50 protein-coding genes (1 of these 50 running past the window's edge) are annotated in these 57671 nt (G+C 39.0%); 27 read left to right on the forward strand and 23 right to left on the reverse strand.

Translation table 11 applies throughout. The annotated features are described in order from the left end of the window. The first annotated feature begins 416 nt into the window (after positions 1-416). Positions 417-1412 carry a LacI family DNA-binding transcriptional regulator gene (locus tag M998_RS15330; RefSeq protein ID WP_068446302.1) on the forward strand — a complete coding sequence of 332 codons (996 nt, stop codon included), beginning with the start codon at positions 417-419 and terminating at the stop codon, positions 1410-1412. 1 nt (position 1413) lies between these two features. On the opposite strand, the gene M998_RS15335 is transcribed toward M998_RS15330, so the two are convergent. Continuing rightward, positions 1414-2868: a glycoside hydrolase family 32 protein gene (locus M998_RS15335; protein ID WP_068909673.1), complete on the reverse strand. Its 1455-nt coding sequence runs from the start codon at positions 2866-2868 to the stop codon at positions 1414-1416. 224 nt (positions 2869-3092) lie between these two features. On the opposite strand from M998_RS15335, the gene M998_RS15340 reads away from it, so the two are divergent. From M998_RS15340 to purT, 3 genes are all read left to right on the forward strand, one after another. Then, the gene (locus tag M998_RS15340; protein ID WP_068909675.1) at positions 3093-4037 is read left to right on the forward strand and encodes a PfkB family carbohydrate kinase; all 945 of its coding nucleotides are present in this window, start codon (positions 3093-3095) and stop codon (positions 4035-4037) included. Positions 4038-4210: 173 nt separating this feature from the next. Further along, positions 4211-5137 carry an EamA family transporter RarD gene (rarD, locus tag M998_RS15345; RefSeq protein ID WP_068909677.1) on the forward strand — a complete coding sequence of 309 codons (927 nt, stop codon included), beginning with the start codon at positions 4211-4213 and terminating at the stop codon, positions 5135-5137. 124 nt (positions 5138-5261) lie between these two features. Beyond that, on the forward strand, positions 5262-6440 hold the full coding sequence (purT, locus tag M998_RS15350) for a formate-dependent phosphoribosylglycinamide formyltransferase (RefSeq protein ID WP_068446293.1): 1179 nt from the start codon (positions 5262-5264) through the stop codon (positions 6438-6440). A gap of 91 nt (positions 6441-6531) precedes the next feature. On the opposite strand, the gene M998_RS15355 is transcribed toward purT, so the two are convergent. From M998_RS15355 to M998_RS15385, 8 genes are all read right to left on the reverse strand, one after another. Beyond that, positions 6532-7764 (reverse strand): hypothetical protein, encoded by a 1233-nt coding sequence (locus M998_RS15355; RefSeq protein ID WP_068446291.1) that lies wholly within the window; start codon positions 7762-7764, stop codon positions 6532-6534. A gap of 43 nt (positions 7765-7807) precedes the next feature. Continuing rightward, entirely contained in the window at positions 7808-10363 is a 2556-nt protein-coding gene (locus M998_RS15360; protein WP_169817215.1) for a fimbria/pilus outer membrane usher protein, read from the reverse strand. A 62-nt stretch (positions 10364-10425) separates the two neighbouring features. After that, a complete protein-coding gene (locus tag M998_RS15365; protein WP_169817216.1) occupies positions 10426-11175 on the reverse strand; it encodes a fimbrial biogenesis chaperone in 750 nt (249 codons plus the stop codon). A gap of 1 nt (position 11176) precedes the next feature. Continuing rightward, complete coding sequence (locus M998_RS19455; RefSeq protein ID WP_068446285.1) at positions 11177-11887, reverse strand: fimbrial biogenesis chaperone; 711 nt, start codon at positions 11885-11887, stop codon at positions 11177-11179. 17 nt (positions 11888-11904) lie between these two features. Beyond that, a complete protein-coding gene (locus M998_RS15370; protein ID WP_068909679.1) occupies positions 11905-12450 on the reverse strand; it encodes a fimbrial protein in 546 nt (181 codons plus the stop codon). Positions 12451-12455: 5 nt separating this feature from the next. Beyond that, positions 12456-13019, reverse strand: coding sequence for a fimbrial protein (locus M998_RS15375; RefSeq protein ID WP_068446281.1), 564 nt, complete (start codon positions 13017-13019; stop codon positions 12456-12458). Further along, the gene (locus tag M998_RS15380; RefSeq protein WP_068446279.1) at positions 12994-13668 is read right to left on the reverse strand and encodes a fimbrial biogenesis chaperone; all 675 of its coding nucleotides are present in this window, start codon (positions 13666-13668) and stop codon (positions 12994-12996) included. Before M998_RS15380 ends, M998_RS15375 begins: the two co-directional genes overlap by 26 nt. A gap of 72 nt (positions 13669-13740) precedes the next feature. After that, positions 13741-14280, reverse strand: coding sequence for a fimbrial protein (locus M998_RS15385; protein WP_068446277.1), 540 nt, complete (start codon positions 14278-14280; stop codon positions 13741-13743). Positions 14281-15324: 1044 nt separating this feature from the next. On the opposite strand from M998_RS15385, the gene M998_RS15390 reads away from it, so the two are divergent. The 4 genes from M998_RS15390 (at position 15325) to yjiA (ending at position 19702) form a co-directional block, all read left to right on the forward strand. Next, entirely contained in the window at positions 15325-15777 is a 453-nt protein-coding gene (locus M998_RS15390) for a WG repeat-containing protein (RefSeq protein ID WP_068446275.1), read from the forward strand. Positions 15778-16279: 502 nt separating this feature from the next. After that, positions 16280-18433, forward strand: coding sequence for a carbon starvation CstA family protein (locus M998_RS15395; RefSeq protein WP_068446274.1), 2154 nt, complete (start codon positions 16280-16282; stop codon positions 18431-18433). A 79-nt stretch (positions 18434-18512) separates the two neighbouring features. Next, positions 18513-18716 carry a YbdD/YjiX family protein gene (locus M998_RS15400; RefSeq protein ID WP_068446273.1) on the forward strand — a complete coding sequence of 68 codons (204 nt, stop codon included), beginning with the start codon at positions 18513-18515 and terminating at the stop codon, positions 18714-18716. 23 nt (positions 18717-18739) lie between these two features. Next, the gene (yjiA, locus tag M998_RS15405) at positions 18740-19702 is read left to right on the forward strand and encodes a GTPase (protein ID WP_068446271.1); all 963 of its coding nucleotides are present in this window, start codon (positions 18740-18742) and stop codon (positions 19700-19702) included. Between the two features lie 136 nt (positions 19703-19838). Here yjiA and M998_RS15410 read toward each other — a convergent pair whose 3' ends face one another. Further along, positions 19839-21158: an L-cysteine desulfidase family protein gene (locus M998_RS15410; RefSeq protein WP_068446269.1), complete on the reverse strand. Its 1320-nt coding sequence runs from the start codon at positions 21156-21158 to the stop codon at positions 19839-19841. 202 nt (positions 21159-21360) lie between these two features. Next, positions 21361-22707, reverse strand: a complete 1347-nt coding sequence (locus M998_RS15415) for an MATE family efflux transporter (RefSeq protein ID WP_068446267.1) — start codon at positions 22705-22707, stop codon at positions 21361-21363. Between the two features lie 295 nt (positions 22708-23002). Here M998_RS15415 and M998_RS15420 point away from each other — a divergent pair, with 295 nt between their 5' ends. From M998_RS15420 to M998_RS15430, 3 genes are all read left to right on the forward strand, one after another. Then, entirely contained in the window at positions 23003-23899 is an 897-nt protein-coding gene (locus M998_RS15420) for a diaminopimelate dehydrogenase (RefSeq protein ID WP_068909681.1), read from the forward strand. A gap of 168 nt (positions 23900-24067) precedes the next feature. After that, a complete protein-coding gene (locus tag M998_RS15425) occupies positions 24068-24811 on the forward strand; it encodes a hypothetical protein (protein ID WP_068909683.1) in 744 nt (247 codons plus the stop codon). Between the two features lie 49 nt (positions 24812-24860). After that, positions 24861-25547 carry a hypothetical protein gene (locus M998_RS15430; RefSeq protein ID WP_068446260.1) on the forward strand — a complete coding sequence of 229 codons (687 nt, stop codon included), beginning with the start codon at positions 24861-24863 and terminating at the stop codon, positions 25545-25547. 67 nt (positions 25548-25614) lie between these two features. Here M998_RS15430 and M998_RS15435 read toward each other — a convergent pair whose 3' ends face one another. Beyond that, a complete protein-coding gene (locus M998_RS15435; RefSeq protein ID WP_068446258.1) occupies positions 25615-26442 on the reverse strand; it encodes a phosphoenolpyruvate hydrolase family protein in 828 nt (275 codons plus the stop codon). Positions 26443-26457: 15 nt separating this feature from the next. Next, positions 26458-27333 carry a Tm-1-like ATP-binding domain-containing protein gene (locus M998_RS15440; protein ID WP_068909685.1) on the reverse strand — a complete coding sequence of 292 codons (876 nt, stop codon included), beginning with the start codon at positions 27331-27333 and terminating at the stop codon, positions 26458-26460. Positions 27334-28009: 676 nt separating this feature from the next. Between M998_RS15440 and M998_RS15445 the strand changes: the two genes are divergently transcribed. Then, positions 28010-28642 (forward strand): TetR/AcrR family transcriptional regulator, encoded by a 633-nt coding sequence (locus M998_RS15445; protein ID WP_068446254.1) that lies wholly within the window; start codon positions 28010-28012, stop codon positions 28640-28642. A 195-nt stretch (positions 28643-28837) separates the two neighbouring features. After that, positions 28838-29875 (forward strand): AbrB family protein, encoded by a 1038-nt coding sequence (locus M998_RS15450; protein WP_068909687.1) that lies wholly within the window; start codon positions 28838-28840, stop codon positions 29873-29875. 54 nt (positions 29876-29929) lie between these two features. Here the strand turns inward: M998_RS15450 and M998_RS15455 are convergent, their stop codons facing one another. After that, positions 29930-30277 carry a YacC family pilotin-like protein gene (locus tag M998_RS15455; RefSeq protein WP_068446250.1) on the reverse strand — a complete coding sequence of 116 codons (348 nt, stop codon included), beginning with the start codon at positions 30275-30277 and terminating at the stop codon, positions 29930-29932. A 383-nt stretch (positions 30278-30660) separates the two neighbouring features. On the opposite strand from M998_RS15455, the gene cueO reads away from it, so the two are divergent. Then, entirely contained in the window at positions 30661-32304 is a 1644-nt protein-coding gene (gene cueO, locus M998_RS15460) for a multicopper oxidase CueO (RefSeq protein WP_068909689.1), read from the forward strand. A gap of 173 nt (positions 32305-32477) precedes the next feature. Beyond that, complete coding sequence (hpt, locus tag M998_RS15465; RefSeq protein ID WP_068446246.1) at positions 32478-33014, forward strand: hypoxanthine phosphoribosyltransferase; 537 nt, start codon at positions 32478-32480, stop codon at positions 33012-33014. 81 nt (positions 33015-33095) lie between these two features. Here the strand turns inward: hpt and M998_RS15470 are convergent, their stop codons facing one another. Then, positions 33096-33995 (reverse strand): LysR family transcriptional regulator, encoded by a 900-nt coding sequence (locus M998_RS15470; RefSeq protein WP_068909691.1) that lies wholly within the window; start codon positions 33993-33995, stop codon positions 33096-33098. Between the two features lie 131 nt (positions 33996-34126). Between M998_RS15470 and M998_RS15475 the strand changes: the two genes are divergently transcribed. Both M998_RS15475 and M998_RS15480 read left to right on the forward strand, forming a co-directional pair. Then, the gene (locus tag M998_RS15475) at positions 34127-35662 is read left to right on the forward strand and encodes a BCCT family transporter (protein WP_068909693.1); all 1536 of its coding nucleotides are present in this window, start codon (positions 34127-34129) and stop codon (positions 35660-35662) included. A gap of 8 nt (positions 35663-35670) precedes the next feature. After that, positions 35671-36798: a mandelate racemase/muconate lactonizing enzyme family protein gene (locus tag M998_RS15480; RefSeq protein WP_068909694.1), complete on the forward strand. Its 1128-nt coding sequence runs from the start codon at positions 35671-35673 to the stop codon at positions 36796-36798. Positions 36799-36936: 138 nt separating this feature from the next. Here M998_RS15480 and can read toward each other — a convergent pair whose 3' ends face one another. Beyond that, positions 36937-37590: a carbonate dehydratase gene (gene can, locus M998_RS15485; RefSeq protein WP_068446244.1), complete on the reverse strand. Its 654-nt coding sequence runs from the start codon at positions 37588-37590 to the stop codon at positions 36937-36939. Between the two features lie 269 nt (positions 37591-37859). Here can and M998_RS15490 point away from each other — a divergent pair, with 269 nt between their 5' ends. The 8 genes from M998_RS15490 (at position 37860) to M998_RS15525 (ending at position 46398) form a co-directional block, all read left to right on the forward strand. After that, entirely contained in the window at positions 37860-38801 is a 942-nt protein-coding gene (locus tag M998_RS15490) for an ABC transporter ATP-binding protein (protein ID WP_068909696.1), read from the forward strand. Beyond that, positions 38798-39568, forward strand: coding sequence for an ABC transporter permease (locus M998_RS15495; protein WP_068446240.1), 771 nt, complete (start codon positions 38798-38800; stop codon positions 39566-39568). Before M998_RS15490 ends, M998_RS15495 begins: the two co-directional genes overlap by 4 nt. Before the next feature lie 784 nt (positions 39569-40352). Continuing rightward, entirely contained in the window at positions 40353-40898 is a 546-nt protein-coding gene (locus M998_RS15500) for a fimbrial protein (RefSeq protein WP_068446238.1), read from the forward strand. A 51-nt stretch (positions 40899-40949) separates the two neighbouring features. After that, complete coding sequence (locus M998_RS15505; RefSeq protein WP_082913041.1) at positions 40950-41627, forward strand: fimbrial biogenesis chaperone; 678 nt, start codon at positions 40950-40952, stop codon at positions 41625-41627. Between the two features lie 21 nt (positions 41628-41648). Continuing rightward, positions 41649-44228 (forward strand): fimbria/pilus outer membrane usher protein, encoded by a 2580-nt coding sequence (locus M998_RS15510; protein WP_068909699.1) that lies wholly within the window; start codon positions 41649-41651, stop codon positions 44226-44228. A gap of 21 nt (positions 44229-44249) precedes the next feature. Next, positions 44250-45272 carry a fimbrial protein gene (locus tag M998_RS15515; protein ID WP_068909701.1) on the forward strand — a complete coding sequence of 341 codons (1023 nt, stop codon included), beginning with the start codon at positions 44250-44252 and terminating at the stop codon, positions 45270-45272. Between the two features lie 13 nt (positions 45273-45285). Then, the gene (locus M998_RS15520; RefSeq protein ID WP_166696107.1) at positions 45286-45834 is read left to right on the forward strand and encodes a fimbrial protein; all 549 of its coding nucleotides are present in this window, start codon (positions 45286-45288) and stop codon (positions 45832-45834) included. 9 nt (positions 45835-45843) lie between these two features. Next, a complete protein-coding gene (locus M998_RS15525) occupies positions 45844-46398 on the forward strand; it encodes a fimbrial protein (protein ID WP_068446229.1) in 555 nt (184 codons plus the stop codon). Between the two features lie 70 nt (positions 46399-46468). On the opposite strand, the gene panD is transcribed toward M998_RS15525, so the two are convergent. From panD to sfsA, 7 genes are all read right to left on the reverse strand, one after another. After that, positions 46469-46849: an aspartate 1-decarboxylase gene (gene panD / locus M998_RS15530; protein WP_068446227.1), complete on the reverse strand. Its 381-nt coding sequence runs from the start codon at positions 46847-46849 to the stop codon at positions 46469-46471. Positions 46850-47230: 381 nt separating this feature from the next. Then, positions 47231-48094, reverse strand: coding sequence for a pantoate--beta-alanine ligase (gene panC, locus M998_RS15535; protein ID WP_068446225.1), 864 nt, complete (start codon positions 48092-48094; stop codon positions 47231-47233). Between the two features lie 28 nt (positions 48095-48122). Then, entirely contained in the window at positions 48123-48914 is a 792-nt protein-coding gene (panB, locus tag M998_RS15540) for a 3-methyl-2-oxobutanoate hydroxymethyltransferase (protein ID WP_068446223.1), read from the reverse strand. Between the two features lie 58 nt (positions 48915-48972). Beyond that, the gene (gene folK, locus M998_RS15545) at positions 48973-49464 is read right to left on the reverse strand and encodes a 2-amino-4-hydroxy-6-hydroxymethyldihydropteridine diphosphokinase (RefSeq protein WP_068446221.1); all 492 of its coding nucleotides are present in this window, start codon (positions 49462-49464) and stop codon (positions 48973-48975) included. Positions 49465-49475: 11 nt separating this feature from the next. Then, positions 49476-51011, reverse strand: coding sequence for a polynucleotide adenylyltransferase PcnB (gene pcnB / locus M998_RS15550; RefSeq protein ID WP_375342656.1), 1536 nt, complete (start codon positions 51009-51011; stop codon positions 49476-49478). A 506-nt stretch (positions 51012-51517) separates the two neighbouring features. Then, on the reverse strand, positions 51518-51973 hold the full coding sequence (gene dksA / locus M998_RS15555; protein ID WP_068446217.1) for an RNA polymerase-binding protein DksA: 456 nt from the start codon (positions 51971-51973) through the stop codon (positions 51518-51520). A gap of 195 nt (positions 51974-52168) precedes the next feature. Continuing rightward, positions 52169-52879 (reverse strand): DNA/RNA nuclease SfsA, encoded by a 711-nt coding sequence (sfsA, locus tag M998_RS15560; protein ID WP_068446215.1) that lies wholly within the window; start codon positions 52877-52879, stop codon positions 52169-52171. Between the two features lie 117 nt (positions 52880-52996). Between sfsA and hrpB the strand changes: the two genes are divergently transcribed. Further along, positions 52997-55456, forward strand: a complete 2460-nt coding sequence (gene hrpB / locus M998_RS15565; RefSeq protein WP_068909702.1) for an ATP-dependent helicase HrpB — start codon at positions 52997-52999, stop codon at positions 55454-55456. Positions 55457-55621: 165 nt separating this feature from the next. Next, on the forward strand, positions 55622-57671 hold the 5' portion of the coding sequence (gene mrcB / locus M998_RS15570; RefSeq protein ID WP_068909704.1) for a bifunctional glycosyl transferase/transpeptidase. It continues 488 nt past the right edge of the window; 2050 of the gene's 2538 nt are visible here — the first part of the coding sequence; the start codon lies at positions 55622-55624; its stop codon lies off the right edge, out of view.

Here is a 57671-nt window from a genome sequence, read left to right on the forward strand (position 1 = left end):
AGATAAATAAGATACCAAGTAAAATTGGCAATAATATTTTCTACTAAACGTTGTTTTTTTTATTAATGTGTTACTGACCTTAAATTATATTAAAAGTATCATCTAGCTAAATTTAATATAAAAATAGAAACAATGGTTAAAGTACGTGTCAATGAGTAAGAAACGATTAATGCTTTGTAACAATATAAGTGAATTTACGTGCTCTATGCGTATTTTTGTGAGGCATCCTATAAAATCTTTTTATAGAATAGAATGATAATATCTTAAAATGGTAGTCATAAAAAGCCTATATTGTCGATTTTATGTAGTTTTGTTTAGTGATAGTACCGAGTTGTTTATTCACGAAGAGTGAGTGCTTTTTATAAGTAACATGATAGAATTTATATTTGTTCTATTGTAATGAGTGAATATACTTAATGGCTTCTTTGAAAGATGTAGCTCGATTAGCGAGCGTTTCCTTAATGACAGTCTCGAGAGCTATCAATAATCCTGAACTGCTAAAACCCGAAACCCTTAAGCAGGTGCAACAGGCCATTGAGACACTTAATTATGTGCCTGATTTTTCTGCTCGTAAAATTAGGGGAAAAAGTTCTCGAGTTTCAACGGTCGGCGTATTAGCCCTTGATACTGCCACAACACCATTTTCAGTGGAAATAATTCTATCGATTGAGCAGACTGCAAGGCAATTTGGCTGGAGCAGCTTTGTTGTCAACATAACCTCTAACGATGATTATGATAGAGCTGTTCGCCAACTATTATCTCAACGGCCTGATGGTATAATTTATACAACCATGGGTCTCAGAGACGTCATTATTCCGGAGTCATTGCACAAAAGCCGTTTAGTACTCGCTAACTGTATTAGTCAAGATAAACAATTCCCCGCTTATATACCGGATGATTTTAATGGCCAATATGCTGGGATATGCCGTTTAATTGAGAAGGGGTACAAAAAACCATTATGCCTTTATATCCCGAAAGAGACCTTAGCGGGCAAAATCCGACGAGAGGCCGTTGAAGCTGCATGGGCAAACGCAAAGTTGCCTGCTGAGTCATTGATGCAATATCATCTTGAGTTCGGAGACGAGCACTATATTGATGTCGTCGATCTTATTAATAATCACTGTCCAGATGGTCAGCCTGATTTTGATGTGGTGGTTTGCGGTAACGATCGAATCGCCTTCCTTGCATATCAAATATTACTAAGTAAGGGATTGCGTATTCCTAGCGATATCGCCGTACTGGGTTACGATAATATGATTGGTGTTGGTGAGTTATTTTATCCGCCATTAAGTACAATAACGTTACCCCATTACCAGATAGGACAAGAAGCAACTTTACACATAATAGAAGAAAGGCAGCATACGGATACTCAGCATGTGCCTTGTGATTTGCTTGAACGAAGTTCGTTTTAATTTAACTGATGGCTCTCTCTAGGTTCCAAAACGTACCGTTATCCAATTTTGCACTTTGATTTATGGCGAATAACTTCAAAGTATAATCACTATCTTGTGGATATATTCGGCAACTAAAGGTTTGTTCCCCATCATTGATAAAAACTTCTAAACTTGATTTATCAATAAATGCGCGGATTTTAAGTTGTTTGGTCTTGGGCAATTCCGTACTACGGCTATCACTAATAATATATTTAGGATAGTGGCGAGATAATGTTAATTTTTGATTTTGGTTATCAATATAAAATTGAATACCATTACCGATCCAAAAACCAAATTTTTCAGCTGAGCTATTTTGCAAATCCCAAACTAATTCTAATTCACAACAAGTCGCATTCTCATTAATAAGAATATCTGTATTTTTTATTAATATAGTTGAAGGAATTATTTTTTCATCTTGGCGTAATGTTTTTAATTCTTCAATTGGGTTAGCAATAATTTTACCCTGATCGTTCAGTACTAATTCTCGCGGTAATGTAAAGCACCCAGACCAACCGTGTTCTTGTGATGGCATATGACTTTCCCACATATCCATCCAAGCCATCGCAATACGTCGACCATCTTTTGCTAGAAAAGTTTGTGGTGCATAAAAATCTTGGCCAAAATCTAGCTCAGAAAATTGATGTGTAATTTCATAAGGTTGATCTGGAGCCCATTGGCCGACTAAATAACCATTTTGGTAAAGGTTACGGAATTGGTAGTCTTGAGATTTTTTACCTTGGGGCGAAAATAAAGTAATAAAGTGATTACCGAGAGGAAAAAAGTCAGGGCATTCCCACATATAGACATTTTTATCTTCGGTTTTGGCAAGGGTTTGGTATTCATCATTCCAATTTAACAAATCGGTCGTACTGAATAATAAAATTTGTCCTTGATCAAGTGCATCTCTTGCACCAACAACCATCCACCATTTCCCATCTTGAAACCAAACTTTAGGATCACGAAAATGCATGAATCCTTCAGGAGATGGAATAACAACCCCTTTTTTTTCAAAGTGAATACCATCATCGCTGATAGCGACACATTGGGTTTGATGGATTGCGCTATCATCATTCGCGCCATTAAGCCAGATATGACCAGTGTAAAATAGATATAATTTTCCTTCGTGACTCACCGCTGAGCCAGAAAAACAGCCATCCTTATCGTACTCATCACCCGGTGCTAGCGCGATAGGCTGATGTTGCCAATGGATCATATCTTCACTTGTTGCGTGACCCCAATGCATTGGCCCCCAAAGGGAGCTAAAAGGGTGATGTTGATAAAAAGCATGGTATAAGCCGTCATGATAAATTAGCCCATTAGGATCATTAAGCCAACCTGCATAAGGGGCTAGATGGTAGTGCGGATAAAATTGCTTGTTTAATGATTTTCTTGCTTTTTTTATCGCGTTAGTGGCGAGTTCAATGCGCTGCTTCATCATGTCCCCTTGTACGTTTAATGATGTTCTTTGCGGTATCAACCGACAGATATCATTATTAAATAGAATAACAGTGAGATAATTCGTGCGTTTCGATAATCGTTTACTTATACTTCATGTTAACGTTAACAAAATTATTTTGCTAGTACTAATTTATCCGTTTTTACCTTGATAGGTAAATGTTCATGAGTATATCGAGTGATAAGGCAAACAGAGGAGATACGATGAAAATCTGGTCGTTAGGTGATGCGGTTGTCGATTTAATTCCGTTGCAAAATATGCAATATGAAGCATGTGCTGGTGGTGCTCCTGTCAATGTTGCCGCAGGAGTTGCTAAATTAGGCCAATCAAGTGGTTTTATCGGCAGAGTAGGTGAAGATGCTTTTGGCCATTTTATGCAGAAAACCCTATTTGATTTAGGCGTTGATACCAGTGCTATGGAATTTGATCAACAGCATCGTACCAGTACCGTTCTTGTTTCTTTGCATGAAAATGGTGAGCGGGAATTTTCTTTTTTAGTTTCCCCTTCGGCAGACCAATTTTTGAGTCATAAAAATCTACCTTTATTTGATAAAGATATTTTGCATTTTTGCTCATTAGCATTGGTGAATATTGTTTGTCGGACTTCACTAGCAAAAGCAATCGAAAAAATGAAGCATGCCAGTGGATTATTAAGTTTTGATATTAATTTGCGCCCACAGATGTGGCCTGACCTTAATGAAATGTATGCCGTTATTGATGCTTTTTCCTCTGAAGCCGATATATTAAAACTATCAGATGATGAGCTACTTTGGTTAACCAAAGAAATGACTTTAGAAAATGCAGTAGAGAAACTTCAAAAATATCCAGCTCGGTTAAAAATAGTTACGCAGGGCGCTAAAGGGTGTCTAGTGATAACGCCAAATAGCCAAGTTGCTATCAGTGCTTACTTAGTGGAAAGCGTTGATACAACAGGTGCTGGAGATGCTTTCATGGCGGGGTTACTTGCGGCAATTGCACAATATGGCATTTTAGATAATGAAGACTATTTCATGAAAATAGTGACACAAGCTGCGGCCTGTGGTGCATTGGCAACAACGCGAAAAGGGGCGATTAGTGCAGCACCGACTCAACAAGAGTTGATAGACTTTATTGCACAGCAGCCGCCATTGCATCAACGAGAGCTGTAATATTTATATTTAAGGTGGTGTAAATTCGTCACCTTAATTTTACAGTGCATTGCTTTAATTTATTTCTCATCAATTAAGATGTTTTTTATCATGCGCGAGACATTCTATTTTATAAATTTTGGCGTATGATATTGAAAGAATTTTACTTTATCATATTCTATTACGGGTAAATTATGTTACTGCGTTCAGGGGTGGCCTTAGCTATCTTTTCTTATATATTATGGGGCGTTACTCCTCTATTTTATCGCTTACTCCCTGGCGCACAATCTTTAGAACTTTTAGCTCAACGTCTTATTTGGTCGATTCCTTTCTTGTTTTTAATTCGCCTCGCCATTAAAAATAAATCATTGTGGTCACAAGTCTGGGCAGATAAGCGCTCAATTATTTTATGTTTATTTAGTTCGGCGATTATGGCTGTTTCGTGGACGGCATTTACTTATGCCCTTACTCATGGACAAGTATTAGCTGCTAGCTTGGGCTATTTTATTAACCCGCTATTTTCTATTTTATTGGGTGTTTTATTTCTAAAAGAAAGATTAGTCTTTGCTGAAAAATTGGCTGTTGTTTTTATTTTTACGGGTGTTGTATTTCAAATATGGCAATACGGCGAGTTACCTATTCTGGCTTTAGTGATGGGGAGTGCCTTTGCTGTTTATGGCTTAATCCGTAAATTTATTCGGTTTGATGTCATCACTTCTTTATTTTTAGAAGCGCTTTGGTTACTACCGCTCGCATTAGGAATAACATGGTGGTTATCGGCTAATGGGATGAGTGCTGTGATGGGAGGCGATTGGCAAACAAAGGTATTGTATATGCTTGCAGCCCCGGTAACGATTATTCCACTACTCTTTTTTACCGCAGCAATTAAAAGAACAACATTAACCGTCATTGGGTTAGCGCAATATATTGAGCCAACTATTCAATTTTTATTAGCGGTATTCTTATTCAATGAGCTATTTGATTGGGTGAAAGGCGTGAGCTTTTCACTTATTTGGATCGGTTTATTATTTTGTATTCTTGCTCTATTACATAAGCGTTACACCAAGTTCCATCGGCGAGAACCTTTTATTACCGGGCGCGATGAAACACCTCAACTCTAATTTGTTATAATAAAAAGCAAGTGCCTTTCTTGGTAAGTCGACTTCTGTATAGTGAAAGCAAACGATTGCGTGTATAATCAAATCTATTTATTTAATGCACAGCCGCATCAAAAGGTTATTAATTATGAGTCAATTAGGTACAGCGCTTTGCCCTTCAGCGACAAAAGTCATGCTTCTAGGATCGGGTGAACTCGGAAAGGAAGTTGCTATTGAATGCCAACGCCTTGGCATTGAAGTTATTGCGGTTGATCGTTACGACAACGCACCGGCTATGCATGTTGCACACCGAAGCCATACGATAAATATGCTCGATGGTGAAGCATTACGTCAATTGGTTGAGGTTGAAAAACCTGATTTTATTGTTCCTGAAATTGAAGCAATAGCGACTAAGACATTAATTGAATTAGAGCAACAAGGACAAAAAATTGTACCTTCTGCTAATGCAGTCTATTTAACCATGAATAGAGAAGGCATTCGCCGCCTTGCATCAGAACAGTTAGATTTACCGACTTCCGAATACCGTTTTGTTGAAAATAAAACTGATTTTGTCGCGGCAGCGATAGAAATTGGTTTTCCCTGCATTGTTAAGCCAGTAATGAGCTCATCAGGTAAAGGGCAAAGTATTATTCGTTCACCTGAACAGCTTGAATCGGCTTGGCATTATTCTCAAGAAGGTGGACGAACAGGACAAGGCCGTGTCATTGTTGAAAAAATGGTGAATTTTGATTTTGAAATTACGCTATTAACGATCAGTGCCGTTGATGGTATTCAATTTTGCGCACCGGTTGGCCATCGACAAGAAAAAGGCGACTACCGTGAATCATGGCAACCGCAAGCCATGAGTGAAGTTGCACTGAAAAAAGCTCAAGATGTAGCCGCTAAAATTGTTTCTGCTTTGGGTGGTTATGGTTTATTTGGTGTGGAACTATTTGTTTGTGGGGATGAAATCATTTTTAATGAAGTTTCTCCGAGACCTCATGACACGGGGATGGTGACATTAATTTCTCAAAATCTATCTGAATTTGCTTTGCATGTACGTGCATTTTTAGGTTTTCCTATTGGCAAAATACGCCAATATGGCCCAAGCGCCTCTGCGGTTATTTTGCCTGAATTACATAGCCATAATGTGATCTTTTCCAGGATTAATAAAGCATTAGATAGTGATGTTCAACTTCGCTTATTTGGCAAACCCGAAATTGCAGGAACACGCCGATTAGGTGTGGCATTGGCGATTGCGGATGATATTGATCAAGCTTTAGATATGGCAGTAAAAGCAGCCAGTAGCGTTGAGGTGAAAGGGTAGTTTTTTTCAAATAGTGAATAAAGGCGTCATAGCACTTATCATGGCGCCTTTATAATACGTGAGTATTCGGTATTAAAATAGCGATTAACATTTATTCTAAATAGAAAGAAACGTCGACACTTCCTCTATAACCACCTGGTCTAACAGTTCCATTATGGCAAAGGTTAAAGTATAAATTTTGTTGTAGGTTTGTGGTTGTAATATCACCTAGTTTGATTCGGTCGTAATAAACTAATGCGCTCGCGTTCCCATTTCGGCAAATATCGGAAGGTGGTGGAACTTTAGTGGTTACAATATAAGGACGTTCTGTTGAGTTATTACTATTTCCTGATACTGCATCTAACGCCATTCCTGCAAGATTAGTTCCTGATGTTGTTCCCGCACTGGTCTGCCCATGCAATGGTTGGTTGGCTGAAAGCACCATTAACAATTTTCCAGTAGTTACACAGTTGATCGCCATAGTTGCAGGGCGAGTTTCGAGTAGTTGATTTTGCTTATAACCTGAAAATTGTGTACCAAAGATGATATTTGTCGCCGTTAGTGGTGCGACAGTACATGAATCTAAAGCCTCTATACTTAATGTATTATCATTGAGTAAACTGGTTTCTGAACTGCTCCACCCCATGTAGGAATAGATAGTCCCTTGCCCAAATACAAGGCGCTCACCTGTTGATAGTTTATAGCGGCCTTTTGCTACCGTTGTTGGCCCGCCTGACTGAGAACTTGAATAGGCCGAAAAACTGGTGATATCAGCACGAATAAACCCAGTAGGCGTGCCTCCTGCCTGAAAATAGTTATTGATATTAGTCGAACTATATTCTAATCCCCACGATAAATGACCACTAGATTTAAGTTGCCCTGATATTTGTCGAGATTCTTTTAAAACGGCATTCTTGGTTACCGTTAAATAGCTTGAGTTTTTATAAGAAGCTGTAACTGTACCATTAAGCAATAGAATAATAATGCGGCTGTTATCATTTTCATTGATTAGCCTAATGCCTGGAGCACCATTATAGGTTGGGAAATTTGAGCCAATTATATTACTTGATATTGTTGCAAATTTAAGATAAGTATCTCGGTGCGGAAGCATAGGGTAGTTAACATCCGGCTGCGTTAATGGGTAGCTGGATGTACTTACGTATCTTGCATGTGTATTTAAATTGGCAGTTCTAGACGATGGATAAAGTTCTCCTAAATATCCGTTCTGGCCTGCTCTCACCGTAAGCTTATCTGCAGAGAATGCAGAAGGATGCACTCCGACGAGAAGTGCTAAAAGTAAACTTGGCATCACATAGCAAGAAAGTGATAATTGGAATTTCTTCATTAGAATACCTTTATAAATCTAAATTAATTGGTTAATTGAAATATTATTTACATTCTGCATTTATGGTTCTAACAGGGGAGTCCGCAGTTACTTGAATCCTTTCAAGCTCGCTATAATTGATGGAGCATTGGCCAGTTTGATTACCCCATTTAATATTAATACTTCCTGAATTCGGTAATCCACTCATATAAAGTTGATTGTTTGAACCTACAATGCCGGTATTAACATCATCATCTTTGTCATCAGAGACAAGAGAGGCAATGGCGCCGAATGGTGGTGTTTTTCCTGAGGTACTCATATTAATAATGACTTGATAACCAATTTTTGTTTTAAAATTGCGTTTAATAACAGCACCATCGGTTGGGTAGACCATCATGGAGGTATCTTTAAATGTGATATCATCGGGTAGCGTATTAACATTAATGGAAATTTGATTTGCAGTGTTGCTTGCGAGTTGTGTAATAATAGCATTGCCAAAACGGTCAAATTTCGAACCAGTCATTAATGCGGCACCTTTCGCTCCATCCGCCGTTATAATTGCCATTGTGTCACCTACATTCGGTGACAGAGTAATGCCATCCGAATGAGCAATTAACCTACCACTCATGCTGGCATTCATTGCTCGATTAGTATCTGAGTAGCTATAGCCCGCTGAGATAGTGGAGTTATTTGCAGAGTATGAACCATTTAAGCTGCCACCATAGCTATCGTCACTACTATTGTAGTTTTGGTACATTCCATAGCTAAAATTATTGTTTAATGCACTGCCAGTTAACCCTGTTTGGTGTCTTGTATCTCCGTGATTATCATAGCTAATACCATACCTAGCACTCATGGATTGAGCTAACTCACTATTTGAAAACAAGCTCAAAGGTACGGACACATCAAAAGAAACCACGCGATTTTCTGGCCATGTATTATTGTTGCTTTTTACACGGTCAACGATATAACTTAGGCTATAAGATACACCTTTGTAGTTATTGTTGTACGTCATTCCGGCAGTGGTATTCGAACTTAAGCCATTCCAATAGGTGTTTTTTGCAGCTCTTAAGGATAACGAGCCATAGTTATCAAAGGATTGGCTGATTGATGTTTGGAAGCTGTAGCGCTGCCTCGAACCTGTCCAAGGTGCTAACCCATCTTTAATGTCATGTCCTGCATTATTGTAATCAGTGAATGAATAGAAATTCTCTGTGGTATAACGCAGTGCGGTTAAATCAAAAGATGTCCCTGTTGAAAGCAAGCTTTTTGAGTAACGGATCCGATAAGATTGACCTTTTAGATTTTTATCGGAAAACTTTGCATCTGAATGAGTTACGTCAGTTGAAAGAGCACCGAGCACACCTAAAGAAAGACCAATACCTCCAACAAACGATGTATATCCACTCGCTGCAAGTAGACCACCATAGGTGGTCATATTGAGAGGTAAACCTATACTGAATGAACCAAGGGCAAATGTTTTTTCTGCTGAGCTTGTGGTTATCCCTCCATTGTAACGACCTGTCGCAAATTCATAGTTATATGAACCTTGTCGTTCCATCATTGGAAGTGATGAATAAGCCTGAGTAAATATTGTCTGTTTGCCATTTTCTTCTTCGATAGTGACTTCCATATCTCCCGCTAAACCACTCGCAGGGATATCTCTAATAATAAAACGACCTGGAGCGACAAACGTTTGATAAACAACGCTTCCATTTTGGCGTACGGTGACGGTTGCGTTAGAGTTAGCAATGCCTTCTACGATAGGAGCAAAGCCTTGGACACTGCTAGGATCCAACCTAGAATTGGATTTTAAGCTTGCCCCTTTCATCGGAATCGAATCGAAGATATTCCCTTCGGTTGATATTTCACCTGCTTTTAATGTCGATTTAATCGTATTAATGGTTCTGTATACATAAGTATTAGAGAATTTGGAATCACTGACGCTAGATGAATTGCTATCTTTATTATAATTATATAAATAACTTGTGCGCAGTCTCCAAGGGCCAACATTAATACCAGCATTCAAATTAGTAAAAATAGAATCTGTGGAGCCTGATTTTTGATGGTTTTTAGCTAATTGTTTGTTATTACTATAGTTAAAAATATAGTCCATGACTAAGGCAGTGACACCATCATCACGTAATTCAGGGGGAACATAACCGACAAAATTTGGCACCATTGCAATTTGAGGAATAGACAGGTTAATTGTCAGTGTCTGTGCATCAAAGATAACGGTAGAATCAGTAATGTAATCAGGTAAATCTGAGATGATTGTGTCGTCAGTGAGATCTCTTAGTTTAGGTAACGAATTGGTATTGATGCCAAATTTATTTAATTCACTGATTGTAAACACGGGTGTGACATGATCATTTTTTTGTTTTTCAAAGGCAATATTGAAATCCCCTGCTGGGATCATATTGACATTCACAGTAACTTCATAAGTTCCCGGTGATAGGGCATTACTTTTTGAAAAGTCATTTAAATCGATTTGGGATACATCGATTCCGCTACCATGCATTAGTAAGCCGGGGTCGTAATAGGATTCAGCATGTGTAAAAGAAGGTATTAATGCATAACAACATGCAAAAACCTCTAATGCGATTATTTTTATTTTCATCCCTTTCACTGCATCACCATTCATTGCCAATTGTTATAGTTAATAATGTTTCAACAGGAAATTTAATTTGAGGACTCGTTGGTTAATTCCATCAAATATTCATCCGTAAATCGCCACTCAATTTTTCCATTAGTGCTATTTGGTAGCGTAATCTTTTTTGTTGAAAAGGGTGTTAGCGTAATTTCTCTTTCACCATTTCGAATATTACTTCCTGAAACCTTTAAGTAATCAAATGTAAAATAAAAAGGTGTCGGGTTTTCTATTATTAATGTATTATTTTTTGTTGATATTTTTATTTCTTTTGCTAATTTACTGGTTTTTAATTCTTCAATTTTTTTCGGCCTATAGAGTAATTTAAAATAAAATGTTGGGACGATATTTAAATGAATATTGTTTTCACTTTTTTCTTTTTCTTCACTTGGGATACCTCTAATACCTATCCAAAATAAACTTTCCCTATCTTTTGGTATATCAATACCATTCACTTGACTGCTGATACGGCGTATATTCCATGATGTTCCCACTCCAGGGTCCATCTTTCTTAGTGGAGGTAAAATGATAAATGGAATAGATTCAGTTGTATTGTTTCCTTTAGGTAATAGAATGTCTTCATCCGTATTATTTACCCATGCTTCCATCAAATAACTTTCTTGGTTTCCATTAACCATATCAATACTAATACCGCCTCTATCGCTTTCGTTATAAACATATCTTTTAAGTACAAAATCAAAGCCAGTTGGGGTGTTTGCTATCGATAAAATAGGTAAAAAGAAAAACAAAGCAAAAAAATACAATAGATAGTTTTTTTTCATGTTATATGCCATTTAGTATTAGCGGGTTAGCTTTAGTTTCTCCGCCATAATCATTAATAATATTCCATTCTAATCTTGATATTTTTTTATTTACATGCAGTTCTAATGTGGAAAATGGCGCTATCATTGGTGCTCTATCGCTGACATAGGCATCATTGTCCATTTTAATATTCACTAATGTATAATAGTAAGGCGATGGGTTACTTATTATAATTTTGTTGCCTGACTGCTTAGCGGTAAATTTGTTGATATAATCACTTACATGTCCTTTAATACCGTTAGGGCGATAAAATATTTTTATTACTATCTTTGTTGATAAATTAAATTTTGTATTTATTTGATTGTTATCTTCATTATTTCTTTGTTTTGTTTCAGGTATGAAATTAACCATGAGGTAAGAGAGTGACTCTCTGTCACTAGGTAATTCACTTAATGCTTTAGGAATTATTTTTAGTGCATTATTTGAATTTTCTTTTAATACCACAATCGGTGGTATAACCGTAAAATTATTACTTGGTACCGACTCAGAATTTAAATCAGAAAATACCAAACTTTGAATAAGATAATTTTTAGTAGCTGTATTGTAGGCAGTGATACTCTGGTTTTTATCTTTTTGAGTAAAAATAATTCGTGAGTGATCTAATGAAACTGCAGCAACCGCGCATTGTGAAATAAGCAATGTACTGACGATAATTTGAATGAACTTATTCATATTAATTTCCACTATTTTTAATCGGCATAGTAACCAATAGTTAATGTCGCAGCGAAATCACCTTCGCTAGGGTCGCAATTGCTCTCGGCACAACGTAGTTTTGCGCTTACCATTTTGGTATCACTAACACTTTGAATGTTCTCCCAAATAATGGATTCTTTATTCGGCTTACTTAATGGGTTTTCATTAACGTTGATCACGCGTGTTCCCTCTAAGATTTGAACGCCAATAACGCCATTTGGGTCGTCATTGAATAAATTTTTACTTCCATTCAATGTGTTTCCTGATGCTAAATAAATCACTGCTGAATTTTGGTTTTGAGAAGTGCAATTTTTTAAACCGATAGTAAAGTTTTTAGTCACATTGCCATTCTTGATTTCAGTTACAGTCGTAATGCCCGCTTGGTTACCAAGCAAAATTTCATTTGGAACATCAATTTCGCAGGTTTTTGCTAAAAATAAGACAGAAAACTCATACTTTACGGTGTAATCATCATCAGCTATCGCAGGGTAGTACATAAAAATCATTAAAAAAGTCAGGAATGTCCATTTAATTTCGCTCATGAGGCCTAATCCTGATAATATTCAAAAGTAACGGCAGCATTAGAATCGCCAGGTTTTACATCGTTCTCCCGTTTTACAAGACTAACGCGATAATTAACTTCAACTGAATCACTCGTTGTTGATGGAAAAGTACTTACGCCATCATCAGTGACCGCCTGACAAGTTTGATTATTTTTATTGCATGACTCTAGTAAAAAACCCGTATTAGTTATATCGTTTAATCCGAAATATATTCCATTATGAAACTGCGTCGATGGCGCTGATTTTGATTTTATTTTAATGTTTTTTTCTGTATTAGCCGGATGATTTTTACAAATTATGGAATAAGAAAAACTTTCTGTTTTGATCGGTTCTTTAATTGAATACTGGTTAACTTCAGATACAACTAAAACTCCTATTTGATTGAAATCAATAGTTTTATTTAAATCGCTGTTATCATCGAACTCACACGTTCCTTTTGTGATTTTTGTTTTAAACTGTATTTGTCCATTTTGAGCGAAAAGTTGGTTTGAGAATAAAATAGCACCTAAAATCAATGTTATTTTACTCAATAGTCCCATGGTATTCATTGTATCCTCCAAGATCATTGATTACCGCCCACTTAATTGAGCCATCTTTCATTTGGCTGAAATAATTTACTTCTGCATATGGTGCTATTACATTATTTTTTTTATCGAGTTTTACTGATTTTTTATTAATATAAAGGCCAGCAAGATTAATGTAATAAGGTGAGTTATTAATTAATTTGACACCTTTTTCGGTGCTTTTTATCTTCACTCCACTAAATGCAGTTTCTTGAGGCATTATTAAATTTGCAGGCCGATAGAAAATTTTAATGACACTTTCTAGCCCAACCTTTACACCATCATCTTTATTCATTTCTGGAATATTACGTGAATGAAAGTAATACATTGTTTCTTTATCTTTAGGAAATTTGCTAGTAATAGCTTTAATTTTAATAATGTTTCTTTGCTTTGGTTCTAACTTAAAAATAGACGGTGTAATAACAAAGTAACCTTCAAAAGCTGTTTTGCTGTTTAGTTGTTGTGTAATAAAACTGGCGACTAAATAAGATTTGTTATCATCATTTCGTGCAGTAATCGTTGCTGAATTAGTTTCTTCTTCAATGATAATACGTGTTTGGCTTAAACCAACACCTGCTTGCGATGCACATGAAAAAACCAATAATATAAAGAATAAGGATTTTAATTTTATCATTTTATTTTCCTTTATAGCAGGCAGAGAATAATTTTCTGCCTGCTTAACTGGCTAATTAACTAAATATAGTTATTAGTCGTATGCAACACTGAATGTTACTGGAACATTTAATTTTTGAGCAACAACACCATCTTTAGTTGTGGCATATAAACCAGCAACAACAGGAACGATATAGTCATTGTCACCCATGACTTTCAGGCCAGAAATAGTGGTTTCAGTATTTGGTAGGATAGGTGTTTTTGCATCACCACCCGTTAATTTAACACCAATTTGCGATGATTGAGCATCAGCAAACATTTCTGAGTGGCCTGTTAATGATTCACCAGTCGCTAGAATTGAAACTTCTTTAGCTTGTGCTTCATCATCATAAACTTTAGTACATTTATTTAATACTAAGTTAAAATTAGATTCTGAAATTGCTTGAGTAATATCTGTTACTTTATCTAGTGAGTGCGTACCTAAATTAACTAAATCTTTAGAAGCACTGATATCACAAGTTGCAGCAACTAAGCGTGCATTAAAGTTAACAGTTGCATCTTGTGCTGCAAATGCTTGAGAAGAAATAGCAGCAATAGCGAAAGTACCAATCATAGCAAGTTTGTTCAGTTTCATATCCATTATTCCTAATTATGTAGTAGGTTTTAAATTCTAAGGTATATCGAATTTTATGCGTGTTTTTATTTTTATAATAAAAATAATCCATATATATAATATGAAATTAGTGCTCTTATTTAAATTAATTTGAGTTGATTATTATAAATATAATCACAAACATTAATTTGGATATATTTAAATAGAGTATTTCTTCGTTTCGGATATAATTTTATTCGTACTCACATTGGTTGTCAAACCGGTAGTGTCTGCTGCTTTGTTAATTTTAACTTGGTTTCAAAGTGTTATTTTTAGTTAAATTCAACTGGTTACGGTATTATTTTGTTTTTTATTAAGTTTATCATTATAATTCACGGAGATTTATTCTGTTTTAAGTCCATTTGCGGTGTGTAAAAAATATTACATGCTCTCAATAATACTTTAACATACTTTGATACTTTCTTTAATGGTTTTGACGGTATCTAATAGGAAGATGTTACGAATGAATGCTTAGCGTGAAAAACTTACACACTATTGAGCGGTTTATAATATTTAAATTGTTATTGATCATCTTTTTGTCGAGATAATGAAAATTCAATATAAATACATATTCGATATAGTGTTAGGAATATTGTGTAGGTTTTGTATCTAAAGCAAAATTATTACTGAGATTTTTCTTATAGAAGTATGAGATTGATATTTTTCTTAGGTTTTTAATTTTGGCTCTTAGGTATATTAGGCATATAAATTGAAAAATAAGTGAGACCAATAACACAAACCGTAATCTCTGATGTTCTATTCGTTGATAGCTGTGAGCAATGTTTTTAGTGTTTGATTACTCTGGTAGCATGCAGAGGTATTAATGAAAGAATTCAATGTTTGATTATGCGAGACTGGTACAATGACTTGAATTTTACAGCACTAAGCGGTAGATCCTCCACAAGACAAGCCGTAATAGGTATTTTTAGTCTTTCATGTATTCATGATGTGAAAAAGTTTAATAGCCGGAAGTTTAAAGAATTTTTTTTGTGGCTAGAGACCAAGAAAAATAAAAAAGGAATGGTAATGGTTAAATATTTAATTAGCCCAATATTATTAGTGGCACTTTCTTTCTCATTATTTGCAGATAATCTTGATGAGCAATATACCCTGTGGGTTAATGATCAAAAAAATGAGATTAAATGCTTTGAATCTTCTTCGCCTTATCAGTATTGCTTACGGCTAGATCCTAATGGTGGACTGTATATGGCAGACAGTCAGGGAAATGAAATTTATCGACTTTACTATTTTGATAATTGGCCTGATGAAGCAAAAGAAGGGCTATATCGTATAAGAAAGGGGGATAAAATTGGCTTTGCGGATGAAAAGACAGGGAAAATAGTAGTTGAAGCGAAATATGATTGTGCTTTTCCATTTGAAAACGGTAAGGCTCGTGTGGGTGTCGGTTGCCGAACGGAGACAGATGGGGAGCATAGCTGGTGGGTAGGCGGTGAGTGGACGGTTATTTATCGTAATTAACATCCTCGTCATACTTCGCGCCGTCGCGTTGTTGGCTTCATGGGTTAACCCAAATCACATACTTGTGTATGCTCATTGGGATTAGCGCATTTACCGCCTAGCGACAACACGAATTATTTAGAGGATTGGGAATGTAGTAAGGAACAATAAAAACCTAAAGACAATAAAGACAGTAATATTACGTTAATGGCGAGATTAATTAACAATGGTTACAATTTTATCGCTATTGTTTATTATTTTTAACTCATTGAAATGTCGTGTTATAGTTAGCTGGATCACATTTTTTACTGGTTTGTAACTCCCCCAAAACCCTTCATACCAAAAATCTAACCGCTTAATTCTTTATGTTACCGCTCAGCGTAACTTTAACCTTTTATCGACGGTTATTTCTTACCATAGACACCATGGCAGAGCTCAATGTATTTACTCCAAATGGTTTAACTACTGCCAGCAATGAATAATAAATTAATGGTATGTTCGTTTTACCTTATAAGGGTGTTCTATGAACAAAAATGGTATTTTGAAGCACATTCCTTGGATGATCCTAGGGATAATTGGTGCGGTGTGTTTGGGCGTTGTCGCGTTAAGACGCGGCGAACATATTAGTGCGTTATGGATAGTTGTCGCCTCAGTGGCGGTTTATTTAATTGCATATCGTTATTACAGCTTATATATCGCTAAAAAAGTGATGAAGCTGGATGAAACTCGTGCAACTCCGGCGGTTATCAATAATGACGGTTTAAACTATGTGCCGACCAATAAAAATGTTCTTTTCGGTCACCACTTTGCGGCAATCGCAGGGGCAGGCCCGTTAGTTGGACCTGTATTGGCGGCACAAGTCGGCTACTTACCGGGAACGTTGTGGTTACTCGGTGGGGTTGTTCTTGCTGGGGCGGTACAGGACTTTATGGTGCTGTTTATCTCCTCACGCCGTAATGGCGCATCATTAGGGGAAATCATAAAAGAAGAACTTGGGCCGATCCCAGGTACTTTGGCGTTATTCGGCTGTTTCCTCATCATGATCATCATTCTCGCAGTACTGGCGTTGATCGTGGTTAAAGCCTTAGCAGAAAGTCCTTGGGGTGTCTTTACGGTCTGTTCGACTGTGCCGATTGCACTCTTTATGGGGATATACATGCGCTATATCCGGCCGGGGCGTGTAGCCGAAGTCTCGGTGATGGGGATTGTGCTACTGGTTGCTTCAATTTGGTTTGGTGGCGTTATCGCTCATGACCCATATTGGGGACCAGCACTGACATTCAAAGATACAACAATTACTTATGTTCTTGTTGGTTATGCGTTTATCTCTGCATTACTGCCAGTTTGGTTGATCTTAGCACCGCGTGATTACCTCGCAACTTTCCTTAAAATCGGGGTTATTGTTGGTTTAGCCATTGGTATTGTTATTCTAAACCCTGAACTGAAAATGCCTGCAGTTACTCAATATATTGATGGTACAGGTCCAGTTTGGAAAGGTACGCTGTTCCCATTCTTATTTATTACCATTGCTTGTGGTGCGGTATCTGGTTTCCACGCATTAATTGCATCAGGAACAACACCAAAATTATTAGCAAACGAAAAAGATGCACGTTACATCGGTTACGGTGCGATGTTAATGGAATCTTTCGTTGCGGTGATGGCGTTAGTCGCGGCTTCGATTATCGAGCCCGGTTTGTATTTTGCGATGAATACACCTCCTGCGGCATTAGGTATTACCATGCCTAACCTGCATGAACTTGGTGGCGCTGATGGCGCAGCAATCATGGCTCAATTGAAAGATGTTTCCGTTCAAGCTGCGGCAACAGTGAGCTCATGGGGCTTTGTTATTTCGCCTGAGCAAATCATGCAAACGGCGAAAGATATTGGTGAACCGTCGATATTAAACCGTGCGGGTGGTGCACCAACATTAGCAGTGGGTATTGCATTCGTATTCCATGAAATCATACCTGCGGCAAATATGGGTTTCTGGTATCACTTCGGTATTTTGTTTGAAGCGTTGTTTATCTTAACTGCGCTGGATGCAGGGACACGCTCAGGCCGCTTTATGCTGCAAGACTTGTTAGGTAACTTTGTTCCATTCTTAAAGAAAACAGATTCACTTGTTGCGGGTATTATTGGTACCGCAGGTTGTGTGGGTCTATGGGGTTACTTGTTATATCAAGGCGTGGTTGACCCTCTGGGCGGCGTTAAGAGTCTATGGCCTCTGTTCGGTATCTCGAACCAAATGTTAGCAGCGGTTGCGTTAGTCCTAAGTACTGTTGTCTTAATTAAGATGAAGCGTAGCAAATATGTATTGGTGACAATTCTACCGGCGGTATGGTTGTTAATCTGTACAACATGGGCGTTAGGTCTGAAATTATTCAGCGATAACCCACAGTTAGAAGGTTTCTTATACTTAGCGAAATCTTACAAAGAAAAAATCGCAGCAGGTGGTACAGACTTTACTGCACAACAAGTTACTGACATGAATCACATTATCATCAATAACTACACCAATGCGGGCTTGAGTATTCTATTCTTAGTCGTGGTTTACGGTATTATTTTCTTTGGTATCCGTGTCGCGATGAAAGCACATAAGAATCCAGAGCGTACCGATAAAGAAACCCCTTATGTACCCGTACCTAAAGAGGGCGTGAAAGTTTCATCTTCACACTAATCTTTAACGGCATACTTAAAATAATGCTCTACATTATGCAATAACATGATGTAGGGCATTTGCGTAGTAGGAGACGCTGATGTTTGGCAATCTAGGAAAAACAGGCAAATACCTTGGGCAAGCCGCCCGAATGTTAATTGGTATTCCTGACTATGATACATACGTACAGCATATGAACGATAATCATCCAGATAAACCGGTTATGACGTACAAAGAATTTTTCCGCGAGAGGCAGGATGCTCGCTATGGTGGAAGTGGCAAAGGTGGATTTCGCTGCTGTTAACTGATGAAGTGAAGAGGGGAATAATGAAACCGATTAATGTAACCATCCTAACTGGCTTCCTAGGGGCAGGTAAAACAACGTTATTAAGCCATATTCTCCATGCAGATCATGGGCATAAAATTGCGGTTATCGAAAATGAATTTGGTGAAGTTCCCATCGATAATGCCTTAATTGGCGACAGAGCGACGCAAATAACAACACTCAGTAATGGCTGTATCTGTTGTAGTCGTTCAAGTGAGCTAGAAAATGCACTTTTAGATTTATTAGATGGTTTAGATACTGGAAAACTCGACTTTGATAGATTAGTGATTGAATGTACTGGAATGGCAGATCCGGGTCCTATCACTCAAACTTTTTTCTCTCATGAAGTCTTATGTGAACGGTTTTTATTGGATGGCATCATTACCTTAGTGGATGCGGTTCATGCAGATAAACAACTTAATGATTTTGCGGTAGCACAAGCACAAATTGGCTACGCTGATAGAATTTTACTCACCAAAACAGATGTTGAACCTAACATCGATGCATTAACCGAACGTTTACAGCGTATTAATGCGAGAGCACCAATTTATCCGGTTATTCATGGTGATATCAATTTAGATTTATTATTAGATATTGAAGGTTTTTTACTCGATTCAAAATTGAATGTAAAACAGCCCACTTTTCGTTTTGCCCCTAAACAGCAAAATGAAGTGGAATCAATCGTTGTTGAGTTTGATTACCCTGTTGAGCTGATGGAAGTTTCCCAAGTGATGGAAGATTTACTGCTTGGTTTTGCTGATAATTTATTGCGTTATAAAGGTATTTTATCCATTAAGGATGAACCTAAGCGGCTATTATTTCAGGGTGTCCAACGTCTTTATAGTGCCGATTGGGATAAGGATTGGCTAGAAGATGAAAAACGCCACAGTGTGCTAGTTTTTATCGGCGTCGGTCTTCCTGAAGATATCATTCGCGAAAAATTTGCAGAATTAGGTGCTAAATAATATTTATCATTTATTAATTAAGATTAATTCAACGTAATTGGCACTGTAGCAAAGCGGAAAAGGCGCTAATCCCAAGGAGCATATAACTAGGGTTAGCGCGTGAAGCCAACAAAGCTACAGTGTTAATGATGCAGAATTAACGTGCTTTAGCAGCCATTATTTCGATAATCTGCACATCTGTATGCCGCATTGAACCGGCGGCTAAAGAACACAAATTGGAAATGGATTGGTCAACATCATCAGAAACAATTCCGTCAGAGCCTCGAACGCAGCTATTATCTAACGCCATTAATACTGCTTTATAGGCTGAGCTGGCACTGGTCGATACCTTCATGGCGCAACTATTTGATGCACCGTCACAAATCATCCCGCTGACATCACCAATCATGCTTGAAATTGCCATGGCAACCACTTCATAACGAGATTCTAATAACCATGCGATACCTGCCGCAGCGCCCATCGCAGCTGTAGTTGCTGCACATAAAGCAGATAATGCAGGGAGTTGGTTATGAATATAAATCGCCATTAAATGTGACAGCATTAAGGCGCGAGCCAATTGTTCTTCGGTGGATTGAAGATAGTCTGCCGTCACCAAAACAGGCATTGTTGCTGCGATCCCTTGGTTACCTGAGCCGGAGTTACTCATCGCCGGTAGCACAGCACCGCCCATACGTGCATCGGATGCAGCGGAAGTACGGATCATGATTTCAGACATCAGGTCTTTGGATAATAAACCACGGTCACGTTGAGTTTGCAGCGTTTTGCCGATGTGTAAGCCATATACATTACGTAAACCTTCCTGCGATAACGCATCATTTAAGTGTGCAGATTCTAAAATAAAGCGGATATCCTCGAGAGGGGCTTGAGTCGCAAAATTGTATACTGCTTTGGCGGTTACGATAGGCAATGGAATATCAGCTGCGCAGTCGACAAGCGTATCACTGTGTTGATTACCCTGAGTAATATCAAAAATAATATTTTCATTATGAATGATTTTAACAATTCGAGTATGCGTGCCCGCAATCATAACGGTTGCAGATCCGGTTTCTGTATAAACAGTGGCTTCTGAATAAATAACATCATCGCAAGGCTGTTTAATATCAACAGTAACAAAGCCTTCGGCTAGCATATTTTTACTGTGTGATATCGCTTCTGGAGAGGCTGATTTTAAGACTTCTAAACCCGCTTCACTGTCACCACCAATCGCACCCAGTGCGGCTGCAATGGGTAAGCCAACCATACCTGTGCCGGGAACCGTTACACCCATACCATTTTTCATCAGGTTAGGGGAAACAAAAGCGCATACACGGATAACGTGCCCATCAAGATAAGAAGCCGCTTTAGCTGCCGCTAATGCTAATGAGATTGGCTCAGTACAACCTAAGGCAGGTTTAACTTCTTGCTTCACAGCTTTAATAAAATATTGCCAAAGTAGTGGCTGAGATTGTGTATGCATGGCGATAGTTTCCAACGAAAGCGTTTTGATAGGTTTATTTTAATCAAAAACGGGGAGAAATATTTCGCTATGTTTGAGGAGATAAAAACGAATAGTAGAAAATTAATCTCTAAATATGTAGTTAAGGGTAAAAATAATCTAAGTTTGACCGTTGTCACAAAAGTCCTGCCTACATCAATAGGCAGGATAAGGTTTTTTAGATTTAGTTTTCTAAATCAAGTCGTTTGCTTTGCCAGCGTCGTGAACGCCAGCGCCAAGCATTGGTTAAGCCTCGAAGCCATTCATCAGCAAAGAAACCAATCCAGATCCCCAATAAGCCCATTTCCATTTTTATTCCTAGGAAATAGCCGAGTGGAATTGCGACACCCCACATAAAGATGATAGCGGTACACAACGGGAAACGTGCGTCGCCAGAAGCGCGCAGTGCATTCACCATCACAATATTTAGGGTTCTGCCAGGCTCTAAGAAAACAGAAAGTAAGAACAGCGGGAGTAGAAGCTCGATAATATTATGATCATCAGTAATATTATTTAAAATAGGATCACGCAGTAACCAAAAGCAAAGTACCACGCCGATAGTCACAAAAAAGCCCATTTTTAAGCTTTTTACACCGCGGTTAAAGGCATCTTCAAATCGCTTGGCACCAACAAGATGACCAACCATAATTTCATTACCAATGCTGATAGAAATACCAAACAGCATAATAAAGAGTGAAAGTTGGAAATAAAGCGTCTGTGCAGCAAGGGCGGTTTCTCCCATCAAGCCGATAAATGCGGAAGCCGTCATAAAATGCAGGATCCACACGAGGTTTTCCCCCGCAGAAGGTAAACCGATATGTAGGATTTTACCTAGCATATTACTTGACCAACGTACCAGCATGATTGGGGTAAATTTAATTCTTAGCCCATAAAATAGTAGGCAGAAAAGTAAAATGACCGCAACGACACGTCCCACAACGGTAGACCATGCCACACCCTCAAGCCCATATTGTGGTAAACCAAAGAAACCATACAGCACAATCATGTTTCCGAATACGGTAATGATATTGGCGATTAACGTTACCCACATAGCGGGCTGGGATTTACCATATACACGTAAACAGGCGGCTAAAATAATCGAAATAGCTTCAGGAATTAAACATATGCCTAAAACCCGCAAATAAGCATAACCATCATCCATTAAATGGGATGGCATATTCATAATGCTAAGTATTTTATAGCCAAAGAATAGGGCGACTAATGCACTGGCAAATCCAAGGATAAAGTTAAATGCAATTGAAATATGAATGGCTTGGCCCGCTTTATCTCGGCGGCCCGCGCCTAAGTATTGGGCGATAACAACGCTACACCCAACACTAATAAAAGTGAAAATAGTAATAAAAAGGTCAAATACCTGATTCCCCACCCCCATAGCAGCGAGGTAGGCTGTTGATACATGACTAACCATGTAAGTATTAATAAGCAAAGTGGCCAAATGAAGAAAAATATCAATAAAAATTGGCCAACTGAGAGAAAAGAGTGATCTCTCAGTCACATCGGACTGATGCATCAATAACCTTTATAAAAGTAAGAATAGGAATAAACAGAAACGTGGCGCTGATTCTACCTCTATTTCATTAAGGAAAATAGGGTTTAAATTCGACTATTTTACGAGATTATAGAAAGGGTGAATACTTTGTTTACTATTAATGATTCTGTTAAATTCAATATAGACCTGTCAAACTTCACGTTACAGTGAATTTTGTGGGAGATGTAGCTCGCAGATCATCTCACTGCAATTTGAATTATTTGGAGGGACAAATGATTAAATGCAATCAACAGCATCAGTATATTAAGGATAAAAAATGACAAAAATTAAAGCAGCAATAGTGGGATACGGCAATATTGGCCGTTATGCGCTAGAAGCTGTTCAGGCAGCCGAAGATTTTGAATTAGTCGGTATCGTTCGCCGTAATACTCAAGATATCCCCTCAGAGCTTTCAGCTTACCCTGTTGTGGATGATATTGAAAAGTTAGGGAAAATTGATGTTGCTCTCTTATGTTCACCGACGCGTGCGATAGAACCTTTAGCAAAAAAAATCCTCAGCCTTGGGATCAATACCGTAGACAGTTTTGATGTGCATTCTGATATTGTTGCATTAAAAAGAAGTCTTGATGATGTAGCGAAACAGCATAATAGTGTCGCCATCGTTTCGGCGGGTTGGGATCCAGGTTCTGACTCCATCATGCGTACATTAATGCTGGCTATGGCGCCTAAAGGAGTTACTTTTACTAACTTTGGTCCTGGAATGAGTATGGGGCACAGTGTTGCCGCGAAAGCGATTGAAGGTGTAAAAGATGCACTATCGGTTACCATCCCATTAGGTACGGGCGTACATCGCCGTATGGTTTACATCGAGTTAGATGCAGGTGCTAAATTTGATGAAGTTGTCAGCGCGATCAAAGCGGATAGTTACTTTTCATCGGATGAAACACACATTCGTCAAGTTGATAGCATTGATGCCCTGAAAGATGTCGGACATGGCGTGCATATGACGCACAAGGGGGTTTCAGGGGCAACGCATAATCAATTATTCGAATACTCAATGCGAATCAATAACCCTGCGTTAACCTCTCAATTTATGGTTTCTGCTGCCAGAGCAACAATGAAGCAAGCGGCGGGTGCTTATACCGTGATTGAAATTCCACCAGTGCATTTTTTACAAGGTGATCTCGATAGCTTAATTGCCAAATTAGTATAATCCTGTAACGGCTAGCATGGCATGAACGTGATTAAAATCGTCATGCCATTTTTGTTTCTTTATTAATTCAGATTTTAGCCACTATTTATTTATCATATTATTAAGTAACGTAGGTCTATCATAATTCAAATTATTGGCTGACCGCGTGATTTTTTTATAGGGAAATTAATGGATAAGGGATCTGAAGGTGGTATGAAAAATAAACGTAGCCGTAACCGCAAAGAACAAGGCTTTTTTCCTAAAAATGCTTCGATAAAAACAGTTAAGGAAAGCACACATTCTTTTAATATCCTACGTACTTTTTCTAAGTTAATTAACTATGGTTTTTCCCTTTTTTATGTGGGTTTTATTTTATCAGTTTGGTTTTATCCTGAATATTATAACGCTGAGATCATCTATAACCTGACCATAATCCTTATTTTTGAATTTATTCTCGTGCACTCAGGTGTGTTTATGGCAGTTATTCAAAATAAACTGGCGCTGGCGGGTTTTGCGCTATTTTATGGGATATTTGCCCTCGCCATAAATACATCCGTATTGGGTGATGCACCCATCATCCTTTATCTTTATAGCGCGACTGTGATTAATCGTATGGTCTTTGGTCTTACAAGCCGGACGCCACAAGAGCGCCAAGAAAATATGTTATATTCAGCTTTGATGGCGCTAAACTTTATGTTTTGCATATTCGCAGCTTTAATCCTATCTTTTATGGTTCCCTATGGGGGATTAACGCCAAGCTATTTATCGTCAATTAGCTATTTTGATGTAATGAGTTCAGGTGGCGAATTCCCTGAAAAGCCTCACGTCGCCTTTGCATTTGGTGTGATGTATTTTTCGATGCCCGTTATTATGCCTATGATTATTTGGTTTTTTTCTCGTTGGTATAAATCGAGAAAGCAAACTTCGGCTTAATGTATTTAGAAAATAAGTTAAGTTTTTAGTCTCAGCATGGAGCAAATAAATGGCAAGGAAACCAAAGAAAAATAATCGACGAAATTTGGTTAAGGCAGCTAATCCAAATTATCGTGATAAAAAGCGGGTGGTAGCAACTCAATATGAGCAACAAGGATTGCTGAGCAAGTTACCGGTAATCGTTGATCATGGCTTAAGTGTTTTTTACATATTATATTTAGTATCACTCTGGTTTTATCCACAATGGTCAGGTGCTGACGTTGTGTATAATATGGTACTCATACTGTTATTCGAATTTATTTTAGTGCACATGAGCACCATGATGGGCGTTGTTCATCGTGGATTTTTCTTTGTATTTATTGCTATTATTCTTGGTGTCGTTGCAATCATATTTCATACGACACAAATAAACTCTTCAGCTATTTTGTATCTCTATGCGGTCACGTTGATAAACCGTATTATTGTTGGTAGAACGCAGCCCTATAATTTTAACGCTTTTGATGAAGGAATTGCTAAATTAAGGCATTACGTTGCCTGCTTTATTATTGCTGTCTTTCTGACTCGTTTTTTACCCGTAGGTGGGCTAACGGAATCTTTTTTGGTGTCCAATGGTTATTATGATGCTTTAAAAATGACAGGAATGACTGAACAGCCATTAATGATTATTCAATTTGGGATAATTTATTATTCAACTTCATTACTTTGGACATTCTGGCAGTATTTAAAGCGGAAATAGGGAATAAAAAACGCCTACCGAAGTAGGCGCCTGGTGTTGGCAATACAAAATGTAAAAATAAAAAGGCCTAGCGAGTAATTGATTTGAATTTTTGTGTTGTTTCAGTTAGTGCAACTTCAGTTGGTAAACGCTCCATCGAGCTTGCCCCATAAAAGCCATGACAATCTGGGCAGTTAGCTAAGATATATTCAGCATCTTCAGGAGTGGCAATTGGACCACCGTGGCAAAGTACAATCACATCTTCACGAACGGATTTAGCGGCTTTCGCCCAATCATTAATTAGAGGGACACAATCTTTGAGTGTGAGCGCGGTTTCTGCACCAATATTACCTCCGGTAGTTAATCCCATATGTGGAACGATAATATCGGCACCGGCTTCAGTCATCGCAATCGCATCTTCTCGGCTAAAGACATAAGGTGTTGTTAATAAGTCTTTTTCACGTGCCATGCGGATCATGTCGACTTCGAGTGCATATCCCATGCCGGTTTCTTCAAGGTTGGCTCTGAAGTTACCATCAATTAAACCCACGGTTGGGAAGTTTTGCACACCAGCGAAACCCGTCGCTTTGATATCATCAAGGAATTTATCAAATTGGCAAAAAGGGTCAGTGCCGTTAACACCAGCAAGTACAGGTGTTTGTTTTACAACGGGAAGAACTTCTTTAGCCATATCCATAACGATTTCATTTGCATTGCCATAAGCGAGTAGGCCAGCAAGAGAACCACGGCCTGCCATGCGATAGCGACCTGAGTTATAAATAACGATTAAATCAATGCCGCCGGCTTCTTCACATTTAGCTGACAAGCCAGTACCCGCACCACCACCGATAATGGGCTCGCCACGGGCGATCATCTCTCTGAAATTTTTCAGTAAACTTTCGCGGTTATGTTTCATGAATGAACCTCTGTATTATTTGTTCAATATTTCCTGGTGTAATTGAATGACCTGATCACAAAATTCAACTGAATTCACATGATAAGGACTTAAAACTAATTTTCTTTTTTCGGTTGTCATCAAATTTTCGCTGAGTGAATCAATAAAGGCTTGATCAGCGGCAGGATCCCAAAATGGAGCACCTTCGATATCAAGGGCAGAGAAACCCGCTGTTGGTACGATAAAACGAATTTCACCTTCACAACGGTTTAGTTTTTCAGCAATCCAACGACCCATTTGTCGATTTTCTTCTAAGGTCGTTCTCATCAAGGTCACTTGCGAATTATGATGGTAAAAATTTCTATCTCGATATTGCTCAGGAACGGTTGCTGGACGCCCAAAGTTCACCATATCTAAAGCACCACAAGACAAGACACAAGGGGTTTTAGTCCGAGCAATAGCACCGAAACGGTCTTCATCACAGGCGAGTACACCGCCGAATAAATAATCACAAACTTCAGTTGTCGTGATATCGAGAACTGAATGCAATAGGTTACTATCAATCAGTTTTTCCATTGCTTTACCGCCACTGCCAGTCGCATGGAATACTAAACAATCATATTCATCTTCTAATTTAGCGGTAAGCTCTTGTACACAAGGTGTTGTGACACCAAACATTGTTAAGGCTACTGCTGGTTTTAATTCAATGGCTTCAGCGTCATCATTATCAAACCAAACCGATCCGGCAATTTGATTCGCTGCATTTTTTTCTAATTGTGTTGGCTGCGTTGTTAGGTCAACAGTACGGACGGTTAAACCCGCTTTTTTTATTAGGTCACTAACATAAAAAATTTCGGCACTTTTCGTGTCCAGCGTAGTGGCTATATAGATAAATCCGTGATGCTTTTTCATAGAAAAATCCTTTCAGATTGAATAAGGAGTTTAATTTTCCATCTTAATGAGACTATAGTATCATTTTGGTACTTTGTAAAATGAGATTGCAGTCTCATTTTTGGGTTTATCGCTTCGACGAATAATGATAAAATCAGTATCTTATTGATAAAGCATGATAATTAAGTATTGATATAATTATATGCTATAAGTATTTATAATGAATAAATACCACTATTTTCATATTGTTAGTGAATGATTTTTTGTATTTTATTGTAATAGCTAATTAATTTGTTATTTTTTATGAAGTTTATAAATCAAATTATATTTTGTAGATTAGTAAAACTTGTGCTTTCTTAAATAAATTAACTAGACTTGGGGTTGTTGATCTTTGAGGGGCAATTTTCATTCGAATTAAAGACCCTTTCTTTAAGGTCAAAGTAGGCAAGGCGAGAGGTTCGCCGCTTAGTAAACTAAGCAAGAGCCACTCAACGTAGAATAAAATGAGTGAAACGTTCTTTAATCGAACCCGAAGAGCCGCTTTTGATGTCCTTTTTTAGTTGAAATAGTGGTTATTGTTAATAATCAATATAAATTTTAATTAGGTTGATTGTTTATTACACTTTTTATTTTGTGAAAATAAGCAGCAAAGATCAACAGCCCCTAATGCTAAGATAAAGTATGTTAAGGATAAATAATGCCGCAAACTCACGTAATTCCTGAATATAAAGGCACGAGAAAACGTACTTATATTTTATTAGTAACCACCGCTCTCGATTTATTTGAAAAAGGTGCTATGCCTTCTGTTTCCGACCTTGCACTAGAGGCTGGTGTTTCTCGTGCAACCGCTTATCGTTATTTTCCAACACAAAGCGACTTAATTGCAGCCACCGTGAATGCCAGTTTAGGCCCTATTTTAACTTGGCGACCAAAAAGTGAAAAAACAGAAGAACGTATTGATGAGCTCTTACAATATGCATTTCCACGTATGTTTGAACATGAAGGGGTATTGAGAGCGGCATTACAAGCGTCATTACAGCAGTGGGCACTTAATCGTTCTACTTTTCAGGATCCGAAAGATAAGCGCCTTGAAAGGGGAAATCGAAAAGATATCCTCAAGATGGTCACCTCGCCAATGAAAGATGAATATCCAACAGAGATTGTGGATAAAGTGATTAAAGCTTTTTCGGTTATTTATGGCTCAGAAATATTTTTAGTTTTAAAAGATATTTGGAAGTTAGATAACCATCAGGTCACTGAAATTGCACAATGGATGGCTAAAGCGGTTATTAATCAAGCTACGGAAGATAATAAAAATCTCCAGAGATAGTCATCATGTTTTGAGGCTTGAATGCAAAATCAAAACCTGACAAAGGGTAAAATGACAGTGAATAGTTGCTATAGTGACGAATAAATAAAAACGACGGCTACTTAACGGTATTATTGTGATATAAATTAAGGCTATCCTCTTAATGCCAATCAAATTTTTGGGCATATCACGAATCGTCTTAGTGGTTAGTATGATATGATAAAATCAATAAAAATGCTTATTGGAATTGCGACCTGCTCATTAATTGGCGGTGCATTAACCTTCATGGGAATACCATTAGCATTAATGTTTGGCCCGATTATTACGATTATTATCTTTCATCGTTTTGGTTTTTCTTTCGCTATCCCTAAGCACACGATTACTTTTGTTCAGGTTGCCCTTGGAACATCCGTTGGTTTGATGTTTAACCAAGTGTCTTTGAGTGAAGCTGACAATCTATTTTTACTTTTGTTTATGTTGGTCGTTTGTTTGGCGGTGCAGTTTTCATTTAGTTTTTTTTGGTTTTATCGAAAAGTCGGTTGGACAAAACAAGAAGCGATGCTAGGTTCTGTGCCCGGTGCGATGGCCGCTATTTTAGCACTGACCGACCACACCCATACGCCACCACAAAAAATTGTAATCTCCCATACTATCCGCTTAATTATTTTAATTCTGTTAGCAGGTATTGTTGTGGGCAGTAATGGGGATCCTCAACCTATTATTGAGCTCCCAGATTTGACGATTAAATCGACGTTTTGGCTATTAGTGATTGTCGCTGTTGGGGTGATTTCTGGGATGCTATTGCAGCGATTAAGCGTTCCTGCACCTTATATGTTGACGTCGCTAGCTTCTGCAACCTTAATTCAAGGTTGGTTAGATATACCGCTTAATTTTCCATTAATGTTGACTGAGCTGAGTATGGTGTTAATTGGAATGAATATCGGGAACCATTTTGTTGTTTTCCCGCTTTCATCTTTAATCAAAAATATTTACTCCTCTGCCCAAGTGGTTGTCATCAATATTGTACTAACCATCCTTATCACGGTATTTGCTTCATGGTTAACCGGCTATGATATGTCTGTTTTATTGTTGGCATGGGCGCCGGGTAGTATGGAAGCAATGACATTCGCCGCGATAACGATGAACCTTGATGCCGGATTTGTTATGTCGAACCACATCATCAGAATGGTAATCATTCAAAGCATTCCGTCGATTGCATTGTTTTGGCAGGAAAAAAAGGCGAAAAAAAAGTAAGCTGAAGGGGGAACATGCACTTATGTATTAGGCATGTTTCCATGACTGCCTGCTCTATTTGACGTAAGCAAATAACCCTAATGAGTCACGAGCAAGAGATTGGCATTTGAACTCCCTTTCTAGGGGGATCCCTTTTAGGTCGTTGTAGCTTTCTTTATTAAGCGCACTCATTTGGGTGGAATTATAGTCACTAAGATCCCACTTATTGCTATTAGCAAAGTAAATAATCGCACGTTCAATTTCCCTGTCAGGGATTTGCGAGTACCCACAGTCATATTTTAAATAGATGAAAACCGCCGTAAGATCAGCCAGATCCTCAGCTTCATTTGGGGTAAGAGCTCTGGCAGTATGCGTTATCCCTAACAGAGTTATCAAGCAAGACATTACTATAAATTTGCGCATTCGGTATTGTATCTTTTTTATGTCAAGTTTCGTTATTAGCGTAAGAACATATCCGCCATATTTAAGTTACATGGTTTGCATCGTGATATCAAAGTCGTTCTTGGTGGCTCAGATTAACGGCTATTTACTTTTTTGAGATAAACTTTTGCCACTTATATGCAACTAAGAAGTATGGATTATTTTGTGTATAGAAGTGTTAGTCAATACGCGTTTTCTTAAAGTAGTGTAATAAACCCATAATTAGTGAGTGGGTATGTTGACCTTCCTGTAGGGGGAGGCTTTATCATTCAACTATTAAACCACGTTTTGGTAAGAAAGGGTAATTTGCCACTTACCATCCACTCCCTCAGATTTTTGATTTGATAAATAAAGGAAGGTTATCAATGTTACGTCGCGACTTTCTGAAGTTAAGTGCTATCACTTATGCGGCTAGTGCGTTGCCTCTTTGGAGCAAAATGGCCGTCGCTGCCGAAAATTATCCCGCCCTCGCTATTCCACCATTACTTGAGCCGGATGCTCAAGGTAATATTCAAATTGCTATCAAGCAAGGCACCTCTGCATTTGTCCCGGGAAAGAAAACAACAACTTGGGGTTACAACGGCGACCTATTAGGTCCTGCGCTTAGTTTGAAGAATGGGCAGAATGTTAATATCAATATAGTCAATCAATTACCGGACGAAACCACGGTGCATTGGCATGGTCTTGAAATATCAGGTGAGCAGGACGGTGGCCCACAGGCTATTATTGCCCCAGGCGCCAGTCGTAAAGTGAATTTTACTATCTCACAGCCAGAGTCGACCTGCTGGTTTCACCCCCATACACACGGACAAACCGGCTATCAAGTTGCGATGGGGCTCGCCGGTCTTGTGCTAATCAAAGATGAAGATAGCACTAAGCATGGCTTACCAAGCGAATGGGGCGTTGATGATATTCCTGTTATTTTACAGGATAAGCGCCTCAATGATGATGGTCAAATTGATTATCAGCTTGACGTGATGAGCGCCGCAGTCGGTTGGTTTGGCGATCTGATGCTGACTAATGGTGCTGTTTTCCCTAAACATGTTGCGCCAAAAGGTTGGATCAGACTTAGATTACTGAATGGATGTAATGCTCGTAGTTTGAATATTTCCACGAGTGATGGGCGAAAAATGTACGTGGTCGCCAGTGATGGCGGGCTACTTGCTGAACCTATTGCGTTATCAGAGTTGCCTATTTTAATGGGCGAGCGCTTTGAAGTATTGATAGATGCATCTGACGGTCGTGCATTTGATTTAGTGACCTTGCCTGTTGAGCAAATGGGTATGACCATCGCACCATTCAATCAACCCCTACCTGTTTTACGTATTGAAACCACAATAAGTGGTAGCGAAGGAAAGCTCCCTTCAGTACTCGCAGCAATGCCTGCCATCCCATCTCTAGCAGGGCTAAATCGCCGCCGATTCCATTTAATGATGGATATGCGTTTAGATATGCAAGGGATGATGATGTTACGTGAAAAATATGGCGACCAAGCGATGGGAAACATGGGTGGTCATGGGGCGATGATGGGCAATATGATGTCAGGTGGCAATCAATCCATGGGGCAAGGCAACATGAACCACGGCAATATGAACCACGGCAACATGGGTAGTGGTATGCGTAATGGTGGTGGACATTGTGGTACAGGAACGGGTGATTTAGATATTCATAATGCCAATACGATCAATGGGCAAGTTTTCTCCATGACACATCCAGCCTTTAATTCACCGATTAATCAGCAAGAAATCTGGGTTATTTCAGGTCGTGGCGATATGATGCTACATCCATTCCATGTTCATGGTACACGTTTTCGTATATTGAAAGAGAATGGCAAAGCCGTTGAGCCTCATCGTCAAGGCTGGAAAGATATTGTTCGTGTTGAAGGGCAAGTCAGTGAAGTCCTTGTTGAATTTAAGCATCCAGCAACGCAACAACATCCGTATATGGCACACTGTCACCTGTTAGAGCATGAAGATACAGGCATGATGATGGGCTTTACCGTTAGCTAATTCATGTGAACTAAAGCCAATATAACAAAGAGCGATGAATTTTCATGGCTCTTTTTGTTTTTATCAGGTGCCGTATTGTGATGCGAAATTTAAGTCTTGTGTTCGATATCGCGTCTTTATCCTGTGTATGCTAAAATTACGCGCTTTCCATTCTCATAGATGCGTGATTGAAGATGAAACATACTCTTGAAGTAATGATCTCCGAAGAGGAGATTGCACAACGAATTAGTGAATTAGCCGATAAAATTAGTTCGCATTATCAACAGGTTGATGGTGAACTGGTTCTTGTCGGATTGTTAAAAGGCTCCTTTATTTTTATGGCAGATTTGTGTCGTAAAATTAGTGTTCCTCATGAAGTCGATTTTATGACGGTATCCAGTTATGGCAATGCAATGACATCGAGCCGTGATGTGAAAATTGTTAAAGACTTAGATGAAGATATTCGCGGTAAACACGTTTTGATTGTTGAAGATATTATTGACTCTGGCAATACCTTAAATCGAGTCCGTGAAATTTTCGACCTCCGTGGGCCAAAATCAGTGGCAATTTGTACACTATTGGATAAACCTTCACGTCGTGAAGTTGATGTGCCTGTTGAATGGATTGGTTATTCTATCGAAGACAAATTTGTTGTCGGTTATGGAATTGACTATGCACAGCAGTATCGCCATCTGCCTTATATTGGCCATGTGACGTTACTCGAAGAGTAATATATCTTGCATGGGTTAAAATAGAAAAAGGACAGCCAAGCTGTCCTTTTTGTTTTTTTCTATTAAATCAAGTTATTATGGCTATTTGTACTCATTCAATGTCAATGAGTTTACAAAGTGAATAAATGATTTTGCTTGTTCTGATAGCTTTCTATTTTTCTTAGTCAAAATATAATAAGCTTTATTGTGCCTAACTTTTAAATGAGGTAAGGGTAAAACGAGCTGGCCGGATTTAATATATTCTCTAACAAGAGGATAGCCACATAGTGCCACACCTATACCGGCGATAGCTAATTGCATTAAAATATCAGACTCACCTACTATATGACCTGTATTTAGGTTGATACCCTCACAAGGATGATATTTAAGCCAATAATTCCAATCTGAATAATCCCTTTCATGTAATACTTTTACGTTAGCTAAGTCACTAATTTCGCTTATGTCATGTCTTTTCATGAATTCAGGAGAGCAGACGGGATAATAGTCCATGCTGGATAAAAATTGGGCGTCAAATTCATCCCATGAACCTTCCCCCCACTTTATGGCTAGATCAGTTCCTATTGAAAAATCTAAATGGTGAGTTGTCAGTGTTTGTCTGAAGATAATATCTTGGTTCTGAGCGAGAAATGAGGGTAACTCAGGGGATAGGATTACACGATTCCACACGGGTTCAGTCTCAATAATGAGATATTTACTCGTTGGATTTTGATGATAGTTTTTAAGCACCTCAATTATCTGATCAAATGGCGCCTGAACTTGCTCAAGTAGCATTTTTCCAGACTCAGTCAGCTCAACTTTTTTAGAATTTCTAAAAAAAAGTTGGGCTTTTAAAAGGTCTTCCAGTTTAGCTATCCGCTGGCTGATTGCTGACTGAGTGAGACGTAGCTCACGAGCAGCAAAAGTAAAACTACCATTTTCAGCGACACACTTAAAGGTAAGAAGCCAAGAAAGTTGAGGGATCCTTGTTATATCACTACGCATTTTTACACCATAAATTAGTATTTGTAATGCTTCTATAAGCAATATTGGTTTGTGTATTAGCTTCGCGTAGCCTTAAATCACTCTGGATAATCGAAGCACCCACTCAAAAACTCAAACCAATGGGATGTATTATGAAGGTTAAAACCAAAGTACCACCTCATGACAATGTACCTGTCAAAAATGACATAGTGCTGATCGCCATTAGTATGGTTGTCGTTATTTCTACAATTATTTTATTGATGTTGTACCCAGCGTCATCACAGAAGCTTGCCGAAAGTATGTTTAAAGGCCTTACGAGCTCCCTTGGATCGGTTGTTCAATTACTAGGCTTTGGTTGCGTCATCATGGCAATTTTAATCGCTAGTAGCAAATATGGAACAATTAAACTAGGGGAAGGTAATCCGGAATATTCCAATACGAGTTGGATTTTCATGTTTATTTGTGCAGGGTTAGGCTCTGCGACTATGTATTGGGCTTTTATGGAGTGGGCTTACTATTATAGTACTCCAGGTTTAAATCTGACGCCAGAAAGTAAAGAATCCCTTCGAACGAGCCTTTCATATGTTTTTTTTCATTGGGGACTAACGCCTTGGTCAATTTATGGTATTGCATCTTTGGCGATGGCATACCATTTTTATATCAATAAAGCTAAGGGGCTCAATTTATCTTCATTAATTGCCTCTATAACGGGTATTTCTGAAAAAGGGCCGCTAGGAAAAATTATTGATTTAATCTTCTTATTTTCAACCTTTGGCGGACTAGTTTTAACAACCACAATTACGGTTGGTACTGTTTCTGCTGGGTTATCAAGCATCTTTGGTTTTGAAAATAATTTTATGCTTAAAATTATTCTACTTGCCATAATTACATTAACGTTTTCACTCAGTTCATACATTGGTATTGATGGTGGAATGCAAAAACTAGCTAAGGCTGCATGTGGAATGACGCTGGCCTTTGGTTTGGTTGTTATGCTACTGGGAAATACGTCTTTTATTGTCGATAATTTTATCAATAATTTAGGTTTAACACTGACAAACTTTGTCCATATGAGCTTATTTACGGACCCGATAGGTCAGGGAAGCTTTAATAAAGACTGGACAGTATTTTATTGGCTCTATTGGATAACATATACGCCAGGTGTTTCAATTTTTATAACTCGAGTATCGAAAGGCCGTACAATCAGAGAGTTAATATTAGGTTTAATCCTTGGTGGTTGTGCAGGGTGCTGGTTTTTCTTTGGCAGTTTAAGTGGCTTTGCAATTGATTTATTCAATACTGGAGTTGTCAATGCCCCTGCACTTTTACAAGCAAACGAAGGTGAACTTGCAGTTGGACAAATCCTTTCTCAGCTACCTTTAGGGACTTTCTTTTCTCTATTTTATTTCCTATTAATGATTGTATTTCTTGCTTCTCATTTAGATGCAACAGCGTATACCGTCGCTGCAGTAAGTAGTAAAGGATTACGACAAGGCCAAGATCCAGCAAAAGGGTTACGTATATTTTGGTGCATCATGCTCGGATTAATCCCGTTAGCGATGTTATATATCAATGCATCACTTTCAACGTTAAAAACCGCAGTAACGCTTACTGCTGCCCCATTCATAATTATTCTTATTATCTGCGCCATTGGTCTTATGAAATGGCTTAAAAATCACGAGTTTAAGTAGGGTTGAAAATGAAAATTATTGATGTTGACGTCATTTGGTTACGAGTCCCTGAGTTATTTGATGAATGTGAATGGGGGGAAGATGCCGTCATTATTAAGATAACAACAGATATTGGAATAGTTGGGTATGGGGAAACGGATAGTTCTCCGTTGGTTGTAAAGTCTATTATAGAAACGCCATCGTCACACTCGACTTGTCGAGGGTTAAAAGAAATTTTAATTGGGAAAAACCCTCTAGAAATATCTAAATTATGGGATAAAATGTTTACAGAAAGTGAATATATGGGGCGACGAGGAGCCGGAATTCACGCGATAAGTGCTATCGATATTGCATTATGGGATATTGCAGGGCAATACTATCAAGTTCCAGTACATATGTTGTTGGGCGGTAAATACAGAGATAAAATCAATGCATATGGCACATTCATTCCTTCGGATAATGTTGATGATAGTTGTAAAAAAGCATTGAGCCTTGTGGAACAGGGATTTAAAAGTATAAAACTTGGTGGAAATGGTTTCGGTATAGATGCATCAAAAGATTACGACACATTGAAATGTATTCGTGAGGCTGTTGGTCAACACATTGATATTGCAATTGATTTAGTCGGGTTATGGCACAATTTTTCGTATGCTCAAAGTCGATATAAAATGCTCGAAGAATTCAATATTAATTGGATTGAAGAGCCCGTCCCCTCTGACAGACTAAAGTGTTACCGTCGCCTTTCTGATAGCCTGCCAGTTAAAATAACCGGTGGAGAGGCATTAACGAGTTATGCTGAATTTAAGCAGTTTATAGAAGACGCGAATCCTGCAATAGTTCAACCAGACATTACACGCTGTGGCGGAATTACTGAAATAAAAAAAATAAATTTTTTAGCGGAAGAGAATGGAATAAATTTAGTTCCTCATGGATTTAGTACAGGAATTCTTCTTCATGCAACCATTCACTTTCTTGCATCGACCCGCTTTGGCAATTTGATAGAGTACTCTCAAAGTGACAGTCCAATTTATAATGAACTTGTGAAAAATAAAGTGCCAGTTATCAATGGCCAGGTAGAGGTTCCCGATATTCCTGGATTAGGCTTAATATTAAATGAAGATTTTATTAAAGAGTACCGAGTCACTAATCCAAATTAAATAGAAAAAGATATTGTTAACCTATAACCTCACTCTTTGATTGAACTCTCAATATTTGGAGTGGGGTTATAGGTTGATCTAAAAAATCTTGCTAAAAGCAATAAGTTCACGGCCAAAAGGTAATGAAATCATTGCAATTTATTTTTTCTGTGTAAGCTTTGAAATGGCTTCACGATAACAAAGTTCAAGTTTTTCTCGGCTATCTGCGGTCGTATGTAAGTCATGTAAGCGACCATTATTGATACCGTAAACCCAACCGTGGATCATCACTTTTTGCCCGCGTTTCCACGCTGATTGCATAATTGTTGAGTGCCCTAAGTTATAAACTTGTTCAACAACGTTCAGTTCACATAAACGGTCTAGGCGCTCGCAAGGCTTTAATTCACCCAGCATTGAGCTATGTCTGTACCAAATATCTCGGATATGCAATAGCCAGTTATTGATCAATCCTAGTTCAGTGTTATCTACAGCGGCTTCGATGCCTCCGCATCCGTAGTGGCCGCAAATAATGATATGCTCGACTTCGAGAACATCAACGGCATACTGAATAACCGATAAACAGTTAAGATCGGTGTGGATCACTAGGTTGGCTACATTACGGTGTACGAAAAGGTCACCGGGTGCCGCATTGATTAATTTTTCGGCAGGTACGCGGCTATCTGAGCAGCCTATCCATAGGAACCTAGGTTTTTGAGCTTTTGACAATTCTTTAAAGAATTCTGGATTTTCTTCATTTACAGAGGCTGACCATGCTTCATTATTAGCAAACAGCTCTTCAATTTTTCTCATCATGACTTATAGCCTGGTTGTGTTACTTTGCGATAAAATCTCATATATTATTTTTATACAACATTTATTGATAAAATAATAATTAGTTATACTAATTTTAATTTCCTTATGATGAACCACCTATTTAGACATGACAACCCTTAACATATAACATGTTGAATTATCTTTCTTAAATCAATTATCACTTTTCTGCATAACATAGAGCAGAAAAAAGTGGCATCATTAGCTATATTGCCCCCAAACCATCCTAAGAATAAAGGTGTTTTTTATATATGACGTATGCACTTGAGTTATCGCAACTGACCAAAACCTATCCGGGTGGCGTGAAAGCATTGCGAGGAATCGATTTGAGCGTTGAAGATGGTGACTTTTACGCATTACTTGGGCCAAATGGCGCAGGTAAGTCAACTACAATAGGGATTATTAGCTCGTTGGTTAACAAAACCAGTGGCTCAGTAAAAGTATTTGGCTATGATTTAGAAAAACAAGTTGTCCTCGCTAAACAACAGCTGGGTTTAGTACCCCAAGAATTCAATTTTAACCCGTTTGAAACGGTGGTACAGATTGTGCTCAATCAAGCCGGCTATTATGGTGTCCCTCGTGATATTGCCACGCAGCGAGCACAACAATATTTGACTCAATTAGACTTGTGGGAAAAGCGTGATGAGAGAGCACGCAATTTATCTGGCGGTATGAAACGACGTTTGATGATTGCACGTGCTTTAATGCACCAACCAAAATTGCTCATTCTTGATGAACCAACGGCTGGGGTTGATATTGAACTACGTCGCTCAATGTGGACATTTCTAAAGAAATTAAACGCTCAAGGCACAACGATTATTCTGACAACTCATTATCTAGAAGAAGCGGAAATGCTGTGTCGTAATATTGGTATTATTCAGCATGGTGAACTGGTGGAAAATACCAGTATGAAGCAGTTGTTAAGCCAGTTAGAGTCAGAAACCTTTATTTTCGATCTCACATCAAAGAGCCCAATACCGAAATTAGCAGGTTATGAGTCACGGTTAATTGATACCTCAACTCTAGAAGTTGATGTAAAAAGAGAACAAGGGCTCAACAGTGTATTTAGCCAATTAAGTGAGCAAGGTATTCAAATTTTGAGTATGCGCAATAAAGCCAACCGCCTAGAAGAGTTGTTTGTTAGCCTAGTGAAAAAAGAAAGTAACCCTATTCAGAAGGAGGAAATCCAATGATCTCACTGTATTGGGTTGCACTAAAAACAATTTGGATCAAAGAGGTAACCCGATTTGGTCGCATCTGGGTACAAACGCTATTACCACCGGTTATTACGATGTCACTTTATTTTGTGATATTTGGTAATTTAATTGGTTCGAGAATTGGTGAAATGGGCGGTGTGGACTATATGCAATTTATTGTCCCTGGCCTTATCATGATGGCGGTGATCACCAACTCTTATTCGAATGTGTGTTCCTCGTTTTTTGGTTCTAAATTTCAAAAAAATATTGAGGAATTACTTGTTGCACCTGTACCTACTCACGTAATTATTGCGGGTTTTGTTGGCGGTGGGGTTGCTCGAGGGATCTTAGTTGGTTTTCTTGTCACGTTAGTTTCATTATTTTTTATCCCATTACAAGTTCATTCATGGGTGATGATAATTATTACATTGCTACTGACGGCCATTGTATTTTCACTTGCCGGGTTGTTGAATGCGATATTTGCAAAAACCTTTGATGATATCAGCATTGTGCCAACATTTGTGCTGACGCCTCTGACTTATCTTGGTGGTGTATTTTATTCATTAACCTTATTGCCACCATTTTGGCAGGCGGTATCTAAGCTTAACCCTATTGTGTATATGATTAGTGGCTTTAGATATGGTTTCTTAGGAATAGCAGATGTCTCTATTGCCGTCACTTTGGGCGTTTTAATGATTTTCCTAATTGTTTTCTATTTATTGACTTGGTATTTAATTGAGCAGGGTAGAGGACTGAGAAGTTAGTTAAATTTACGTAGTGCTTATTTTGTCATTTAAATAAAAAGAGCTGTACCTGAAAAGTTGATAAAGCTAATGAGGGTACAGCTTTTTATTTTATAAGTATAATTACTAATAAATATTTATAGGTGTAATAATTTATAAGTGAAATCACCTTGTTATTAAGTGATATTAATTGAATAAAATAAAATGATAGAAAAAATAATTATAGTAATTTTCATGCATTATGAAGTTTACAAATGAAAATATTAAATTTTATAAATGAAAAATAAGACTAATCCATTTTTTTGATGGTTTTTTGTTAAAACAAGATAAAGGCGCGTAAATCGGGCATATCATTATATTTGTTATTTAATATCTTTTATTAAACCATAATTGGAGTTTAATACTCATTATATTAATTTTATGTTAAATTTTGTTATTAAATAATAAAAAGTTCGTAGCATTTACGCATCATCAATTATTGTTTATTTCAATGGAAATATTAAGTTACAGTTACTTAAACAATAGCGAGAAATTGTTTTTATTGAATGATAACGTTAACATGATTTATTTTTCTTATTTTATGGTTTTTTATTCTATTTAGTGTGTGATTAGGTGTTTTTTTTGGTGTTATATGTAAGCGCTTATCTGCAATTAACAATTATTACTCGTAATATGGATTTAGTTAAGAAAGACTAATATACTTTTTGTGAATTAAAGCTCAGGGCAATAAATTTAAATTTTATATTTCTAATATTGCAGCTGCAGATAATTAAATATTATTTACTGACACAAAAAGGGGTCAACCATGACGTTTAAAAAAACATTATTAATTACTTCTATTATTGCCGCATCATTTTCGGGAATGGTAAACGCTGCACCTGCAAGTGGTAATGCAACAGGCATGATTCATTTTAAAGGGCAATTTATTGATTCAACTTGTACTGTTGAAGCTAACCATGAAAATAAAAGCGAAGGAACGGTTCAGTTAGGTACATGGATGACTAACACTTTTGATAAAGCCGGTGAATTAACTGATGCGGTTCCATTTACTATTGGTTTGAGTGGCTGTCCTGCAACACTCGGTAAAGCGCGTGTCACTTTTGAAGGTAAAGAGAATGTGGATAATACGGATTTATATACCGTAAGTTCTGCAACGGGCGTGGGTATTGGTATTTCTGGTGACCAAAACGGAACTAATTTCTTCACGCCAAACAGTGAAGTGGATGGAATTCCATTAACAGGTAATTCGGGTGAAAAAACTTATTATGCCCGTTATGTTACAACGGCAGAAGAAGTGACCGCGGGAACAGCAAACGCAGATGTCACTGTAACAATCCAATATAACCAATAATTAACGTTATTAGGGAACGGTTGTTCCCTCCTTTTTCTATAGGGGAATATTTTGAAAAAATCGCTTATCGCTTTATCTCTTTTATGTACAGCAGCAATAAATGCAAATGCAAGTGTGGTATTGGGTGGCACTCGTGTGATCTATGAAGGTGATAAAAAGGAAGCTTCTATCACAGTTAGAAATGATGATAAAACGCCATTTTTAGTTCAATCATGGGTCGATAATTTTGAAAGTCAGGATAAGTCTAAACCGCCTTTCTCTGTTACTCCACCGCTATTTAGAATTGAGCCTGAATCAGCTAACGCAGTGCGAATTGTGTTAACGGATCCAAGACTCCCATCGGATAAGGAATCGGTTTATTGGTTAAATGTAAAATCAATTCCACCATCAGATCCTAATTCAACAAATAGCTTAACTATCTCGATTAATAACAAAATAAAATTAATTTATCGTCCTGCTAATTTGCCAAGCTCAGATGCCTTTACCGCTTATGAGAAACTGAGTTTTGAAAAACAAGGTAATACGCTAAAAGCGAAAAACCCAACACCCTATTATATTTCATTTGGTGAATTTAAGGTGGGTAATAAGCAAATTGATAATCCGGGTATGGTTCCACCAATGGGCGAAGCGTCATGGAATATTTCTGGCATTCAAGCAAATCAAGTGACTTGGAGTGCAGTTAATGACCACGGAACAATGACTCAAGTTAAAACTCAGACATTAAAATAAATAATTGGAAGATTATTCCTTATGCGCCGTATTATAAAACAAAAAAACACACAAAAAGATGGTCATGAAACCATGACATATTCGCATAACGGGTTATTAAATTTTCAATTAAAAAAAGTTTGCCAGGCAATCGCCGCTATTATTGTTGCGAGTGCCAGTATTAATTATGCGATTGCGGATGACTATTTTAGTCCTAATTCTTTAAGTGTTCTCGATGGGCAAAATATTGCTGATTTACAAAGCCTGGATCAATTTTCAAACCCAGGAGGGCAAATTGCGGGTAAATATCATGTCGATATTATTATTAATGGTATGGCGGTTGATTCTAAAGATATAACCTTCATTGATGATAATGCGAGTAAACAGTTAATTCCGGTTTTAACAAAAGAAGAATTAGCATCTTGGGGGGTAAAAGTTAATTCCATCCCTGCACTTTTGGCATTAACTTCTAATCAAGAAATTGGAGCCATTAGTGATTACATCCCAGATGCAAAAACCACGTTAGAGCTTAATCAGCAAAAATTAATTATTTCTATTCCTCAAATCGCCATGGATAAACAGGCTTCAGGCTCAGTCCCTTCGAGTCAGTGGGAAAATGGTGTACCTGCTTTAGTTTTAAATTATTACTACAGCGGGTCAAATAATTGGAACCGTAATGGTTCCGCAGATACTAACTCACATTATTTTAATTTACGTAGCGGGGCTAATTTTGGCCCTTGGCGTCTGAAAAATTATTCAACGTATACAGATAGTTCAGGTCAGCGAGAATGGAAAAATATTGAGACCAGCCTTGAGCGCGGGATCAATTTTTTAAAGTCACAGTTAATTATTGGTGATACGACAACACCTGGGGAAGTTTTTGATGGCTTCCAATTTCGTGGTATTCAACTACAAAGTGATGAATCCATGTTGCCAAATTCCTTAAGAGGGTTTGCACCTATTATTCGAGGCATTGCTCAAAGTAATGCAGAAGTCACGGTTAAGCAGAATGATTATGTAATTTACCAGTCTTATGTGGCTCCTGGCGCATTTGAAATAGATGATCTTTACCCAACCGGAACCAGTGGTGACTTAACCGTGACAATTAAGGAAGCTGATGGCTCAGAGCGTTCTTTTATTGTGCCATTTTCATCAATCGCCATTATGCAGCGTGAAGGGCAATTGAAATATTCTTTAACGGGTGGGAAATATAAATCTAATTCAGATGCTAACGAGCCGGATTTTGTGCAAAGTACCGCGATTTATGGCTTACCTAAAGGCATTACGGGTTATGCAGGTACACTGCTTTCTAAAAACTATCAATCTTACGCTGCGGGTGTAGGGATTAACTTAGGCAGCTTAGGGGCATTCTCGACAGATGTAACGCAAGCAAATACTCAGGATTTAAGAGGGCGTGAAAGTACCGATAGCGGGCAATCATACCGTTTTCAATATTCTAAAAATATGATGACAACGGGAACCTCAGTAACACTCGCCAATTATCGTTATTCTACTCAAGGTTATTACAGTTTTACTGAAGCGAATAGTAACCGTTCTGAGCTATATAGGGATAACAAGAAAAATCGTTTTCAAGTCACACTAAGCCAATCGCTTCAAGAATATGGCAGCATCTATTTTTCAACTTACCAACAAGAGTATTGGAACCGTTCGGGTAAAGACCGCTCCATGGGGGCGGGTTATAACAACGTGCAGGGTGGAATTTCTTATAGTTTAAATTACAGTTATTCCGATAGCCCATATCAACGTAAAGCCGATAACCACTTTTCGTTTTCTGTGACAATTCCACTGGAAAGTGCATTTGGTGGCTATACCTCATTAACGAGTAATATGACGACTGATAATAACGGAAATACTGATGCAACGGTTGGGATCAGTGGCAGTTTACTTGAAGGTAATAACTTAAATTATTCCATTCAGCAGGCGTATGGCAATAAAGAAACTAAAGCTAGCGGAAATGCGTCTGCCTCTTACCGGGGTAGCTTTGGTATCGCCAATGCGGGATATGGCTACGATAGATATTCACAGCGTGCTAACTATGGCCTAACCGGTGCGATTGTTGCTCACCCATATGGAGTGACCTTATCACAACCTATCTATGATTCATTTGCCATTGTTAGAGCACCGGGTGCTGAAAACGTGAATGTTTCTAACAGAACAGGGGTTGCTACTGACTGGCGTGGTTATGCCATCGTGCCTTACTTAAATGCTTATACTAAGAATGAAGTCTCTCTTGATGTGAGCTCGTTACCTGACAATGTTGAGTTAAAAACTAACACAGTAACCGTGGTTCCAACAAAAGGCGCTGCAATACTCGCTAACTATCAAACACATGTCGGTTATCGCTTATTATTTAATGTGACTGCGAATGGTAAACCCGTGCCATTTGGTGCGATGGCTCAGTTAGCTCAAGCTGATGGGCAAAGTATTAGTTCGGGTATTGCCGATGAAAATGGGGATGTCTATCTCAGTGGAATGCCAGAAAAAGGTAGCTTACAGGTCAAGTGGGGAAAAAATGACCAAGACCAATGTATTGCGGATTATCAATTAACGGCAGAGCAGCTAAAACAGCATTTGCCTATTTTACCGGTCAATTGCCGTTAACTATTTGAATAGGCTTTAAATATGAATATTAAATACATTATCAGCGCTATCGGTATCGCTTTATTTTCACTTAATGCACTCAGTGCTGGCAACTTCCGCGTTAATTTAGGTGATTTAGATATTAATGCTGCTGCACATAAACTTCCACAAGAAGCAATGTTAGGCAATGGTTGGAAAATGTTCGAGCCAAATGAGAGTAATGGGGTCTGTATCGCTGATAACTCAGGGGAATTTACTTATCTTCCGCAAGTTAATGGTAAATCAACGGGATTATCTTTTAAAGATGGTTCCGGTGATTACCCCGTTTTTAGCTCGAATATTGATGGGATTGGTTATGCGGTTGGTGTTAGACAAAAAGGCACTAGTCGTTGGTATCCTTTAACCGGCAATAATAGCCCAATAAGTGCGGTTGATGGCACATCAATATTATTACTTGAGACAAGAATGGTTTACGTTAAAACAGTGCAAGGTAATATTGATGGCAAGGAGAATGCATCGACTCAATTTGAGCCAATTAGAGTGCAGTGTAATGGAAACTTAAATTGGGAACATAGATTAGGCGAGATACTACCCACGTCAACAATTGTGAAATGGGCGGAAAGAACCTGTGATGTAAAGACAACTCGCCAATCGGTTAATTTAGGTATTCATGATTTAGCAAAGGTTCGTTCATTAAAAGTCGGTGAGACTTTTGGCCACGCACAACAATCAATTACGATTGATTGTCCAAGTAAAATGTCAATTTTTTATACAATTGCTGATAATTTTCATCCTAGCAATATTAGTACCAATGTAATTTATTTAGAAAATGAAAACGAAAATCCGGGTTTTGGCGTACAAATTTTTGAGTCTGGAAAATCAACCCCACTAAGGTTAGGGGGTGACAGGTCTCTATCGAGTGCTCACTTGTATTCGCTTTTAACGACAGGTGCTGTTAGCCAAGTGGTCAATAAAACCTTTGATTTCAAGTATGTAAAATTATCTGATGACGTTAAAGCCAGCAATGGTAATGCTCAGGTAACTGTTACCCTTGTGTATAAATAAAATGGGTAATTCAATGATGAAACAGATAATTAATTTATTATTAATCAGTGTATTGTCAATCTGCTCTTTCTCATCCTTCGCTGTAGATTATGTAACTAAGGCTAAATTTAGAGGATCAATTAAAGGTGGAACTTGTAAGATTGTGACAAGTAATTTAAATGTTGATTTGGGCACTTGGTTATTAACGAATAATGGCAGCAACTTCCCCAAAGATAGTACAACGGACTGGGTGGAATTTGATTTATCGTTCAATTGTGGCTCTGATGGTAGCCAAATATCCGGCAAGCTAGAAGGGACTCCAGCATCAGATAGAAAATTATTTGAGCTTGATGATATCGCTGGAAAAGCGACAGGTATGGCAATTGAAATTGAAGCTTATTCAACAGAACGTAATCGGTGGGAAGCTAAAAGTACAAATCAAGTCAGTGTATTGCTAAGTTCTAAAGCGGCTTCTACTGGTTCGAATAACGTGAAGTTTAGGGCTCGTTATAAGCAACTAGGTTCGAGTGCTACCGCGGGAAAAGCGAATGCATCAATTACATTTGTTGTGCAAAATAATTAAGGAATAGCGATGAACTCAATAATGAAAGTATGTGCATATTTCTTTTCTATTTTGGCGTTAATTTTCTCTACACAAGCGATGAGTTATGATGCGGTATTCAATGTAACTGGGGCTGTTCGAGCCGGAACATGTAAATTAACATCCTATGTTGCATATGATATTTTTCTCGGTGATCATTTGATTGGCGCAAATGGTTTCGGTAATAGCAAAGGTTCGAAAACGAAAGAAGTTGAATGGGTTATGTCGTTTGATTGTCCTGAAAATTCAGGTGTATATATCCGGCCACGAGGCAATACGTATTCATCGTCAGAAGATACCATATTGTCTTTGGACTATATTTCAGGAAGTACGAGTGCTAAAGGTTTGGGAATTGAAACGTCATATAGTAAGAATCGCACTAGCTGGTATGCAATGCGGTTATATAGCAATATCACGGTGCATGGAAGATTTGAACCCGCAGGATCAACAACAATGTATTTTAGGTCGGTTTACAAGCAAATGGATGCAACAATAACACCAGGCATTGCCAACGCCACTTTAAATATTGATGTTACTTATGAGTGAGGTTGGCGGCATTTATTAAACCTCAACAAGCGTAGTAATGTTGAGGTTAGCAAATTAGCAAGAACGTAACTTAAGCAACTTGAACTGGCACCGCTTTCGCAATACGGCTCATGGTATTATTTTCATCAAAATAAGCCACGTTAGGCTTATGATGGCGAGCATCTTCATCATCCATATTCACGTATGAACAAATAATTAGTTTGTCACCAACTGCGGCGCGGCGCGCCGCAGCACCGTTGACTGAAATAATTTTAGAACCGCGTTCTCCAGATATCGCATAGGTAGAGAAACGCTCACCATTGTCGACGTTATAAATATCAATCGCTTCATACTCAAGAATGCCGGCTGCATCCATAAAGTTTTGGTCGATAGCACAAGAGCCTTCGTAGTGAAGGTCAGCTTGGGTGACGGTGACTCGGTGGAGTTTGCCCTGTAACATTTTTCTCTGCATTTTATCCTTCCTCATTTTATCCTGCCTCATTCAAGCCACAGCGTTGTTGGCTGCATTCAGCTACTCGGGTCACATACTTATGTATGCTTCCCAAGATAGCCTCTCTTGCCGCCTAGCTGTGACTTGAATGAGTTTGGATAAATCAGTTATTCAATTGATTTGGATATAAACCGATACTCAAGCAGATCACAGCGTTGTTGGCTTCGCGCTCTTGCCCTAGTCACATACTAATGTATGCTCCTCGGGTCGCGTTTGCTTGCCGCCTAGCTGTGACATGAATGAGTTTGGCTAAAACATAAACCAATATTCAAGCAGATCACAGCTAGGTGGTGCCATTGCTGTATTTTTATTATTGTTTTTGATAAAAGATCGATCTACTTTTTAGGCAATATCAATCGGCAGGTCAAGCTGTAAATTGTCAATTAAGCGAGTTTGCCCTAACCAAGCTGCCATTAAAATGACTGCGCGCTGACTTGAGTTGCTTAATTCGGCCAATGTATCAGCATCACGGATAAACAGTTCATCTGGAGTAAACCCAGCTTGCCTTAATGACTCATTCATTTCTTCAATAATTACAGGTGCAGTATTGGGTGACTCAACTAGTTTTTGCCCAGCGTGTAACATAATGCTGTGTAATTGAGGGGCTTTTTTTAATTCTTCGGCAGATAAGTTATTATTGCGTGAACTTAATGCAAGGCCATTTTTGGCTCTAACGGTAGGAACACTAATAATTTGCGTATCAAAAGATAAATCGCTGACTAATTTGCGAATGACTTGCAGCTGTTGATAATCTTTTTCGCCAAATAAAGCAATATCAGGTTGAACCAAGTTGAACAGCTTGGTGATAACGGTTGCAACGCCTCTGAAATGCCCAGGACGGCTAGCACCTTCGAGTATGGTCGATAGTTCAGGTACTTCAACAAAGGTTTGTTTTTCCATACCTTGAGGATAAAATTCTTGGGGTGATGGCGCAAAAACCAAATGAATACCACGGCGCTTTAGCTTTTCACAATCTTCCTGCAAAGTGCGCGGATAATTGGCTAAATCAGATTGCCTATCAAATTGCATTGGGTTAACAAAAATACTGGCGATAACAATATCAGCTTGCTGCTTGGCTTGATCAATAATAGCAAGATGACCATCATGCAAGTTTCCCATCGTCGGAACGAGAGCAATACGTTTGCCTTCTTGCTTCCAGCGACGAATTTCACGACGTAATATCAAGGCCGTTTCAACGATAAGCATAAGTGCAATCCTTATGATTTTTAGCTAATTATGAAAATGAGTGGGACTCACCTGGGTAAATGCCTTCTTCAACTTCTTGAATATACATACGAACTGCATCATGTATATTTCCCGCTTGAGCCAAGAAATTTTTTGCAAACTTAGGTGGACGAGCGGTAATTCCCAGCGCATCTTGCATCACTAAGATTTGCCCATCAGTGCCATTACCCGCACCAATACCAATGACTGGCAGTAAGAGCTCTTCCGTAACATGATTCGCCAATGAGGTTGGTACACATTCAAGAACGAGCAACTGCATACCAGCATTTTCTAATGCAATCGCATCTTTAACCAATTGGTTAGCGGTCACCTCGTCTCTACCTTGAACTTTATAACCGCCAAGCACATTCACAGCTTGAGGGGTTAGTCCAAGATGTCCACACACAGGAACCGAACGCTCACCAAGCATTTTGATCGTATCACATAGCCAGCTACCACCTTCAATTTTGACCATATTAGCGCCTGCTTGCATCAAAATAGCCGCATTATGGCAAGCTTGTTCTGGGGTGGCATAACTCATAAAGGGCATATCTGAAATAATAAAGGTATCAGGTGCGCCTTTACGAACACAGCGAGTGTGGTAAGCAATTTGTTCTACGGTAACGGGTAATGTACTCGATTCACCTTGAATGGTCATACCTAACGAGTCGCCAACAAGTATGACTTGAATGCCTTGCTCTGCAAATAGCTGAGCAAAACTTGAATCATAGGCGGTGATAGTTGCGAACTTATGTTTGTCTTTTTTAAACTGACTCAAATCAGCCAGAGAAATTGGTTTCATTATAATAATCTCCAGAAAAATACCTTTTTTGGTCATGCATTACTTGAAATTCAATATATTAAGATATTGTATTCCAAAGCATAAGACCATTTTTAGGGATGAGTACAAGTCTTTCTGATAGTAACTCACCATCAGGGAAAACGAGATTGGGGGCAATATCATTAAGCGGGTATAACATAAACTCACGCTCTTTTAGCCCGTAATGGGGTACGGTTAACCGTGGTGTTTGAATGGTTCGGTTACCAAAAAGCATAATATCAAGATCAAGTGTTCTAGGACCCCAACGTTCTGCTTTTCGCTCACGCCCAAGTTCTAACTCGATTTTTTGTGTGTAATCAAGCAGAACTTCAGGTTCTAGGCCAGTTTCAAGTAAAACAGCCAGATTGAGAAAATCAGGCTGATCTTGTGGCCCGAGCGGCTTTGTTCGGTAGAGAGAAGACGTTGCAGCAACACGGCTGCTTGGGATCGCATCTAATGCTGCAATAGCCTGTTTTGCCTGTAATAATGGCTCTCCAAGGTTACTACCAACAGCAATATATACTTGCTCCATTTCGCTTCTCTCTATTGTGGTTTGTTTGGTTTGCGAGCCCCTGATTGCGGTGGGCGAGCAGGGCGATGACGTCGGCGCGTTGGCGCATTACCTAACTCTGAAATCATCTCACGCTGTTTGGTATTGCTTGCTTCCTGAAAATCAGCCCACCAGGTCGACAATTCTTGTAGCTCATTGCGATGCTCAACATTGGCTCTTAGCTCAAGTAGGTCGAATGCTGCACGGAATTTAGGGTGTTCCATCAGCTTATTCGCACGACGTCCTTGACGGCGAGGCAAGCGCAATTGCAGTAACCAAATATCACGCATAGTGGTGGTGATACGTTTTGGTATTGCGATTGAACGACATTGCTCATCAAGAATATCATTCATTGCTAAGGCGAACGCATCATAATATGCGAGACCCCCTTCTTGAGCTAGCTTCTCTGCGTGCTCCGTGACGGGATACCATAACATGACCGCAAATAAAAATGCAGGGTTTACGCGCTTATCATTTTTTAGTCTAAAGTCGGTGTTTTTGAGTACTTGCTCAATGATTTTTTCCATTGGCGAGTCACCGTTCTCACTAAAGCGGCTAGCGATCACAGGGAATAATTGTTCAAATAAACCGTATTTTTTGAGCAATTTATAAGTTGTATAACCATAACCAGCCTGTAAAAGCTTTAAGGATTCTTCAAACAGCCTTGCGGATGGGATCTCTCTTAGCAAAGGTGCGAGCTGATAGATAGGATTGGCCGTATTCGGTTCAATTGTCATATTCAGTTTACACGCAAAACGAACCGCTCTTATCATCCGGACAGGGTCTTCGCGGTAGCGCGTTTCAGGATCGCCGATTAAGCGAATAATACCGGCTTTCAGATCATTTAAACCATTGACGTAGTCACGTACTGAAAAATCATCAATATTGTAATAGAGGCTATTGACGGTAAAGTCACGGCGAATAGCATCTTCTTCTATGGAGCCAAAGATATTGTCACGTAGCAACATACCATTTTGGGCTTGGGAGGATAGATTTTTATCCTCTGATGGGTTGTTCTGGTCATGATTACCCCGGAATGTTGCGACTTCAATAATTTCAGGCCCAAACATGATATGGGCAAGGCGGAACCTTCGACCGACAAGGCGGCAATTACGAAATAGCTTGCGGATTTGTTCCGGCGTTGCATTTGTGGTGATATCGAAATCTTTAGGTTTTTGTCCTAAAAGTAAATCACGGACACCACCACCCACTAAATAGGCCTCATAACCGCTTTTATTTAAGCGATAGAGTACTTTCAGCGCATTATCACTGATATCGCTTCGCGAAATAGTGTGTTCTGAGCGTGGGATAACAGTAATATGTTCTTCTGTCTCGGTTGTCATTGTTTGTTGTTTCTCTGCCTGAGCATCGGCACGCTTGGATTGACGAACCGTTTTTTTCATTTGCTTCGTGTTCTGCTCTACAGGCGATGTTTCCGCAGGAGCAGAATAAGTGACTGGCCTTTCACCTGCTGCCTGTGGGCTTCGCTCAGCGTTATCATCACGCGATGCGCTGTCATTACGTGACAGAATATTACGGCAGAAATTTGCTACTCGGTTAAAAATAGTACACCTCGATGTAATTACGAATATTCAATAAACAAAATAAGCGGCTAATCATAGCTCACTGACGTTTCTTTGAGAATGGTTAAACGAATAAAAGTCATGTCTAATCATTTTTTCTATCAATATTCCTATGAGCAAAAAGCGATAGTCGGGCTCAAAATATTGTCCTCAATAACGGCAACCCCTTTATTTGTACGATATAAGAGGTGTTATGATGTTAATGTTTTTCAAATAATTAGGCAAAAAACGTTATCAATACAGCCGCGGAATAATTTTCTCAGATATTTTATTGTCATCTTGGCTGGGGATCAATAATAAATACATCAAGATAAGGTGTAGAAATATATTGATAAAGTGAGATAACTAATTCGGTGGCGGGAATTAACAGTATTTTGCGGGATAAAACTTAAGGGAAAACATTCCCTTGTAACGGCGCACGGTAATGCGCCGTTTAGGACTCCATTTAGCATTTAGCCAGCCATTTGCTTTTCGCGAATCTCTGCTAATGTTTTACAGTCGATACACAAATCAGCGGTTGGGCGCGCTTCCAAACGACGGATGCCAATTTCCACTCCACATGATTCGCAGTACCCAAAGTCGTCATCTTCAACTTTTTTCAGCGTTTTCTCGATTTTCTTAATAAGCTTACGTTCGCGGTCACGGTTACGTAATTCGAGGCTGAACTCTTCTTCTTGAGCGGCTCTATCAACGGGGTCTGGAAAGTTAGCTGCTTCATCTTGCATATGAGTAACAGTCCGGTCCACTTCATCTCTGAGTTGATTGCGCCATGCATCGAGAATGAGCTTAAAATGCGCCAATTGGGCGTCGTTCATGTACTCTTCGCCAGCTTTTTCATGATAGGGTTCAACCCCAGCAATGGCGAGAATGCTTAAGGACGATGTCTTACGTTTTTGCCCTTCTTGCATAATGCTTCTCCTACACACGCAAATTTTACAAAAACCCCAAGGGGGAAAATTTAAGGTCGCTATAAATAGCAGAAGAGAGCCGTCTTGGCAATCGTTCCTGCAATGAGTTTTGTAATGCTGTGAAGGCGCGCGTGTTTATTCCTTTTGAAGCCCCCAGAACTCAGCGTCCTCGTTCTAATTGTGATTAAAACAACATTATTTAATCGATGTGAAATTAATCCGTTTACTTAACACCATTTGCCGAGTATTTATATCTACTTGATAACAAAGAACTTCAACGCCATTTTTGATCGCGTCCTCTAATAAATATGCATATTTACTGTCAATATGTGCAGCCGCAGATGCTACGTGAATTCCGCTATGTAAAGCAACAAACATTAGTATGGCTCTTTTTCCTTCTTTAGCAATCAGTGTTAATTCTCGTAGATGCTTTTGCCCTCTTAAAGTCACTGTATCGGGGAAAAAACCCTGGTTATCCTCAAGGAGAGTAACGGACTTTACTTCGATAAAACAATCGGATAGACCTTCTTCTGTGAGAAAAAAATCGATTCGACTATTCTCTGAACCATATTTAATTTCAGGTCTAATAGTATTGTATTCAGATAATTCTGGAATACATTTATTCGCTAATGCTTCAGCTACAAGCTGGTTTGCGCGTAATGTATTGATACAAATTAGATGATTTTCAGCGGTTTGGCTTAACTCCCAACTGTGTGGATATTTGCGTTTTACATTATCGGATGTTGAATACCAGACTGTATCTCCAGGCGTCGCGCAGCCTGTCATCGCACCTGTATTTGCACAGTGAATAGTCATGACTTCGCCATCAGGAGTAACGACATCTGCCAAAAAGCGTTTATAACGTTTAATTAAGGTGGCGGGCTTTAAAGGGGGGAGGAATTCCATACAATCTCCATAACGGCATCCAGAAAAATAACTCGCAAAGATCAACAGCCCCTAAGATACAGGCTAATGCTACAATGTCTAATCACAAAGAATAAATGCCATGGAGCCAACACCTAAGTGTTACCGATACTAGATGTAAGTGATGACTTACTTACTGCACTCAAAAACGCCCCTCAAGTCTTACTTAATGCGCCGACAGGGGCAGGAAAATCTACTCGGCTGCCACTGATTATTCTTCATAGTGATGCGATAGACGGTCGGATAATTATGCTTGAACCGCGCAGAATTGCCGCTCGAACAGTGGCTGCGCGCTTAGCGGAACAGTTAGGAGAAGAGGTTGGTAATACTGTTGGCTTAAGAATGCGCTCAGAAACTAAAGTGAGTAAAAACACCCGCCTTGAGGTTGTGACCGAAGGGGTACTGACGCGGCAATTACAAAATGACCCGATGCTCGAAGGTGTTGGGTTGGTTATTTTAGATGAGTTTCATGAGCGTAGTTTGCAGGCTGATCTTGGGTTAGCGTTATTGTTGGACTCTCAACAGGCATTACGTGATGACCTTAAAATTCTTATCATGTCAGCGACCTTAGATGACCAAGGATTAGCCCTGTTATTTCCGGATGCGCCTATTATTACGTCGCAAGGACGTGCCTTCCCGGTTATTCGTGAATTTCATCCGATTAATCCAAATAAGTTATTTCATAAAGAAGTTGCAAATGCAGTTTGGCAGCTTTTAAAGCAAGAAACTGGCTCTTTGCTACTCTTTCTACCCGGAGTGGGCGAAATTGAAAAAGTGTGTAGAGAGCTCGAAGGAACAGTGAGTGAGGACATACTTTTATGTCCGATGTATGGCGCACTGCCAATCAAAATACAGCAACAAGCAATCGAACTCGCGCCTTTAGGGAAACGAAAAGTGGTGCTGGCGACGAATATTGCAGAAACCAGTTTAACGATTGAAGGCATTCGTTTGGTGGTGGATAGCGGTTTTGAGCGTATTGGCCAATTCAACCCACGTTCAGGATTAACAAAACTAGTTAAACAACGCATTAGCCAAGCATCAATGACTCAACGAGCGGGTCGAGCGGGACGACTAGAGGCTGGGGTTTGTTGGCACCTATTTAGCCAAGAACAGGCCCAGCGAGCGACCCAATTTAGTGATGCTGAAATTAATCACAGTGATTTAAGTGCGTTATGGTTGTCGTTATTACAGTGGGGGTGCCATGATGTGTCACAACTTAATTGGCTCGATACGCCGCCTAATGCCGCAATTGCTGCCGCGAAAGATTTGCTTTTCAACTTAGGCGCAACAAATAAGCAAGGAAAACTCTCGTCAATCGGCCAAAAAATGGCGGCACTAGGCAGTTCTGTGCGTACCGCTGCAATGTTATATAAAGCACAACAAAGCCAAAATAGGGAGGTTATTCAGTTAGCTTCCTTATTGGTGGCAATTATTGAAGAGCCACCAAGAGGTTTTGAAAGTGATATTCGTCCTTATTTGGAGCGACCAACAGACAGTTGGTGTAGACGTGCTTCTATATTGAGTGAGCAAAAAGTCACAGCGGTAGTTGGCCGCAATTTAGCGTTAATAAGTAAGTGGTTACCAACACTATTAGCCGCAGGGTTCCCCGAACAAATAGCAAAAAATCGAGATAATCAATTTCGCTACCAATTGGCAAGTGGATTAGGCGCATCGCTAAATGAGTCAGATCCATTAATTGGTACTTCATGGCTGATGGTCGCGTCGGTGTGGCAGCCTGAATCCTCGGCTGATGCGCGTATTTCCTTGTCCTATCCGGTTGAAATAGAACAGCTACGTTCTGATTGCCCGCAGCTATTTATGACACAAGAAACCGTTGAATGGGATGAACAAAAAGGCAGCTTACTGGCTTGGAAACGTTTACAATGCGGTCAAATCGTCGTTCAATCAGAACGATTAAATAAACCCGAAAAAAGTGAAATAAAAAAGGCGCTAATTCACTGGATAACCCAAAATGGTTTGATGCAGTTAAATTGGCAAGAAGAGGCATTACAGCTATGTATTCGCTGTATGTTGGCTAACCAATATTTTCCTAATATATCGCTACCAAGCTTTGATGATGAGTCCTTATTAGCTTCAATTGATGAGTGGTTAGCGCCGTATTTAGATGGCGTCACCAACAAGCAAAAGCTGTTGAATATTAATTTAACTCAGTTATTAGTCAATCGTTTGGATTGGCAGCAAAAACAGTGGCTCAACAGTACTTTTCCAACAACCTATCATGCACCTTCTGGCAGTGATGTGAGTATTCACTATGCCTTGGATAAGCCACCAGTTATCGAAATTCGTATGCAAGAAATGTATGGTGAAAAACAACATCCAACGGTAGCACAAGGTAAAATTGCGCTAACGCTGTCATTACTTTCCCCGGCAAGAAGACCACTACAAATTACCCAAGACTTGGGTGCTTTTTGGCAAGGTAGCTATAAAGCGATCCAAAAAGAGATGAAAGGGCGTTATCCAAAACATTTATGGCCAGACGATCCGGCGAATACGGCACCAACAAGACAAACAAAAAAAGCGATGATGAGTGCGAAATAACCCGTTTTTATGCTCTAATAGCGGGTCATAAAAAGAGAGAATCGCCTATTTCGACAGAGTAAGGAAATGTAATTAAGAGCTTTCCCCTGTGAAATCGCCGAGGTTATGGGCCAAAATCAATGGCAAGTACCGAATAATGAAGCAATTAAGTGATGTGGAGACACCATGTCCGGTAAAGACAATAATGAACCAATAGGCAGACGTAGTAAAAAAGCTGCTGAGAAAAAACAATCTTCCTCCCGTCGTCGTAGAGACCGCGATGATTACGATGATGAAGATTTACTTGAAGATGATGATATTGATGACCAATATCTCGATGATGAAGAAGATGAAGAAGAGCAAATGGCTAAAAAAGGCTCAAAGAATAAGAAAACGCGTAAGGTAAAAAGTAAATGGCGTTGGTTCTGGCTACTCGTCAAACTGATGGTTGTATTTGCCGTTTTACTGGCAGCTTACGGTTTTTATTTAAATCAGCAAATTAAAGAACGCCTCGATGGTAAGGTTTGGGATCTCCCAGCTGCGGTGTATGGTCGTATGGTTAACCTTGAACCGGGAATGGATTATAGCCAAGTCGAAATGGCGCGTTTGCTTGAAGGTATGCAGTATCGAAAAGTCAGTAAGATAACGACTTCTGGTGAATTTGTCGTACGTGGAAATAGCATCGAAATTTTACGTCGCCCATTTAACTTCCCTGATCAAAAAGAAGGGCAAATACTGGCTCGCTTGGTGTTTGAAGATGGGTCGTTAAGTAAAATAGAAAATATGGAAAATGGCCGTTCATTTGGCTTTTTCCGCTTAGATCCAAAACTGATTACTATGATGCAGTCGGCAAATAATGAGCAACGTTTAGTGCTGCCATTATCAGACTTTCCAGATTCATTGGTAAAAATCCTGCTAGAAACCGAAGATAGAAATTTTTATGAGCATGATGGTGTCAGTTTATATTCTATCGGCCGTGCGGTTGTCGCGAACTTAACCGCAGGGCGTTCTGTTCAAGGGGGAAGTACCCTAACTCAACAGTTAGTTAAAAACCTATTTTTGACCAATGAACGTACATTAAAGCGTAAAGCCAATGAAGCTTATATGGCAATCTTGCTAGATTATAACTATAGCAAGGAGCGTATTCTTGAGCTTTATTTGAACGAAGTATTTTTAGGGCAAAATGGTAATGATGAAATCCGCGGTTTCCCATTAGCTAGCCTGTATTACTTTGGTCGCCCAATTAATGAGTTGAGTTTTGATCAGCAAGCGCTGTTAGTGGGAATGGTTCAAGGTGCATCGACCTATAACCCGTGGACTAAGCCACAAAATGCGATTAAACGTCGTAATATTGTGCTAAAAATTCTTGAAACACGGGGTGTTATCGATCACGAAATGTATCAGGTTTTAAGTGCAAGGCCGCTAGGTGTTAAAACAAGGGAAGGGCTTGTTGCTTCCCAACCCGCGTTTATGCAAATGGTTCGATTAGAGCTAAATGAAAAATTAGGGGATCAGATTAAAGCGCTATCTGGCGCAAAAATTTTCACCACGCTGGATCCTGTTGCTCAAACCGCCGCAGAGAATGCGGTAGAAGCGGGCGTGGCTGACTTACGTAAAACACGAAAACTAGATGATATTGAAGGTGCAATGGTAGTCGTTGACCGCATCAATGGCGAAGTCAGGGCCATGGTCGGTGGTTCACAACCGCAATTCTCTGGTTTTAACCGTGCCTTGAATGCACGCCGTAGTATTGGGTCGCTGGCTAAACCGCCAGTTTATCTCGCGGCACTGAGTGAGCCAGATCGTTTCCGGTTAAATACATGGCTTAAAGATGAACCACTGTCAGTTAAAGTGGGGAATCAAACGTGGAGTCCAAGAAACTACAGCCGCAACTTTAATGGTCGCATGATGCTGGTGGATGCACTGGCGAAATCGCAAAATATTCCGACGGTTAACTTAGGGTTAGAAATCGGCCTTGACCAAATAGTTAATACCTTTGTTCGATTAGGCGCACCAGCGGCTGCTATCGAAAAAGTGCCGGCGATGTTGTTAGGTGCAATAAACTTAACCCCAGCGGAAGTGGCTCAGGTTTATCAAACGATTGGCGGTGATGGGAACCGCGCAAAACTGTCTGCACTGCGTTCTGTTATTGATGGTGATGGTAAAGAAATCTACCAAAGCTATCCATCCGCTGAACGCGCGGTTCCATCGCAAGCGGCTTACCTCGCATTATACG

This window comes from Providencia heimbachae ATCC 35613 (assembly GCF_001655055.1).
GTDB lineage: Bacteria > Pseudomonadota > Gammaproteobacteria > Enterobacterales > Enterobacteriaceae > Providencia > Providencia heimbachae.

Coding starts and splice junctions, on each gene's coding strand:
- M998_RS15330 (WP_068446302.1), top strand. CDS start 417: ATGGCTTCTTTGAAAGATGTAGCTCGATTAGCGAGCGTTTCCTTAATG.
- M998_RS15335 (WP_068909673.1), bottom strand. CDS start 2,868: ATGAAGCAGCGCATTGAACTCGCCACTAACGCGATAAAAAAAGCAAGA.
- M998_RS15340 (WP_068909675.1), top strand. CDS start 3,093: ATGAAAATCTGGTCGTTAGGTGATGCGGTTGTCGATTTAATTCCGTTG.
- rarD (WP_068909677.1), top strand. CDS start 4,211: ATGTTACTGCGTTCAGGGGTGGCCTTAGCTATCTTTTCTTATATATTA.
- purT (WP_068446293.1), top strand. CDS start 5,262: ATGAGTCAATTAGGTACAGCGCTTTGCCCTTCAGCGACAAAAGTCATG.
- M998_RS15355 (WP_068446291.1), bottom strand. CDS start 7,764: ATGAAGAAATTCCAATTATCACTTTCTTGCTATGTGATGCCAAGTTTA.
- M998_RS15360 (WP_169817215.1), bottom strand. CDS start 10,363: ATGAAAATAAAAATAATCGCATTAGAGGTTTTTGCATGTTGTTATGCA.
- M998_RS15365 (WP_169817216.1), bottom strand. CDS start 11,175: ATGAAAAAAAACTATCTATTGTATTTTTTTGCTTTGTTTTTCTTTTTA.
- M998_RS19455 (WP_068446285.1), bottom strand. CDS start 11,887: ATGAATAAGTTCATTCAAATTATCGTCAGTACATTGCTTATTTCACAA.
- M998_RS15370 (WP_068909679.1), bottom strand. CDS start 12,450: ATGAGCGAAATTAAATGGACATTCCTGACTTTTTTAATGATTTTTATG.
- M998_RS15375 (WP_068446281.1), bottom strand. CDS start 13,019: ATGAATACCATGGGACTATTGAGTAAAATAACATTGATTTTAGGTGCT.
- M998_RS15380 (WP_068446279.1), bottom strand. CDS start 13,668: ATGATAAAATTAAAATCCTTATTCTTTATATTATTGGTTTTTTCATGT.
- M998_RS15385 (WP_068446277.1), bottom strand. CDS start 14,280: ATGAAACTGAACAAACTTGCTATGATTGGTACTTTCGCTATTGCTGCT.
- M998_RS15390 (WP_068446275.1), top strand. CDS start 15,325: ATGGTTAAATATTTAATTAGCCCAATATTATTAGTGGCACTTTCTTTC.
- M998_RS15395 (WP_068446274.1), top strand. CDS start 16,280: ATGAACAAAAATGGTATTTTGAAGCACATTCCTTGGATGATCCTAGGG.
- M998_RS15400 (WP_068446273.1), top strand. CDS start 18,513: ATGTTTGGCAATCTAGGAAAAACAGGCAAATACCTTGGGCAAGCCGCC.
- yjiA (WP_068446271.1), top strand. CDS start 18,740: ATGAAACCGATTAATGTAACCATCCTAACTGGCTTCCTAGGGGCAGGT.
- M998_RS15410 (WP_068446269.1), bottom strand. CDS start 21,158: ATGCATACACAATCTCAGCCACTACTTTGGCAATATTTTATTAAAGCT.
- M998_RS15415 (WP_068446267.1), bottom strand. CDS start 22,707: ATGCATCAGTCCGATGTGACTGAGAGATCACTCTTTTCTCTCAGTTGG.
- M998_RS15420 (WP_068909681.1), top strand. CDS start 23,003: ATGACAAAAATTAAAGCAGCAATAGTGGGATACGGCAATATTGGCCGT.
- M998_RS15425 (WP_068909683.1), top strand. CDS start 24,068: ATGGATAAGGGATCTGAAGGTGGTATGAAAAATAAACGTAGCCGTAAC.
- M998_RS15430 (WP_068446260.1), top strand. CDS start 24,861: ATGGCAAGGAAACCAAAGAAAAATAATCGACGAAATTTGGTTAAGGCA.
- M998_RS15435 (WP_068446258.1), bottom strand. CDS start 26,442: ATGAAACATAACCGCGAAAGTTTACTGAAAAATTTCAGAGAGATGATC.
- M998_RS15440 (WP_068909685.1), bottom strand. CDS start 27,333: ATGAAAAAGCATCACGGATTTATCTATATAGCCACTACGCTGGACACG.
- M998_RS15445 (WP_068446254.1), top strand. CDS start 28,010: ATGCCGCAAACTCACGTAATTCCTGAATATAAAGGCACGAGAAAACGT.
- M998_RS15450 (WP_068909687.1), top strand. CDS start 28,838: ATGATAAAATCAATAAAAATGCTTATTGGAATTGCGACCTGCTCATTA.
- M998_RS15455 (WP_068446250.1), bottom strand. CDS start 30,277: ATGCGCAAATTTATAGTAATGTCTTGCTTGATAACTCTGTTAGGGATA.
- cueO (WP_068909689.1), top strand. CDS start 30,661: ATGTTACGTCGCGACTTTCTGAAGTTAAGTGCTATCACTTATGCGGCT.
- hpt (WP_068446246.1), top strand. CDS start 32,478: ATGAAACATACTCTTGAAGTAATGATCTCCGAAGAGGAGATTGCACAA.
- M998_RS15470 (WP_068909691.1), bottom strand. CDS start 33,995: ATGCGTAGTGATATAACAAGGATCCCTCAACTTTCTTGGCTTCTTACC.
- M998_RS15475 (WP_068909693.1), top strand. CDS start 34,127: ATGAAGGTTAAAACCAAAGTACCACCTCATGACAATGTACCTGTCAAA.
- M998_RS15480 (WP_068909694.1), top strand. CDS start 35,671: ATGAAAATTATTGATGTTGACGTCATTTGGTTACGAGTCCCTGAGTTA.
- can (WP_068446244.1), bottom strand. CDS start 37,590: ATGATGAGAAAAATTGAAGAGCTGTTTGCTAATAATGAAGCATGGTCA.
- M998_RS15490 (WP_068909696.1), top strand. CDS start 37,860: ATGACGTATGCACTTGAGTTATCGCAACTGACCAAAACCTATCCGGGT.
- M998_RS15495 (WP_068446240.1), top strand. CDS start 38,798: ATGATCTCACTGTATTGGGTTGCACTAAAAACAATTTGGATCAAAGAG.
- M998_RS15500 (WP_068446238.1), top strand. CDS start 40,353: ATGACGTTTAAAAAAACATTATTAATTACTTCTATTATTGCCGCATCA.
- M998_RS15510 (WP_068909699.1), top strand. CDS start 41,649: ATGCGCCGTATTATAAAACAAAAAAACACACAAAAAGATGGTCATGAA.
- M998_RS15515 (WP_068909701.1), top strand. CDS start 44,250: ATGAATATTAAATACATTATCAGCGCTATCGGTATCGCTTTATTTTCA.
- M998_RS15520 (WP_166696107.1), top strand. CDS start 45,286: ATGATGAAACAGATAATTAATTTATTATTAATCAGTGTATTGTCAATC.
- M998_RS15525 (WP_068446229.1), top strand. CDS start 45,844: ATGAACTCAATAATGAAAGTATGTGCATATTTCTTTTCTATTTTGGCG.
- panD (WP_068446227.1), bottom strand. CDS start 46,849: ATGCAGAGAAAAATGTTACAGGGCAAACTCCACCGAGTCACCGTCACC.
- panC (WP_068446225.1), bottom strand. CDS start 48,094: ATGCTTATCGTTGAAACGGCCTTGATATTACGTCGTGAAATTCGTCGC.
- panB (WP_068446223.1), bottom strand. CDS start 48,914: ATGAAACCAATTTCTCTGGCTGATTTGAGTCAGTTTAAAAAAGACAAA.
- folK (WP_068446221.1), bottom strand. CDS start 49,464: ATGGAGCAAGTATATATTGCTGTTGGTAGTAACCTTGGAGAGCCATTA.
- dksA (WP_068446217.1), bottom strand. CDS start 51,973: ATGCAAGAAGGGCAAAAACGTAAGACATCGTCCTTAAGCATTCTCGCC.
- sfsA (WP_068446215.1), bottom strand. CDS start 52,879: ATGGAATTCCTCCCCCCTTTAAAGCCCGCCACCTTAATTAAACGTTAT.